The sequence below is a fragment of the Clostridium sp. UBA5712 genome (assembly GCF_002419845.1).
Classification (GTDB): Bacteria; Bacillota; Clostridia; order Clostridiales; family Clostridiaceae; genus Clostridium_J; species Clostridium_J sulfidigenes.
The window spans coordinates 1-57,671 of the sequence record NZ_DIGW01000010.1 but is presented as its reverse complement, the minus strand read 5'-3'; the positions used below and the strand labels follow the sequence as shown (position 1 = coordinate 57,671).

55 protein-coding genes and 1 riboswitch are annotated in these 57,671 nt (G+C 30.2%); of the genes, 50 read left to right on the top strand and 5 right to left on the bottom strand.

The window, feature by feature from the left end:
• Nucleotides 1–30: 30 nt before the first annotated feature.
• The 8 genes from B3B03_RS04300 to B3B03_RS04265 all read left to right on the top strand — a co-directional run bounded on the left by B3B03_RS04300 (nt 31) and on the right by B3B03_RS04265 (nt 7,964).
• Entirely contained in the window at nt 31–486 is a 456-nt protein-coding gene (locus B3B03_RS04300) for a dUTP diphosphatase (protein WP_346847490.1), read from the top strand.
• A gap of 89 nt (nt 487–575) precedes the next feature.
• A complete protein-coding gene (locus B3B03_RS04295) occupies nt 576–1,100 on the top strand; it encodes a hypothetical protein (RefSeq protein ID WP_346847489.1) in 525 nt (174 codons plus the stop codon).
• Nucleotides 1,101–1,329: 229 nt separating this feature from the next.
• Nucleotides 1,330–2,514, top strand: a complete 1,185-nt coding sequence (locus tag B3B03_RS04290) for an AI-2E family transporter (RefSeq protein ID WP_346847488.1) — start codon at nt 1,330–1,332, stop codon at nt 2,512–2,514.
• Nucleotides 2,515–2,736: 222 nt separating this feature from the next.
• Nucleotides 2,737–3,345 (top strand): hypothetical protein, encoded by a 609-nt coding sequence (locus tag B3B03_RS04285; protein WP_346876557.1) that lies wholly within the window; start codon nt 2,737–2,739, stop codon nt 3,343–3,345.
• 267 nt (nt 3,346–3,612) lie between these two features.
• Nucleotides 3,613–4,905: an HD-GYP domain-containing protein gene (locus B3B03_RS04280; RefSeq protein ID WP_346847486.1), complete on the top strand. Its 1,293-nt coding sequence runs from the start codon at nt 3,613–3,615 to the stop codon at nt 4,903–4,905.
• A gap of 55 nt (nt 4,906–4,960) precedes the next feature.
• Nucleotides 4,961–5,494, top strand: a complete 534-nt coding sequence (locus B3B03_RS04275) for a DUF5317 family protein (protein ID WP_346876556.1) — start codon at nt 4,961–4,963, stop codon at nt 5,492–5,494.
• A gap of 260 nt (nt 5,495–5,754) precedes the next feature.
• Nucleotides 5,755–6,645, top strand: coding sequence for an ABC transporter ATP-binding protein (locus B3B03_RS04270; protein ID WP_346876555.1), 891 nt, complete (start codon nt 5,755–5,757; stop codon nt 6,643–6,645).
• 8 nt (nt 6,646–6,653) lie between these two features.
• Nucleotides 6,654–7,964, top strand: coding sequence for an ABC transporter permease (locus B3B03_RS04265; RefSeq protein ID WP_346876554.1), 1,311 nt, complete (start codon nt 6,654–6,656; stop codon nt 7,962–7,964).
• Between the two features lie 70 nt (nt 7,965–8,034).
• Here the strand turns inward: B3B03_RS04265 and B3B03_RS04260 are convergent, their stop codons facing one another.
• Nucleotides 8,035–8,190, bottom strand: a complete 156-nt coding sequence (locus B3B03_RS04260) for a hypothetical protein (RefSeq protein WP_346847482.1) — start codon at nt 8,188–8,190, stop codon at nt 8,035–8,037.
• A gap of 114 nt (nt 8,191–8,304) precedes the next feature.
• Nucleotides 8,305–9,039 (bottom strand): DUF3784 domain-containing protein, encoded by a 735-nt coding sequence (locus B3B03_RS04255; RefSeq protein ID WP_346876553.1) that lies wholly within the window; start codon nt 9,037–9,039, stop codon nt 8,305–8,307.
• A gap of 238 nt (nt 9,040–9,277) precedes the next feature.
• A riboswitch (Lysine riboswitch) is annotated at nt 9,278–9,449 on the top strand.
• Nucleotides 9,450–9,590: 141 nt separating this feature from the next.
• Between B3B03_RS04255 and lysA the strand changes: the two genes are divergently transcribed.
• Nucleotides 9,591–10,898: a diaminopimelate decarboxylase gene (lysA, locus tag B3B03_RS04250; protein ID WP_346847480.1), complete on the top strand. Its 1,308-nt coding sequence runs from the start codon at nt 9,591–9,593 to the stop codon at nt 10,896–10,898.
• Between the two features lie 114 nt (nt 10,899–11,012).
• On the opposite strand, the gene B3B03_RS04245 is transcribed toward lysA, so the two are convergent.
• Together B3B03_RS04245 and B3B03_RS04240 are read right to left on the bottom strand one after the other, a co-directional pair.
• A complete protein-coding gene (locus B3B03_RS04245; RefSeq protein WP_346876552.1) occupies nt 11,013–11,234 on the bottom strand; it encodes a DUF2922 domain-containing protein in 222 nt (73 codons plus the stop codon).
• A 58-nt stretch (nt 11,235–11,292) separates the two neighbouring features.
• A complete protein-coding gene (locus tag B3B03_RS04240; RefSeq protein WP_346876551.1) occupies nt 11,293–11,517 on the bottom strand; it encodes a DUF1659 domain-containing protein in 225 nt (74 codons plus the stop codon).
• Between the two features lie 189 nt (nt 11,518–11,706).
• Here B3B03_RS04240 and B3B03_RS04235 point away from each other — a divergent pair, with 189 nt between their 5' ends.
• Nucleotides 11,707–12,765: a P1 family peptidase gene (locus B3B03_RS04235; RefSeq protein ID WP_346876550.1), complete on the top strand. Its 1,059-nt coding sequence runs from the start codon at nt 11,707–11,709 to the stop codon at nt 12,763–12,765.
• 353 nt (nt 12,766–13,118) lie between these two features.
• The gene (hisS, locus tag B3B03_RS04230; RefSeq protein ID WP_346847476.1) at nt 13,119–14,435 is read left to right on the top strand and encodes a histidine--tRNA ligase; all 1,317 of its coding nucleotides are present in this window, start codon (nt 13,119–13,121) and stop codon (nt 14,433–14,435) included.
• 95 nt (nt 14,436–14,530) lie between these two features.
• Here hisS and arsM read toward each other — a convergent pair whose 3' ends face one another.
• Nucleotides 14,531–15,322 (bottom strand): arsenite methyltransferase, encoded by a 792-nt coding sequence (gene arsM, locus B3B03_RS04225; RefSeq protein WP_346876549.1) that lies wholly within the window; start codon nt 15,320–15,322, stop codon nt 14,531–14,533.
• Between the two features lie 516 nt (nt 15,323–15,838).
• On the opposite strand from arsM, the gene B3B03_RS04220 reads away from it, so the two are divergent.
• The 39 genes from B3B03_RS04220 (at nt 15,839) to B3B03_RS04030 (ending at nt 57,603) form a co-directional block, all read left to right on the top strand.
• A complete protein-coding gene (locus B3B03_RS04220; protein ID WP_346876548.1) occupies nt 15,839–20,491 on the top strand; it encodes a cell wall-binding repeat-containing protein in 4,653 nt (1,550 codons plus the stop codon).
• Between the two features lie 266 nt (nt 20,492–20,757).
• A complete protein-coding gene (locus B3B03_RS04215) occupies nt 20,758–26,895 on the top strand; it encodes a S8 family serine peptidase (RefSeq protein ID WP_346876547.1) in 6,138 nt (2,045 codons plus the stop codon).
• Between the two features lie 193 nt (nt 26,896–27,088).
• Complete coding sequence (locus B3B03_RS04210; protein WP_346876546.1) at nt 27,089–27,502, top strand: hypothetical protein; 414 nt, start codon at nt 27,089–27,091, stop codon at nt 27,500–27,502.
• 97 nt (nt 27,503–27,599) lie between these two features.
• On the top strand, nt 27,600–28,106 hold the full coding sequence (locus B3B03_RS04205; protein ID WP_346847472.1) for a GNAT family N-acetyltransferase: 507 nt from the start codon (nt 27,600–27,602) through the stop codon (nt 28,104–28,106).
• Nucleotides 28,107–28,367: 261 nt separating this feature from the next.
• Nucleotides 28,368–28,526 (top strand): hypothetical protein, encoded by a 159-nt coding sequence (locus tag B3B03_RS04200; RefSeq protein WP_346847471.1) that lies wholly within the window; start codon nt 28,368–28,370, stop codon nt 28,524–28,526.
• A gap of 392 nt (nt 28,527–28,918) precedes the next feature.
• Nucleotides 28,919–30,664, top strand: a complete 1,746-nt coding sequence (locus tag B3B03_RS04195; protein ID WP_346876545.1) for an ABC transporter ATP-binding protein — start codon at nt 28,919–28,921, stop codon at nt 30,662–30,664.
• A 20-nt stretch (nt 30,665–30,684) separates the two neighbouring features.
• The gene (locus tag B3B03_RS04190; protein WP_346847469.1) at nt 30,685–32,472 is read left to right on the top strand and encodes an ABC transporter ATP-binding protein; all 1,788 of its coding nucleotides are present in this window, start codon (nt 30,685–30,687) and stop codon (nt 32,470–32,472) included.
• Between the two features lie 695 nt (nt 32,473–33,167).
• The gene (locus B3B03_RS04185; protein WP_346847468.1) at nt 33,168–33,644 is read left to right on the top strand and encodes an ASCH domain-containing protein; all 477 of its coding nucleotides are present in this window, start codon (nt 33,168–33,170) and stop codon (nt 33,642–33,644) included.
• Between the two features lie 166 nt (nt 33,645–33,810).
• Nucleotides 33,811–34,242 carry a GNAT family N-acetyltransferase gene (locus B3B03_RS04180; RefSeq protein ID WP_346847467.1) on the top strand — a complete coding sequence of 144 codons (432 nt, stop codon included), beginning with the start codon at nt 33,811–33,813 and terminating at the stop codon, nt 34,240–34,242.
• A 46-nt stretch (nt 34,243–34,288) separates the two neighbouring features.
• On the top strand, nt 34,289–35,062 hold the full coding sequence (locus tag B3B03_RS04175) for a GNAT family N-acetyltransferase (RefSeq protein ID WP_346876544.1): 774 nt from the start codon (nt 34,289–34,291) through the stop codon (nt 35,060–35,062).
• Nucleotides 35,063–35,082: 20 nt separating this feature from the next.
• Nucleotides 35,083–35,619 (top strand): GNAT family protein, encoded by a 537-nt coding sequence (locus B3B03_RS04170; RefSeq protein ID WP_346876543.1) that lies wholly within the window; start codon nt 35,083–35,085, stop codon nt 35,617–35,619.
• Between the two features lie 127 nt (nt 35,620–35,746).
• Nucleotides 35,747–36,322, top strand: a complete 576-nt coding sequence (locus B3B03_RS04165; protein WP_346847464.1) for a Type 1 glutamine amidotransferase-like domain-containing protein — start codon at nt 35,747–35,749, stop codon at nt 36,320–36,322.
• Between the two features lie 341 nt (nt 36,323–36,663).
• A complete protein-coding gene (locus tag B3B03_RS04160; protein ID WP_346876542.1) occupies nt 36,664–37,506 on the top strand; it encodes an MBL fold metallo-hydrolase in 843 nt (280 codons plus the stop codon).
• A 74-nt stretch (nt 37,507–37,580) separates the two neighbouring features.
• Nucleotides 37,581–38,441, top strand: a complete 861-nt coding sequence (locus tag B3B03_RS04155; protein WP_346876541.1) for a GNAT family N-acetyltransferase — start codon at nt 37,581–37,583, stop codon at nt 38,439–38,441.
• A gap of 52 nt (nt 38,442–38,493) precedes the next feature.
• Complete coding sequence (locus B3B03_RS04150; protein WP_346876540.1) at nt 38,494–38,628, top strand: hypothetical protein; 135 nt, start codon at nt 38,494–38,496, stop codon at nt 38,626–38,628.
• 311 nt (nt 38,629–38,939) lie between these two features.
• Entirely contained in the window at nt 38,940–39,062 is a 123-nt protein-coding gene (locus B3B03_RS04145; RefSeq protein ID WP_346876539.1) for a hypothetical protein, read from the top strand.
• Between the two features lie 104 nt (nt 39,063–39,166).
• Nucleotides 39,167–40,357, top strand: a complete 1,191-nt coding sequence (locus tag B3B03_RS04140; protein ID WP_346876538.1) for a hypothetical protein — start codon at nt 39,167–39,169, stop codon at nt 40,355–40,357.
• A 26-nt stretch (nt 40,358–40,383) separates the two neighbouring features.
• Nucleotides 40,384–40,941 carry a GNAT family N-acetyltransferase gene (locus B3B03_RS04135; protein WP_346847806.1) on the top strand — a complete coding sequence of 186 codons (558 nt, stop codon included), beginning with the start codon at nt 40,384–40,386 and terminating at the stop codon, nt 40,939–40,941.
• Nucleotides 40,942–40,989: 48 nt separating this feature from the next.
• Nucleotides 40,990–41,817, top strand: coding sequence for a DUF2785 domain-containing protein (locus B3B03_RS04130; protein WP_346876537.1), 828 nt, complete (start codon nt 40,990–40,992; stop codon nt 41,815–41,817).
• 11 nt (nt 41,818–41,828) lie between these two features.
• On the top strand, nt 41,829–42,302 hold the full coding sequence (locus B3B03_RS04125; RefSeq protein ID WP_346876536.1) for a GNAT family N-acetyltransferase: 474 nt from the start codon (nt 41,829–41,831) through the stop codon (nt 42,300–42,302).
• A gap of 81 nt (nt 42,303–42,383) precedes the next feature.
• Complete coding sequence (locus B3B03_RS04120) at nt 42,384–42,977, top strand: GNAT family protein (protein WP_346876535.1); 594 nt, start codon at nt 42,384–42,386, stop codon at nt 42,975–42,977.
• Between the two features lie 54 nt (nt 42,978–43,031).
• Nucleotides 43,032–43,721, top strand: coding sequence for a 5'-methylthioadenosine/adenosylhomocysteine nucleosidase (locus B3B03_RS04115; protein WP_346876534.1), 690 nt, complete (start codon nt 43,032–43,034; stop codon nt 43,719–43,721).
• Between the two features lies 1 nt (nt 43,722).
• The gene (locus B3B03_RS04110; RefSeq protein WP_346876533.1) at nt 43,723–44,604 is read left to right on the top strand and encodes an aminoglycoside 6-adenylyltransferase; all 882 of its coding nucleotides are present in this window, start codon (nt 43,723–43,725) and stop codon (nt 44,602–44,604) included.
• 39 nt (nt 44,605–44,643) lie between these two features.
• Nucleotides 44,644–45,219, top strand: coding sequence for a GNAT family N-acetyltransferase (locus B3B03_RS04105; RefSeq protein WP_346876532.1), 576 nt, complete (start codon nt 44,644–44,646; stop codon nt 45,217–45,219).
• A gap of 227 nt (nt 45,220–45,446) precedes the next feature.
• A complete protein-coding gene (locus B3B03_RS04100) occupies nt 45,447–46,244 on the top strand; it encodes a methyltransferase domain-containing protein (protein WP_150845740.1) in 798 nt (265 codons plus the stop codon).
• A 30-nt stretch (nt 46,245–46,274) separates the two neighbouring features.
• Complete coding sequence (locus B3B03_RS04095; RefSeq protein WP_346876531.1) at nt 46,275–46,796, top strand: GNAT family N-acetyltransferase; 522 nt, start codon at nt 46,275–46,277, stop codon at nt 46,794–46,796.
• A 166-nt stretch (nt 46,797–46,962) separates the two neighbouring features.
• Nucleotides 46,963–47,964 carry a S66 peptidase family protein gene (locus tag B3B03_RS04090; protein WP_346876530.1) on the top strand — a complete coding sequence of 334 codons (1,002 nt, stop codon included), beginning with the start codon at nt 46,963–46,965 and terminating at the stop codon, nt 47,962–47,964.
• Nucleotides 47,965–48,011: 47 nt separating this feature from the next.
• A complete protein-coding gene (locus B3B03_RS04085) occupies nt 48,012–49,088 on the top strand; it encodes a hypothetical protein (RefSeq protein WP_346876529.1) in 1,077 nt (358 codons plus the stop codon).
• Nucleotides 49,089–49,091: 3 nt separating this feature from the next.
• Nucleotides 49,092–49,490, top strand: coding sequence for a GNAT family protein (locus B3B03_RS04080; RefSeq protein WP_346847448.1), 399 nt, complete (start codon nt 49,092–49,094; stop codon nt 49,488–49,490).
• A 61-nt stretch (nt 49,491–49,551) separates the two neighbouring features.
• Nucleotides 49,552–50,091 (top strand): GNAT family protein, encoded by a 540-nt coding sequence (locus B3B03_RS04075; protein WP_346847447.1) that lies wholly within the window; start codon nt 49,552–49,554, stop codon nt 50,089–50,091.
• A gap of 117 nt (nt 50,092–50,208) precedes the next feature.
• Complete coding sequence (locus tag B3B03_RS04070; RefSeq protein WP_346876528.1) at nt 50,209–50,778, top strand: GNAT family N-acetyltransferase; 570 nt, start codon at nt 50,209–50,211, stop codon at nt 50,776–50,778.
• A gap of 80 nt (nt 50,779–50,858) precedes the next feature.
• Nucleotides 50,859–51,431, top strand: a complete 573-nt coding sequence (locus tag B3B03_RS04065) for a GNAT family N-acetyltransferase (RefSeq protein ID WP_346876527.1) — start codon at nt 50,859–50,861, stop codon at nt 51,429–51,431.
• Nucleotides 51,432–51,470: 39 nt separating this feature from the next.
• Nucleotides 51,471–52,232 (top strand): GNAT family N-acetyltransferase, encoded by a 762-nt coding sequence (locus tag B3B03_RS04060; RefSeq protein ID WP_346847442.1) that lies wholly within the window; start codon nt 51,471–51,473, stop codon nt 52,230–52,232.
• A 141-nt stretch (nt 52,233–52,373) separates the two neighbouring features.
• Nucleotides 52,374–52,937 (top strand): GNAT family protein, encoded by a 564-nt coding sequence (locus B3B03_RS04055; RefSeq protein WP_346847441.1) that lies wholly within the window; start codon nt 52,374–52,376, stop codon nt 52,935–52,937.
• Between the two features lie 24 nt (nt 52,938–52,961).
• On the top strand, nt 52,962–53,483 hold the full coding sequence (locus tag B3B03_RS04050; RefSeq protein WP_346847440.1) for a GNAT family protein: 522 nt from the start codon (nt 52,962–52,964) through the stop codon (nt 53,481–53,483).
• Nucleotides 53,484–53,539: 56 nt separating this feature from the next.
• On the top strand, nt 53,540–54,049 hold the full coding sequence (locus B3B03_RS04045) for a DNA topology modulation protein (protein ID WP_346847439.1): 510 nt from the start codon (nt 53,540–53,542) through the stop codon (nt 54,047–54,049).
• A 42-nt stretch (nt 54,050–54,091) separates the two neighbouring features.
• Entirely contained in the window at nt 54,092–54,847 is a 756-nt protein-coding gene (locus B3B03_RS04040; RefSeq protein WP_346847438.1) for a nucleoside phosphorylase, read from the top strand.
• Between the two features lie 76 nt (nt 54,848–54,923).
• A complete protein-coding gene (locus tag B3B03_RS04035) occupies nt 54,924–56,306 on the top strand; it encodes a TldD/PmbA family protein (protein ID WP_346847437.1) in 1,383 nt (460 codons plus the stop codon).
• 1 nt (nt 56,307) lies between these two features.
• Nucleotides 56,308–57,603: a TldD/PmbA family protein gene (locus B3B03_RS04030; protein ID WP_346876526.1), complete on the top strand. Its 1,296-nt coding sequence runs from the start codon at nt 56,308–56,310 to the stop codon at nt 57,601–57,603.
• The last annotated feature ends 68 nt before the right edge of the window (nt 57,604–57,671 follow it).

Genomic DNA, 57,671 nt, shown 5'->3' with positions numbered 1-57,671 from the left:
TATAAGAGCATTAGAAAGAGGAGAGACGCAATGAGAACAAGAGGATTTGAAATAGTTACAGATGAGAAAAGAAAGCATCCACAGGAAGACATACAGTTACCAACAAGGGGAAGCAAGCATGCTATAGCCTATGATATATATTCACCTATAGATGTAGTTATAGAGCCTATGGGTAAGCAATTAATATGGACAGATGTAAAGTCATATTTTCAACCAGGGGAAGCTTTGATTATTAATGTTAGAAGTTCTATGGGAAGTCATCCAGTTTTAATGGCTAATGCTCAAGGCTGGGTAGAGTGTGACTATTATAACAATCCTAAGAATGATGGAAATTTGGGAATAAATCTTTTAAATCTAGGAAAAGAGCCTTATATAATTAAAAAAGGTGATAGAATAGCTCAAGCTATGTTTATACCTTTCTTAGTAAGTGATAACTGTAATACTGAAGAGGAAAGAATTGGAGGTTTTGGTAGTACAGGTAAATAATAAGTTTTAATTGGTGTATTTATTCTTTAGAACAAGGGCACTATATTCTTAATCTTTTATTAACGCTTATAAAGGTAGGGATATGGCAAATGAAAAGAACTATGATAACAGTAGTAAGTTGGACTTTAATTATTTCAGCTATTTCTATGGTATATTTTTTTAACATTATTGAAAGAAAAGAAAATGAACCATTTGTAGAAGCTATGGTAAGTGATAATTTATTAGTTAATAATAAAATCATTGAGCATATAGGCTTAGCAGAAGAAGCTTTAAAGGAGTTCGGGGCTATGAGTAGTGAAGAAGCTGCAAAGCTTTGGGCAAAGGGAATGATGACTAGAAATGGAGTACTTCAATACGCTGTTATGAATAAGGAACTTCAGCAAGATTTTAAAAATCATCTTTCTAATGAAAATAATACATCATGGGTAACAGGGACTTCAAGTCCATGGATTACTAGCTATGAAATCATAGACCAAGTTGATGTAAGTAGCAAGGTTAAATTGCATAAGATAAAATTCAATTTAACTACAGCAGAGGGCAATGAGAAACCAGTCTATAACACATTAACTATAATGTACAATAATAATAAATGGGCTATTTCAAGTATAAGGTAGATTAACTTTGTAGATAAATATATTATAAAGAAGTTCTTATTTATGGCGATATATAAGAACTTCTTTTGTTTCGAGGTTTATTGTAGTAAATAAGCTTAAGAAATAGTATAATTGTGTAGCATAAGTTAATAATGTGGAAATAAACAATAAACTTAAGTATTAAATAAGTAATGTTGATATATAATTTAGAACATAGAAAAATTTAAAAAGTAAAATAAGGGAGACAATTATGAAAATAAAACTAAACTCCAATATTGCTAAAAGAACTATATCTAATATTATTGTAGTTTCAGTAGGGATTATACTGTTTTTTATAATAAAAAATCTAGGAGGTATTTTTAATAAAGTAGGAGAAGTAATTAAACTATTAATGCCATTTATATATGGTTTTTCTATGGCATATTTATTAGCTATACCATTAAAGTTTTTAGAAGATAAAGTTCTTAAATTTATGGACAAGAAAAATCAGTACAAAGCAAAAAGGTTTATTTCAATAACTATTACATATATATCTGCAGCTATATTAATTAGTATTGTATTTTCTATATTAGTTCCAGAGCTGAGTCGTAGCATATATACACTTTTAGAAAATATACCTGACTATATTAAGGCTCTAGAGGAATACATAAATAATATAGTTATAGCTTTAAATTTAAATGGTGATATGGTAGAAGATATAGTAAAAGATTTTAATAGCATATCTAAGTATATAACAAGTATTGCAGGCACAGCAGTGTTAGATTTATTCCAATTCTCTGCTAATATTACTCAATATATACTAAACATATTTATAGCAACAATTATATCTATTTACTTATTAGCAGGAAAAGAAAAATTTTTTGCACAGATTAAAAAATTCTTATATGCTATGTTACCGGAGAAACCTGTAAAATATGTAATAGAGCTCACTAGGTCTAGTCATAAAACTTTCATAGGTTTTCTTGGTGGTAAGTTGTTAGATTCATTAATTATAGGAATCATATGCTTTGTGGGTATGAAGATATTTAAAATGCCATATCCACTTCTTGTAAGCTTTATAATAGGAATAACTAACATTGTCCCGGTATTTGGACCATTTATAGGAGCAGTTCCTAGTGTTATAATTATATTTATTGCTAGTCCAATTAAGGCATTATGGTTTATATTATTTATTTTAGTGCTTCAACAGTTTGATGGAAATATATTAGGGCCTAAGATTTTAGGAAACTCCACAGGATTGACTGCATTTTGGGTAATGTTTGCCATACTTTTAGGAAATGGATTATTTGGAGTGGTAGGAATGATATTAGGAGTTCCAACATTTGCTGTGATTTATTCAATTATAGTAAGTGTAATTAATAATGTACTAAAGGAAAAGGGATTGCCAGTAGAAGCTAAGGAGTATGCAGCTCCAGAAAATAAAATTAAATTTTAGAAAATGTACATTAATATGTTGAGATATGAGGTAGATCTATATCTCAACATATTTTTATTTTATAGTCTTAAGTTTGTTACAAATTCTAGTAAAAAATAATCCATATTTCAATAATAATATAATGTTAAGAACACATTTCAAAATAATTACAGATATTAATATTGTTAATAAAGGAAATATGATGTATAATTTAACTGAAAATATAAAAATGAGGTGTTAATTATGGATTTTATGTCCTTTGAAGATGTTATAGCGAAAATTCAAGGTGTAACTCATAGTAAAGTAGTATATAATGAGGATGAAGTAGAAGAGGTTCATATAATTGCAAATACTACAAGATCACCTAAACAGATTGTAAGAGACATCGAATCAGCACTTCTTGCGATATTTAATTATAGAATAAATAGAAAATTAATTAGTATAGCTCAAATAGATACTGGGGAAACGAAGTCTATAAAGAGAATTAGATATGAAGGTATTTCTTTAGAAGTTAAAGATAATAACGTAAGATGTGAAATTAGATTAAATATGGATGATGATGAGTATACGTCTACGCAAACTGCAATTGGAACAAGTATTAATAGACTTAAGGTAGTAGCTAAAGCTACTGTGTCAGCTGTAGAAGAAATAATTGGACAAGTCTCTGTTTTTGATGTAGAGGATATAGTAGTAAATTCAATTAGAAATATATCCTATGTAACCGTTATTGTAAATATGATAAATGACATTGCAGAAGAAGTTCTAATAGGAACTGCCATTGTAAGAAATGATGTAAATGAGGCAATAGCAAAGGCCACTCTTGATGCAATAAACAGAAGAATAGAAAAATAGTTAAACTGATTTAATGGCCGATTATATTTAAATTATATTTAAGTTTTATTTATCTTCCCTTAGCGGAGTGGAAATTATGACAGATTTTTAGCGGATCTTTGTTAATTTGCATATAAGGGGGATTTTATAATGAAAAACATGAAAAAAGTTATGCCAGCTTTAATAGCTTTACTAGCTTTAGCAATGGGTGGTGGTTCAACTATCACTTGGATATTTTAATAGTTAAGATTAATAAATAATCGGCCTTAAATATATCGGAGGAATAAGATGAATAATATATCTTTAAAACAAAAAAGATTTTTTATTTTAATTTATTTAGTTACTGTAATTTCTTTTGTAATTCCTATAATGAATGGGAAAATGGAAATTGAAGTTGGTAATTTTACAAATATTATAGTATTCATAATTTTAACAGCAATTACAGAATCATTTACAGTATCATTTAAGAATATGTCTTTTAGTACAAGTTTTGCTGTAACTATAGCTTCCTTTGTGTTATTTGGAACGTTTGAATGCATTATAATTCTTATATTAGGATTTTTATGTAGAGTAATTAAGGTTGATGAAAATATATATGGATATAAGTATAAACATGTATTTAATACTCCACTATATGGAACAATATTTAATTGTTGTGCGTTAATATTACCAGTTGTAGTTGGTAATTTTTTTTATAAAACCTTAGGTGGACAATTTAGTCTAAGCTTTATAGTTAGCAATATAGGACCATTGATAGTATTTTGTTTTGCTTTCATAATAGTTAATAGTTTAATAATGTCTATATTAATGTCTATAGTTACAAATAAGAATGTAGTATTCTGTTTTACGGGTAATATAAGAATGGGAATATTAAATTCTGTAGTTATGATTCCAATAGGAATTTTATTAGCACTAGTATTTATTAAGTATGGTTATTTAGGCATAGCATTCATAACATTTCCATTATTGTTAATTAGATATACTCTATTACTATATTCAGATTCAAAATCTCAGTTTATTGATACTGTTGAAGCCTTAATGAATGCAATTGATGCTAGGGATCAATATACAGAAGGACATTCTAGAAGAGTTGCAGAGATATCTGTAGCTATTGGAAAAGAGTTAAAATATAATCAGTGGAGTATTGAAGAATTAAATATAGCTGCTATGCTGCATGATGTTGGTAAAATTGGAGTTAGTGATGCTATTTTAAATAAACCAGGTAAGTTAACGGATGAGGAATTCGATGCAATAAAGGAACATCCGGAGATAGGAATTAAAATAATTAAGGATATTAAAAATATTGATTATGTTTATCCTGTAGTTAGAAACCATCATGAAAGGTATGACGGAAAAGGATATCCAGATGGTAAAAAAGGTGATGAATTACCTTTAAATGTTTACATAGTTCAACTAGCAGATACGGTGGATGCTATGGCATCTGATAGGCCTTATAGGAAAGGACTTTCGGAAAGTATTATTTTAGAGGAAATTAAAAAATATTCAGGTACTCAATTTCATCCTAAGGTGGCAGAAACTTATTTAAGAATTGTAGGAAAGAATGGTGGAAAGTTGCCTTAATATAATAATTAAAAATAATTTAACTTAAAATATTTTACATATATGGGGGATAGACATGTTCTTATTTTCAGTGATTCTTGGAGTAGTATTAGGATATTTGCTAAAAGGAAATATAGAAAATTTAAATAATCTCGAAATTAAAGGATGGTGGCTTATAGCCCTAGGGTTTTTAGTGGAATTTATAATGAAGATTTTTCTTAAATCAGGAAACCTTCAAATTGGAAGTTTAACTTATGTTTTAAATATAGTAATGTATAGTTGTATAATGGCATTTATATATATCAATAGAAAATATAAGATGATTTTAGTGATTGGGATAGGCTTTTTATTGAATATAGTGGCTATATTCGGAAATGGATGTACTATGCCTATTAGTACAAAGGCTATGGACATATTAAATGTAAGTGGACCAGTAGAAACTAAAGGTTTATATTCTATTATTAGTGGAGAAACAAAGTTTAAATTTTTAGCAGATGTAATACCATATAAGTTATGGAAGTATGGGGGTATAGCCAGTATTGGAGATATTATATTATCTATAGGTATCATTGGTATTATAGTAAAGGGAATGAAGCTTAGGGCAGATTAAAATAAATATAAAATTATATATTTAATGCTTATAGAACACCTTTTAGGTGTTTTTGCATATTACATAGAATAATAAAATATAATTGTTGAAGAAGAAAATAGGTATAAATTCAAGTAGTTTCAAGTAAAATTCAAGTTATATTAAAAAAAAGTGTATTGACTACAAATTAACAATAATATATATTTATACCATGGGTAAAAAAGGATTTACATAAAGTTATAACATAACTCAATTGAAAAAATTGATAAGGGGGAGGAAATATGGCGTTAAAGGTAAATAATCTTGCTAAGAGCTATGGTGATAAATTGGTAGTTGATAATTTAAGCTTTTCCATAGAAGAACCGGGAGTTTTTGGATTATTAGGAACTAATGGTGCAGGAAAAACTACTACCATAAGAATGATGCTAGGAATGTTGAAAAAAGATAATGGGACGATTACTTGGAATGAGAAATCGTATAATTCTAAAGAAGTTTCAACAGGATATTTAGCAGAAGAACGTGGTATATATTCAAAATTTACTGTGTTAGATCAATTAATATACTTTGGTGAGTTAAAAGGAATGACTCGCAAGGAGGCGTTAAAAAGTATTGAATATTGGCTTGAAAGATTAGAAGCTACTGAATATAGAGATAAAAGAGCAGAGCAATTATCTAAGGGTAATCAGCAGAAAATACAATTTATTGCAGCCTTAATATCTAATCCAGAAGTACTAATTTTAGATGAACCTTTAAGTGGACTTGATCCAGTAAATACAGATTTGTTTAAAGATATAATTAAGGAAGAAATAGCAAGAGGTAAATATATAATAATGTCAAGTCACCAAATGAGTACTATAGAAGAGTTTTGTGAGAATCTTGTTATACTTAATAAAGGCAAAACTGTGTTAAGTGGTAACTTAAAAGAGATTAAAAAATCTTATGGAAGAAATCACTTAATTTTAAGTTGTGATGGAGATATAAAAGAACTATTGGAAAAAGCTAATATGAAAATTTTAAATGAAAATCAAGATTATATAGAGTTAAGTATTAATAGTGAAGATGAAGCTACAAGTTTACTTAAAGAAATATTAAGTAGAAATATTCAAGTTATTAGATTTGAGCTTAGGGAACCAACTCTTCATGAAATATTTATTGAAAAGGTAGGTGAGTAGAATTGAGTATGGATAATTTCTGGAAGGTTACAAAATTCACTGTAGCTCAACAAGTTAAGGGTAAGGCATTTAAGATTTCTACCACCATAATATTGATAGCGGTGCTTATATTAACATCATTAGTAAACTTTATTCCTGCAATTTTTGGTAAGGATGATGACAGTAAAGAGGCAACTAATGGTAGCAAAGAAATTGGAATAGAGACTGCTTATTATATGAATGACTCTGACCTGAAGGTAGATTTAGAGTCAGGATTAAAAGTAGCTTTTCCAAATTTAAAATTAAAAAAGGCTACAGAAAGTAGAGAGGCTATATTAGAAAAACTTAAAACCTTAGAAGATAAGATGGTTTTAGTTTCTATTAGTAATGAAAACATAGGATATTACGTGGAGGTAATAACACCCACTAGTGATGCTGTGTCTTCAGAGGATGGACAAATACTAGCGGAAACTATATCTAGTATTTTAAATAATAGTAGATTAATTAAGGCTGGAGTATCACAAGAAGAGCTAGTAAAATTATCTACACCTATAAACACTCAAGTATTTACTGCAGGTGATGAGGATGATACCTTGGAAGATATGATAATAAAAATGGTATTTCCTATGGTAGCATGTATGCTACTATTCTATATAATTTATTTTTATGGATATTGGGTTGCCAGTTCTATAGTTGCAGAGAAAACCTCAAGAGTAATGGAATTATTACTTACATCAACTAAACCAATGGAACTTGTTGTAGGTAAGTGTGTTGGTATGGGATTCTTAGCAATAACTCAGTTTGCATCTATATTATTAACTGCCTATATATCCTTTGTAGGAAGTGGAGCTATAGTTAAGAAGTTTATAGATACATCTGCAAATATATTTGATATATCAGCAGTACTTGGAAAAATTCCGGTGATACAAGTGGTATTAATAATACTGTTCTTCATATTAGGATATGTATTGTATGCTATTATAAATGCTTTAGTTGGTGCAACTATAAGTAAGTTAGAAGATTTAAATACAGCTATAATGCCAGTATCATTTATTTCAATAATAGGTTTTTACATAGCATATGCAGCAATAATGTCACCAGAATCAGTGATAGGAACCATTGCAACCTATGTACCATTTTCAGCACCATTTTATATACCATCTATGATTTTGTCAGAAACAATAGGTATAGTTCAGATGGGAGTTTCATTATTAATATTAATAGCAACAATTGTAGTGTTGACTCTATTTACAGCTAGGGTATACTCTGTAGTAATACTTCATACAGGTAATAGACTAAAAATAAAAGATCTATTCACCATATTTAATAACGAAAAATAGTATAAGGAAATTATAAGTTTAAAGCTAACTAAGAATAAAATTGTAAAAGATTATTCCTAGTTAGCTTATCTTATCTAAAGATAGTATGAGTAGAAGGTTCATTTTCTCCATATGGAGAATGCTCATTAGCTTTATTTTTAACACCTTCTTGGTATTTAGGGGATATTGGATCAGATTTTAGTGAAGTAGTTTTTTTATTTTTAGTTTTACAAGAATTTTTAGACATAATACTTCCTCCTTAATATAAGTAATATTATCATTTGTAGAATTACATAAAATAATACTAGTAATATATTGTATATATGGTAGTAGTGTTATAGTAAAAATTCATGTTATTGTATTATTTATCTAAGTCTAATTTATTTATAATATCATCATAGGTTGTCTTAGTATTCTTTGAATCTTTATAGTTAATGTAATAATGGGAAGGGCTTGAGTCCAATATGATTTCAATGAAGGGACCCTCTTTGCTAGCTAAGAATAGCTTAGCTTCAATATCATTCTCTAGACTATAATTTCCTTTTTGGATTCTACCCATACCTATGCCGCCTGTCCTAATATGAATTTTAGGCATTTCATCTACTAGGGAAACACTTTTTATTTTATCCTTTGGAATTGAAGCATTAACTCCACTAGATATTTTTATAGAAGTATCAGTGATTGTTACTTTAGTTGAGGAATAACCAATAGCCATTATAGGTATACAAGTTATCAGCATAATAAATATAACTATTATTAATACAATTTTTGTTTCTTTACTAGAGTTTGGATTATGGTCAAAGCGTTGACAATTATAAATAGAATACAGTAGTACAATTACAGTTAGAACTATAAAAATAGATAAAGAAATATTAAAAAAATAATTTAATATAAATCCGATAATATTCAAACTAGAGATAAAAAAGAATGTTTTACTCATATAATTTCCTAAGGCTTCAATTTCCACATTTGCTTTTTCTTCTTTATTCATAGTGTTGTATCCTGAGATTAGCCAATACCACTTTAATTTACTTATGCATATTCCAATACCAAAGAATAAGGATGCAATAATTAAAAGTACAATATTTATTCCCATATAGATTCCTCCTAAATACAGTATATTATATACAAATTATATGATTAGTTATGAAATATATCAAGAAAATAATGTAATAAATATAAAATATAAGAAGTGAAATTTAAAATGTATATGTTGAGTTAAAAAATATGTTAAATAAGTATTGACTATGTTTGTTGAGTATTATATTATTAAGAAAATTAAAATATTTATCCCAATAAGTATTAAAATTAAATTTAGATAATTAAGAGATGTTATTTAGGGTAGAGGAGCTTTTACCAAAAGTATTCTTGAGAAGTGGGCACACGATGATACAAGAAGAAAGGGGAGAAAAGCCGAAGAGAATAACCTGGCAAGGATATTCTCTGGGATAGTACAAAATATGTGCTATACTGCCACTATGAAAATAGTGGAGAGCTACAAAGTAACACCTGTTGTGTTCATAGTGAATTAAATTGAGCGTGACAAGGGTGTTCCTTTGTCCGCCTTTTTTTATTTTTGGTACATAAGTACCCAAATAAATATTACTCTCATAAACTTATAGTGGGGAGCTGAAAGGAGAATTTACTATGAACTTATTTGGAACAATGAATGTTAAAGAAAACAATCTTTTTGTGGGTGGAATTAATACTTTAGAGCTGGTTAAGAAATTTGGAACTCCTCTTTACGTCATGGATGAAGAGCAAATTAGAGATAACTGTAGAAGATATATGAAAGCTATGGGTGCAAAAATAAATGATAACAAAGTAGCCTATGCTGGAAAAGCATTTTTAACTAAGGCTATTGTTCAAGTTATGAAGAATGAAGGCCTATGCCTGGATGTTGTATCAGGAGGAGAAATTTACACTGCTATAGTCAGTGAATTTCCTATGGATAAAGTATATTTTCATGGAAATAATAAAACTATTGAAGAGATAAAACTAGGAATAAAAGCGGGTGTTGGAACCTTTATTGTGGACAATATGATGGAATTGGAGAATATTAATAATATATGTGAGGTTTATGGAAAAACTCAGGATATATTACTTAGAATAATTCCGGGAATTGAGGCACATACTCATGAATATATCAAGACTGGACAGATTGATTCTAAGTTTGGATTTACTCTTTTGGAGGATAATATATTTAGAGTAGTAAAGAGTATAAGTGAGCTTGAGAATATAAATTTAAAAGGACTTCACTGTCATATAGGATCGCAGATATTTGATATAGAACCATATAGAGAAGCTGTAAGGATTATGATTAATTTAATGAATAGTATTAATAATCATTTTGAAATTACTATGACAGAACTTAACCTAGGTGGAGGTTTTGGTATATATTATGGTGAAGGTGACGATCCCAAAACTATAGAGGAATATTGTGCTGGAATTTTAAATGAAGTAGAGAGTTGTAGTAGAAAATTACAGATGAAAAATCCTAATATAATAATAGAACCAGGTAGAAGTATAGTTGGAAATAGTGGAATCACTTTATATACTATTGGAGGAGTTAAAGAAATTCCTAATATTAAAAAATATGTATCTGTAGATGGGGGAATGACAGATAATATAAGACCATCATTATATAGTGCACAGTATCAAGGATTAATAGCCAATAATGTAGAAAATAATGAAGAAGCTATGGTTACTATTTCTGGTAAATGTTGTGAATCAGGAGATGTATTAATTAATGATATAAGTCTTCCAAAGGTAAAAAAAGGTGATATATTAGCAGTGCTTTCTACAGGAGCCTATTGCTATTCCATGAGTAGTAATTATAATAAGATTCCTAAGGCACCAGTGGTTTTAGTTGGAAAATTAGGACCAAGGCTCATATGTAAAAGAGAAACCTACGAAGATATGTTAAGAAATGAATTAGATTTAGACATTATATAGTAATTAATTTTAGCTTATAACAAGAGATACAGGTGAAAGGAAATGAAAATATAAAAAGGGAGTGATATAAACACGGGGATACTAAAAAAGTATCCTCGTGTTTATCACTCCTTTTTAGTTACCTACTGGGTGTTCAGTAGTGCTAGTATCTACAGTTACAGCAGAAGTTTTAGAAACTAATTTTCCATTTTTGCTTTTAAATATTTCAGTTGATATAATATAGTCCATTATATTGTTAATTTCTGTAGGTGATATACTATCTTTAACAGAGTTAACTGTAAGATTAAATTTATTTTCCGTTTCATCCTTAAAGGTCATAACTAATTTTTTTTCCATTATTAATCCTCCTTATTTTTTAGAATTATAATTATGAGAGAGTAGAAATTTTTTATCTTTAGCCTTCATTCAAAGTATAATCATCTAGTTTTTTAATTTCTGTAGGTTCACTTATTAGTACAGATCCAATTACTATGCCTAAATTGTAGACCTCTTCATCAGTAGCAGATCCACTTACCTTTGAAAACTTTTGACTTTGAATTTTCGGACTACCATCCTGGTTTTGCCCCTTTGTATATTTAATAACTAAGGCTGTATTATTTTTAGTATTTGTTATTGTCATAGTATCAACTCCTTTCAATGAACATATATGCATTTCAAGATAAAAGTGGAAAATAATTATAGAACTTTGAAATTTAGAAAGATAATATAGTAAAATTAAGAAGATGAATATTTAATAAGTCATTATTTAAAAATATATAGATAAGTGTATAGAGTGTTATAATAAGTGATTTGAATTTAGGAGGAAACAATGAAGAGAATTAGAGATTATGAAGTTACTGTAGGAAAATTACCAAGGGGAGAAAAAAATAAAATTACTGATGTAAAAGGAGTAAGGGTAGGTCATGTTACATTAAAAGATGGAGATGTAAACACAGGAGTAACAGCTATATTACCCCATGATGGAAATCTATTCAAGGATAAAGTATATGGAGCTGTTCACGTAATAAATGGTTTTGGAAAGACTGTAGGAACCATACAATTAGAGGAACTTGGAACAATTGAAACACCAATTATGCTTACAAATACTTTAAATGTGGGGACAGTAAGCCAAGGATTAGTCAGATATATGCTTTCAATAAACACTGATATAGGTGTTGAAACAGGAACTATTAACCCTATAGTTGGAGAATGTAATGATGGGTATCTAAATGATATTAGAGGACTTCATGTTAAAGAAGAGCACGTATTTGAAAGTATAAATAATGCATCTACAGATTTTTTAGAAGGAGCAGTAGGAGCAGGAACTGGAATGAGTTGCTTTGGGTATAAGGGTGGCATAGGATCTTCTTCTAGAAAAATAAATATAAAAGATGAAGAATATACACTAGGTGCATTGGTATTATCCAATTTTGGAATCAAGGAAGATTTTATACTTAATAACAATGATATAAAACCTATGTTATATGGGAATAATATAGGTGTAAATATAACTAATACAAACTGTAATATAGATAATTTGGAAAAGGGATCTATTATGATAATTTTAGCTACAGATGCTCCGCTATCACCAAGACAATTGAAAAGAGTGGCAAAGAGAAGTATTGTGGGTATAACAAGATTAGGTTCTTATCTTGGAAATGGAAGTGGTGATATAGCAATTGCTTTTAGTACAGCTAATAAAATTAAACATTATGAGGAATGTGTAACTAGTAAAGTTAATGTAATTAATGAAAATTATATCGACTTCTTTTTTAGAGCAGCTGCAGAAGCGGTAGAGGAGTCAGTTCTAAATTCTCTAATTACAGCCGACACAGTTATTGGGCGAAATGGAAATAGAAGAGATGGGTTATCTAAATCCTTAGATTAATAAACAGGATTGTATATAAGAATTAGAGTATAAGTCACTTAAAATTATTGACATGAAATATATTAAATGATAAATTATTTATAATAGGATTTATTTACACAGGAGATGGTTGTAGTGAAATACTTGTCAAATAGAAAATATGAACATCATCATAGATGCAAGGTCTTATAATTATGGTTTTAAAATTAAGCCATAGATAGGGCCTATTTGTGCGAGGGCAAATGTATCTATGGAGTTATTGAGTTTTATATCTCTAAGGATACTAGTTGTCTTTAGAGATTTTTTTATAGTATGAAAGCTTTAGATTTTCAGATAAATATTATATAAGTTTTATAAATTAAGGAGAGATTGATATGAGTACAAAAATAACAAAGCCTAGTATATTGCCAGGATTTATGGAGCTTACTCCAAGAGAGCAAGTAGCCTTTAATAATGTTTATGATGTCATTAGAAGAAATTATGAGTCTTTTGGATTTCTACCTATAGACACTCCTATAATTGAAAAAAGTGAAGTATTACTTGCTAAAACTGGTGGAGACACAGAAAAGCAAATATATACTTTAACTAAGGGTAGTACAGAGATGGCATTAAGATTTGACTTAACAGTACCACTTGCACGTTATGTAGCTCAACACATGGAAGAAATAGCCTTTCCATTTAAAAGATATCAAATTGGAAAAGTTTATAGAGGTGAGAGGAATCAGAGGGGTAGATTTAGAGAATTTTATCAGTGTGATGTAGATGTAATTGGAAATGGAGCATTAAGCATAGTAAATGATGCTCAGATTCCTAGTACTATATATAAAATATTTAAAGAGTTAGGCTTTGATAACTTTAAAATAAGAATTAATAATAGAAAAATCCTAGATGGATTTTTAAGAAGTTTAAATATAGATAATTATATAGAGGTATTAAGAGTTGTAGATAAAATTGAAAAGATTGGAGAAGCCAAGGTCAGAGAAGAATTAGAGGAATATATAAAAACCAGTGAAGGAATAGATGAGGTTATTAAATTTATAACTATAGAAGGTAGCAATGAGGAGAAGATTCAGTTCTTAAAAAATAGTTCAGTGACCAACGAAAGATTTTTAGAAGGTGTTGAAGAATTAGAAACTGTAAATAAGTATATAAAAGCTTTTGGAATTCCTGATAAAAATTATGTAGTTGACTTTAAGATAACTAGAGGATTAGATTATTATACTGGAACAGTATATGAAACATTCTTAGATGATTATCCAGAATTTGGTTCAGTGTGTTCAGGTGGTAGATATGATGATTTAGCCCAGTTTTATACGGATAAGAAGCTTCCTGGAGTTGGTATATCTATTGGATTAACAAGATTATTCTGGAGTTTTATGGAAAGTAATATTATAGATTTAGATAGTAATTCACTTATAGATGTTTTAGTGATACCAATGGATGAAGATTTTGATTATGGTATTGAAGTTTGTAATCAATTAAGAAAATCTAAAGTTAAGGTTGATATTTACCTTGAAGGTGGAAAGTTTGCTAAAAAAATGAAATATGCAAATAAATTAGCTATACCATATGTTATTATCATTGGAGAAGATGAGAAAACATCTAATAAAATACTTTTGAAAAATATGGAAAATGGTGAGCAACAATTAGTATCTACAGAAGAATGTATTTCAATTTTAAATAGTAGATAATTATAATGGTAGTATTAAAATCTAATAAATGATATAACATTTTTAGTATAAAAATGATTAGAGTCAATTAACTCTAATCATTTTTTATTTAAGTATTATTTAAATGCTTTTATATATGAAGACATTATGTATTCTCCAACTTTAAGATTATGTCCCCACTTTTCCTCATATTCATTAGGAACGGCTTTAGTAGTTATATTAATTTCTTTAAAACCTGAGTTTTTTAAGTATACTTCTAATTCTTCAACTGAAGAAGCACCGGTAACTCACCCACAATATAAAGATTCATCCGCCTTCATGTCCTCTGTAAGTTCCCTCATTAAAACTATATCAGAAATTGCAATACGTCCACCAGGTTTTAGAACTCTATATATTTCATCATAAACCCTTTGTTTATTTGGAGATAGATTTATAACACAGTTAGAAATAACTACATCTACAATGTTGTCTGCTACAGGTAAGTTTTCAATTTCGCCAAGTCTAAAATCTATATTTTTATAGCCGTTTTGAGAGGCTGCCATTCGAGCTTTTCTTAACATTTCATGAGTCATATCAACTCCAATTACAAAACCCGTAGGACCAACTTTTTTTGAAGCTAGAAAACAATCAAATCCACCGCCACTTCCCAAATCTAAAACAGTTTCATTAGGACTTAAGTTAGATATAGAAAGAGGATTACCACAGCCAAGTCCCATATTTACTCCTGAAGGTACAGAGTTTATTTCTTCTTCAGAGTACCCTATTTTATTTGAAATTTCTACTGCGGACTTTTTAAGAGATATTTTACTAGTGCTGCAGCAACTATTTTTATCTATCTTTCCGAGAGCTATGTTTTTATAGCTTTCACGAACAGCATTTTTTATTAGTAAGTTTTTATTTGGATTCATATAAAACTCTCCTTAATTATTTATTAAATAGTAGGGTAAGCAATAATTAGTATATTATGCATTTTATTATACTATATAAAATGGCTTATTTATACTTAGTAGTAGATAAAATGGATTAATATATAATAAATCAATGTGATTTTAAATCATAATTTGATTATAAAATCAATGAATATATAGTTAACAAAATATAAATTTTAAATAAAATTAAGAATAATTAGGTATACGAAGTTAAAATTTTTGTTATACTTTATTTTCGAAATAATGTAGATATTTGGATTATTATGGATTTACATGTTGAAAAAATATCAAATATATGGATAAAAAAACAATAAAAAGTATTTTTATGTAATAGAATAGTGTTTATGGAAGAAAAATCAGATAATTTTTTTATTGAAATAAATTCTTATACTGTTAATATATTCTTAAAAGTATATAAAATAATTAACATAAGTTAATAAGTTTATATACATATCATATAAGGTTAAGAAAATTATATATCAAGGGGGTAATTTAATGAACTTTAAAAAGGGCATATCTGTTGGACTAGCTCTATCTTTAGTGTTAGGTTCAACAATGACAGCGTTTGCTTCTCCTAATGAACTAGTTAAGTCTTTGGGAGAAAGTAAAGAAAAACTAATGGTATTACAGGCTCAGATAAAACAAGAGCCAGCACTTCAAACAATTAAAGACTCTGATGAAGTTAGAGTTATAGTAGAGTTAGACAGTGAGGCAGTACTTGAAAAGGCTACTAAAAAGGGGATAAAACTTGATGAAATGAGTAAATTTGAAGTTGGTAAACTTCAAAGCCAAGTTTTAAAAGAACAACGATCATTACAAAGTAAAATCAGTTCTAAAGGAATTAAATTTGAAGTTATAAATAGCTTTACTAATGTAGCTAATGGATTTAGTATGAAAACTACATTAGGACAAGCTAAAAATCTTGAAAGTATGGCTGGAATTAAGTCAGTTACTATTGCTAATGAATATGAAAGACCAGAGCCTATGATGAATAATAGTGGTGAAATCATAAAAACGGAGCAAACCTGGGCTAGTGGATACAATGGAGAAGGTACAGTAGTAGCAGTTATTGATACTGGTGTGGATTCAACACATAAAGATATGGTTCTTACAGATAAAAATAAAGCTGAACTTCAAGCAGATGAAGTACAAGCTATATCTAAGGAAAAGAAATTACTAGGTACCTATAGAACCTCAAAGGTTCCTTATGGATACAACTACATGGATAATAATCAAGAAATCTTAGATTTAGGTCCAGATGCTTCAATGCATGGAATGCACGTTGCAGGAACAGTAGGAGCTAATGGAGATACTAGCAAGGATGGAATTAAGGGCGTTGCTCCGGAAGCACAAATTCTTGCAATGAAGGTATTTGGTAATGACCCAGCTATGGCGTCTACCTTTGGTGATGTTATAGTTAAGGCTATAGATGATTCAGTACTTCTTGGCGCAGATGTTATTAATATGAGTTTAGGTTCAACGGCATCCTTTGTAGATGATACAGATTTAGAGCAAGTTGCTGTTAATAGAGCTGTTGATAATGGTGTAGTTATGGCATTATCAGCAGGAAATGCTAATGTGTTTGGAAATGGGCATGATAATCCATATGCAGAAAATCCTGACTACGGTGTTGTTGGTTCTCCAGGGTTAGCAACAGATTCTCTTCAAGTAGCATCTATAGAAAACAATGTTGTTACTGGATATGGACTAGAATTTTCAATTGGTGGAGAAAAGAATATAGCTCCATATGCTTCATCAGGAACAGATATTTTATCTGTATTTAAAGGAAAAGAACTTAAAGCTGTAGATTGTGGATTAGGTGGATTACCAGAACACTTCCCAGCAGAAGTAAAAGGTAATTTAGCTTTGATCGAGCGTGGTGGTTATAATTTTACAGATAAAATAGCTAATGCTGAAGCAGCAGGCGCTAGTGCAGTTATAGTTTATAATAATGCTAGTGGTGGAGAAGGACTTATAAGTATGATGTATCCAGAGGGGGGTACAATTCCAGCGTTATTTATAGGGAATTCATTTGGTGCTAAAATTGCTACACAACTAAAAACTTCAGAAGTTAAGGTTGTAGCAAATGGTAATACTATATCAGTTCCTAATACAGTTAAAGGAAGCATGTCAGATTTTACATCTTGGGGAACTACTCCAGATTTAGAGTTTAAACCTGAAATTACTGCACCTGGTGGTAATATATGGTCAACACTTAATAATAATAAATATGGAAACATGAGTGGTACATCTATGGCTTCACCACATGTAGCAGGTGGATCAGCATTAGTACTTCAAAGAGTAGATAAAGACTTTAAATTAACTGGTGAAGCAAGAGCTAAAATGGCTAAAAAGTTAATGATGAGTACAGCCGTAGCTCATGTAGACAATGGAGCAAATCAGGCAGAAGGAGTTGTTGCAGGACCCAACTATACATCACCTAGAAGACAGGGTGCTGGAATTATGGATCTTCAAGCGTCTACTACTACACCAGCTATAGTTACAGATACAACTACTGGTGAATGTAAGGTCAATTTAAAAGAAATTAAAGATAATAAAGCTACATTTACTATAGAAGTTCAGAACTTTAGTGACAAAGAATTAACTTATAATGTGGCAGGTACTGTTCAAACAGATTTAATGTATAAAGGATATACACTTTTAGAAGCACAAAATATAATTAATAAAGATACTAAAAAATTCCCAATATCTTTTAGTAATAATACAATTAAAGTAGCTAAAAATGGAAAAGCTCAACTTACTGCTACTGTGGATTTAAGCAATACTATAACAGCATTTAATAAAGCATCCATTGAAGATGTTTTTGTAAATGGTGGATATGTTGAGGGATTTGTAACTTTATCTGATCCTACAGATACAAACCCAACTTTAAGTATTCCATATCTAGGATTTAAGGGAGCATGGGATAAAGCTCCAGCTATAGATGCATCAATCTATGAAACAGAAAGAGATTCTTTCTATGGAGTTACATCTATAGTAAATAGTGATTTAGATTTCCTAGGTGTAGATTTATCAGGTAAAAATACAGATGGTAATAAAGTTGCATTCTCACCAAATGGTGATGGTGCAAATGATGCAATATTACCTATTCTTTCTTACTTAAGAAATATGAAGGAATTGGATATAGAAGTATTAGATAAAGATGGAAAAGTTATAAGAAATTTAACTCAAGATTTCAATGTAAGAAAGCATTACCATGATGGAAAATACGATAAGTATAGTATCCGCAAAGATGCTACTTGGGATGGAACTGTTAACAATAAGGTAGTTGCAGATGGTGCATATACTTATAGAGTTAAAGCAAAAGTAGATTATGATAATGCTAAATGGCAAAACTTTGACTTTAAGGTAAATGTTGATACAAAGGCACCTGCAGTTAATAAAGTTAATTATGATAAAGATACTAAACAACTAGAAGTAATTGCAGAAGATAATAATAAGGGACATGTTTATAAATATGTACTTATTAGTGATGGTAAAGCATTAGAAGAAAATGCAACAGGAAAATTTGATTTAAGCAAGTTAGATTATAAAAAGTGTTCTGTAGAAGTTTATGATTATGCACAAAATAAAACGTCTACTAAAGTAACAGAAGCAACTACAGGAGAATATAAGGAGCCTACAGGAGCAGCACAAGGAGATACTACAATTCCTACAGTGATGGTTGAAGGACCAGAATTCTTTGGAGTATCAAAGAGTGGTAAAGTAGTTGTTGAAGGTACCGTAAAGGATGCTTCAGCTATAGCAGAGTTTACTGTAAATGGAAAGAATGTACCATTAACCTTTGATACTCATAGTGGTCTTTGGAATTTCTCAACTGAAGTAGAATTAAAAGATGGATATCATAGCATTATGGTTGCTGCGAGAGATGCTGCAAATAATAAAATAGAATTTGCTCATAAAATATTTGTAGATACTACAGCACCAGTAGTTAACCTTGCAGCTGTACCATCTGAAACTACTAAAGATTCAGTAATTATTTCTGGTAAAATAAACGATAACCTACCAAGCTTAAAAGTTAAGGTAAATGGTAATGTTGTTAAAACAATAGCACCAGATTGGTCATACTTTAATGATTTAGAAAGTGCTAAATATGATTTAGCTTATGAAGTAAAATTAGCTGAAGGTGAAAATAAAATTTCTGTTGAAGCTATAGATGATGCAGGAAATACAACTGTTAAGGAAATAACTGTTAAAAAGGTTAAAAAGATTGTTGAGTCTACTGGTAGATTATATGGAAAAGATAGATATGCAACAGCAGTAGAAGTTAGTAAGACTGGTTGGAAAAAGTCTGATATGGCTGTAATAGCTAATGGAACAGCATATGCTGATGCTTTAGTAGCAGCACCTCTTGCAGCAAACTACGACGCACCAATACTATTAACTGAAGTTGGTAAATTAACTGAAGCTACAAAGACTGAATTAAAGAGATTAGGTGTTAAAACGGTTTATGTAGTAGGTGGAACAGGTGTTGTATCTGAAGCTACAGTTAAAGAGATGGCTAAGATGGGAATTGATGTAGTAAGATTAGGTGGAGCAAATAGATATGAAACTTCACTAGCAGTGGCTACACAGATAGATAGACAAAAGAATGTTGAAAATATCTATGTAGTAGGTGGATATGCTCCAGCAGATGCAGTAACTATTTCATCTAAAGCAGCTACAGATAAGACTCCAATAATATTAGTTGATACTAAAAAGATTCCTGAGAAAGTATTATCATGGCTTAAAAATCAAAAACTTAAATCAGCTTATGTTATAGGTGGAGAAGGTGTAGTTAAGAACTCAGTTATGAAAGATTTAAATAAAATCACATCTGAGGATATAGCTAAAAATAGAATAGGAGGAGCAGATAGATACGAAACTAATGCATTAGTTATAGAAAAATTATTTGCAAAAGAGCAAAAAAATATGTATGTAACTGAAAGTATGAAGTTAGTAGATTCTCTAGTAGTTGCACCTCTAGCAGCTAAAACAGGTTCACCAGTTATAATAACTAATTCTAATTTATCTGATAAACAAAAGTCTTTAGCAGATAAGATGTTAGTTAAGAAAGTAGTAGAAGTGGGTGGAGAAGTTAGTAAAACTGCTGTGCAAGATTTAGCAAATAGAATAAATAATAAGTAAAATAAAGATAATAGTAAAATATCCTAGGTAGTAATGCCTAGGATGTTTTTTATGTAAAATATGAATATATTGCAATTATTTATATTTTAGTACACGTATATGTTTAAAAATCCCAAAATATAAATCGCATACGATATAAATATTTTTTTAATGTAGTAAAAGTGAGAAATACAAAGAAAAAATCCTCTTGAAATAAATGAATATAATGTTAAAATATTCTTATAAATGTAAAATTTTACATTAAAAAATGTATAGGGGGGATATGTATGAAAAGTGATAGGTTAAGGCGTATCATGGCAGGAATTTTTACTATTATCGTAATGACCACTTCTGTATTTACTACAAATGGATTTGTAGCATATGCGGATAATAATGAATTGCATATTGATGTCAGTAGAGCGCATTCAATTACTAGAGGGGAAAAAACAATATTAAGTGCTATAACAGATTCTCAGTCAAGCAGTGAATTGGATCCACTATATAAATCTGATGATGAGGTAACTATTATTGTTGAATTAGAGGACAAGCCTTTAATTGAATATTATTCAGCAGAGAAGACATCTGATAATGTATCATCTTTTATCACGTCAGCAAAATCTCAAGGAATTAATAACAAATTATTGAAAGAACAAGAAGTTGTAACGAAAAGAATTTTGAAAGAAGTTCCTATAGTTGTGGAACAAGAATACACTGTGGTAATGAATGGATTTTCCTTAACTGCTAAATACGGTGATTTAGATACCATTAAGGCAGTTAAAGGAGTAAAAAATGCATTTGTTTCAACAATTCACTATTTACCAGAACCAGAAGTTGGGCATGAACCGACTATGAAAAATAGTAGTGAAATTATTAGTTCTAATGAGGCTAATAAAGCAGGATATACAGGTAAAAATATGGTTGTTGCAGTGTTAGACACTGGACTAGATGTTAATCACGAAGCGTTTAAAAATAGTCCAGAAGACATAAAGTACACAGAAACTGAAATTACTGATCTTATGAATTCTAAATATACAAATGCAAAGGGTAAGATATATAAGAGTGAGAAGATTCCTTTTGCCTATGATTATGCAGATAAAGATAATGATGTAAAGGATTTACAAAGTCATGGTACTCATGTAGCTGGAACAGTAGGGGCTAATGGTGAAAATTTAACTGGAGTTGCTCCAGATGCACAACTTATGATTATGAAAGTATTTAGTGATAAGTCTAGTGGGGCAAGAGATAGTGATATTTTAGCAGCATTAAACGATGCAGTAGCATTAGGTGCAGATGCAATTAATATGAGTCTTGGTTCAGGGGCTGGATTTACAGCAGAAGCTGAAGAGGTAATTAATAAAACCTATGATAGAGTAGCAGAAGCAGGAATAAATTTAATGTGTGCAGCAGGAAATGACTATAGCTCAAGTTATAATTCTAATTTAGGAATAGATCTTCCATTAGTATCTAATCCAGATAATTCTATGGTGGGATCTCCATCAACCTATAATGCTGCCACATCAGTTGCAAGTATTAATAATAGCAAAATAATTGGAGCATATATATTAGCGGATGAAACAAAAATAAGATATACAGATGCAAATGAGGGAACTAGTAAAGAATTTAATTCTCTTGAAGGTGAATCAGTAGAATATGTAGTTATTCCAGGTATTGGCACAGTAGATGATTTTAAAAATATTGATGTAAAGGGTAAAATAGTTCTAGTAAAACGTGGAACCATAACTTTTACAGAGAAAGAGACTAATGCTGTTACTGCAGGAGCATCAGGAGTTATTGTTTATGACAATGCTCCAGGAAACCTATTAAATATGAAGACTGATGGTAAAATACCAGCTATTTTTATTTCAAAGGAACATGGTGAAATCCTCGTTAATAAGTCAGAAAAAAACATTTCTATATCAAAATCATACAAGGAAGCCTTTGATTCAATTTCCAAAGGTCAAATGTCTGACTTTTCATCTTGGGGTGTAAGTCCAGATTTGAAATTAAAACCAGAAATAACAGCTCCGGGAGGAGACATATACTCTACATTACCAGGAGGAGTTTATGGTTCAATGAGTGGTACATCAATGGCTACCCCTCATATGGCTGGTGCTTCTAGCTTAGTGAGACAATATATAAATGAAAAGTTTCCTTCTTTAACAATGAAGGAGAAAGAATTATTAGCAACACAATTGTTGATGAGTACATCAATTCCTGCAACTGATCCAGATGGCGTTGCATATTCACCACGTAAACAAGGTTCTGGAGTTGCTAATATTTATAGTGCTGTAAAAACATCAGCATACTTAATTGGAAGTGATGGAAAACCAAAGGCTGAATTGGGTGATAGTACATCAGGTGAATATTCTTTCAAATTTAGTGTAAAGAACACATCAGATTTGCCAGTTAAGTATACTGTAGATACTACAGTTTTAACAGAAAAAATATTGGCTACAGATGAAGGCAAATTCTTTGCACAAGCTTCTGAAGAATTAGATGCATCTAAGGTAAGTGTTACATTAGAAGGAGTAGAGGGAAATATTATAACAGTAGATGGAGGAAAAACAGAATCTATAAGTATTTCTTTAAAACTTACTGATAGTGCAAAGAAAGATTTAAAAGTCTGTAATAATGGAACTTTCATTGATGGTTTTGTTACACTTATATCTGAAAATACGGATAAGATTAATTTGAATTTTCCATTTGTAGGCTTCTATGGAGATTGGCAAGCTATACCAATATTTGATAACGATTTATACGATGATGAAACAGCAGCTATGTATGAAACTACTCTTGGATATTTCAATAGAACTACTTGGAAAGGAAGTTACCTAGGGGTAAATCTTTTTAATGGGAAGGATAAACCTGTAATAGCTGATGAAAATAAGATTGCTATAGGACCAAATATTAACGGCTCTTATTCTGTAAATGCAGTAGTTGGATTATTGAGAAATGCAGAAGAAGTAAGTTACACAGTAACTGATAGCAAAGGCAATGAAGTTTATAAAAATAAGGCTGGAAAAGAAACTAAATCCTTCTATGATGGAGATAGTGGTAGCATTACCTATGCAGTAGATGGTGCTGGTTGGGATAGTATGAATAGTAAGGGAAATAAGCCTCTTGAGGATGGAGTTTATACTTATAAAATAAGCGGAATACCAATAGGGGGGGGGGAAAAGGATTTACAAGAGATTAAATTCCCAGTTACAATTGATACACAAGAACCAGAATTGATAAATACAAAAATTCAAACAATTGATGGAGTAAAATATCTAACTATAACTTTAAAAGATAATCATTACTTACAAGGTATGCAATTAGTAGATGAAAAAGGAGATCCTTTAACAGAAATTATTGTGTTAGATAAAGATAAAACAGGAAGTGAATATGACCAAATATTTAAGATAGGTGACTTAAATATGGAATCAGTAAAAGTCGTGGCCGTGGATTATGCTATGAATTTCCTAGAAACTGATTCTATTGCATTATCTGAGGGAGATATTGCCCCTGAAAGTGTAACCTTGAAGGATAGAAATCTTGAATTGGCAGAAGGCTCAGAATTTCAAATGAGTGCTAAAGTAAATCCTTATAATTCAAAGGATAAGACTTTAACATGGTCCTCTTCTAATGAAGATGTTGCAACAATAAGTGAAACCGGTTATGTTAAGGCTCTGACTAAAGGTGAAACCACAATTACAGTTTCTACAGTAAATGGAAAAACAGATTCTACTACATTAAAAGTTGTAGATAAAGATGAACTCACTACTGAATTAAAAGCGCCATATATAATTTATAATGATGGTAATTATAAACTTCCAGTAGATTTATTAGATAAAACAGTTGTAATAAAAGATACAGCAAAATCAGTATCTATTGTTGGAAATAATACAAATACAAATATGAATCCATATTCTGGCGTAGACATAAGCTGTGAGGGAAATGTAGACCTTGTAATAAATAATTTCAATACAAAAGTAACTTCATTCTTTAAAAATGCAATTGAATTTAAAGGAGCTAAGAATACTTTAACATTAAAAGGTGATAATACCCTTACAAGTGTATCTGAGTACTCAGATAGAGCTATTATAAGTGCAGCTTATGGTACAGAGCTTGAAATATTAGGTAAGGGTAAATTAAACGTAATAGCATCAAAAAATAATTATGGAGCATGTATTGGTGGCGGAAGTTCAGAGAAAATTATGGATTCTGGTACAATAAATATAAGTGATGGTGTTATTAATGCTACTACCTATGGAGCAGGTGCAGCCATAGGCGGTGGATATGGCGGTATTGCTACTAATATAAATATAAGTGGTGGTAAGGTAACAGCTATTGCAGATGTTAAGAGCTATAATGGATCAGCAACTATAGGTAGTGGATCAGGAGCTGAAAATATTGATAAATTACCTGGAACAATTAAAGTTACTGGTGGTGAAATTAAAGCAATTAACTGTAGTAATGGCGCGACTATAGGTGATTGTAGTATGGGTAAGACAGATTACAATATATTAGTTTCAGGTGGTAGTTTAAGCGCTGAATCAAATAGCAAGAGTACCTTAACTGCTGGAGCAGCCATAGGTTCAGGTGTTTCAGCTAAAGGTAAAATATCAATAAATATTTCAGGTGGTGTAGTAAATGCTACAACTACAAGTAGAGGTGCTGCCATAGGTGGAGGCTCTAAAAGTGAAGCTGGAACTATAAATATTGAAGGTGGTACCATTACTGCAACTTCAAGTAGTTATGGTGCAGCTATAGGTAGTGGTTATAGTGGTAAGAAACAAGATATAACCATATTAAAGGGTACAATAAAAGCTACAGCAACAGATAAAGGACAAGCAATAGGTAAAGGTGAAGGTGGAGAAGAGTGCACATTAAAAGGAATAAATGATTTAACTCCTTATATAGCAACAATTTCAGCACCTAATGTAACAAATGTTAAGGTTGATGGTGTAGATTGGAATATAACAAAAGGACATGAAGAAGACGAAAATATTTATTTATATCTAGTAGATAAAACTGAGCCATACAAAGTAGAAGTTTTAGCAGATGGTGTAAATAAGATGTTCCTTGTAACAGTAAAGGATGGTAAGACTAGTGTTGAAGAAATAGATATTACTCCTCCAAAAACTCCAACTATAGCTGAAGAGAATGGGTTAGTAACATTAACAGCAGCAGATGAAGATACAACAAAAATGGAATATAGTTTAGATAATAAAACCTGGGCTGTTTATACAGAACCAGTAAAAGTTGATGAAAAAGCAACAATATATGTAAGAGCTATAGACAAGGCAGGGAATATAAGTGAACTAGGAAAGTATACAGTGCCGGATAGGACAGCACCAGGAGTTCCTAAAATAGAAGAAGAAAAAGGCTTGGTAACATTAACACCAGCAGATAAAGACACAAAAGTTATACAATATAGCTTAGATGGTAAGGAATGGAAAGAATATATTGAACCAGTACAGGTACCGGAAAAGTCAACTATTTATGTAAGAGCTATAGATGAAGCTGGTAATATTAGTGGTGTAATAACTTACACAATACCAGATATAACAGCACCGAAAGCTCCTGTTATTACTGATAAGGATGGCTTAGTAACATTAACAGCAGCAGATGAGGATACAGTGAAGATGGAATATAGCTTAGACAATAAAAACTGGGATACCTATACAGAACCAGTAGCATTAAAAGAACAAGAGACTATATATGTTAGAGCTATAGATGAAAGTGGTAATGTAAGTGCTATAGTTTCTTATACATCTCCAGATGTAACAGCACCTAAGTCTCCGATTGTAACTGAAAAATCTGGTGTAGTAACAATAAAAGCAGCAGACAAAGATACGGCGAAAATAGAATATAGCTTAGATAACAAAAACTGGACTATTTACACAGAACCAGTAAAAGTTGATGAAAAAGCAACAATATATGTAAGAGCTATAGATGGATCTGGCAATATAAGTGAATTAGCACAGTATACAGTTCCAGATAGAACAGCACCTAAGTCTCCAGTTATAACTGAGAAGGATGGTTTAATAACATTAACTGTAGCAGATAAAGATACAATAAAAATGGAATATAGCTTAGACAATAAAACATGGACTATCTATAAAGAACCAGTAAAAGTTGATGAAAAAGCAACAATATATGCAAGAGCAATAGATGAAGCTGGCAATATAAGTGAGATAGTAGAATATAAAATGACAGAGAAACCAGGAAAGCCAGAAAATCCGGAAAAACCACAAAAACCAGAGAATCCAGAAAAACCAAGTAATCCAAGTACAGGAAAACCAAGTAATCCAGGTACTCCAAGCAAACCAACAGGTAAGATACCACAAACAGGTGGTATGGTTGGAAGTGGTGTAATGGCATTAGGAGGTATAATTACCGTTGCAATTGGATCACTAGTTTTAAAAAGAAGAAAATAATTAAAATTAATAAATAAACAAAAGAAGATATAATTATAATATAAATAAAAAAGACTGAAATAGATAAATTAACTATTTCAGTCTTTTAATATGATTTAATATATAAAAATCTATTATAAGACACTATATAGGATTTAGTATTTATATCATTATATATATGGTATAATTGTATTAAAATGTTAAGGAGGATATCATGTATATAATAGTAGGGCTAAATATTTTGTTAGTTTTAATAGCGGTAATTTATATGGTGAAAAATATACTTATTAACTACAGATTATCTGAAAGTGGATTTAAAAATGGATGTATTGCCATACTTATATGTATAATAGTATGGTTTGCTGGAAATGGAGCACTTGTTGGTATAAAAATAATAGAGGCAGAGGATACTTTAGAGTACATGGTTAATAATGAAAAAGAGCTATCTGAAGAATTAGATGTAAATTTTGTTAAATTAACTATTGAAGAAGAGAAAGAATATGTTAAGAAATATTTTTTAATTTCAGGAGTAGCTTTTGTAGTTTTTGTGTTATTAACAAAGAACATATCAAAAGAAATAAGGGAAAGACCTACCACAAGCAAATGGGACTTATCTAAGTATAAATAAAAGCATATTTACAAACTCCTATGTAAAGGGTTAATATAATTATAGAAGGTTTATTAACTTTCAAAATACAAAGATGTATTATAGGGGGATTTTTAACATGGAAGGTACAATAAAAACTAAAGTAGAAAATTATACTTTAAGATTTGCTGAAGAGAAGGATATACCTTTAATTCTAAAATTTATAAAGGAATTAGCTGATTATGAAAAGCTTTTAAATGAAGTAGTTGCTACTGAAGAAATTTTAATGGAATCATTATTTGTTAGAAAGGCAGCTCAAGTAGTAATTGGTGAGTATGAAGGTATACCAGTAAGTTTTGCATTGTTTTTCCACAACTTCTCAACCTTCACAGGTAAACCAGGTTTATATTTAGAAGATTTATATGTGAGACCTGAAATGAGAGGAAAAGGAATGGGAAAAGCACTTCTTTCATTCTTAGCTAAATTAGCAGTAGAAAGAGATTGCGGTAGATTTGAATGGTGGTGTATTGATTGGAATGAACCATCAATAAAATTCTATAAGCAGCTTGGTGCAATACCAATGGATGAATGGACTGTATATAGAGTATGTGATAAAGCATTAACTAATTTGGCAGCAGAATTTTAATTCATAGCTGTATTTAAAATAATAGGTAAAATTTTAATATATTATATGATTTATATAGTAAATATTTTTATTTTTTAGCGACTATTTTATAGTCGTTATTTTTTATGAAATTTATACAATAGAAAATATATTTAATAAATTCAAAAAATTTAGAAAAAGTCATTGACATTATTTATACTAATTGTATATAATAAAAGGGTAGTAAAAATTAGTAAAACTAAATAAAACTAGAAAATAAATTTTAAAAAAGGAGGTAGGAAAATGTTAAACAATTTATTAGTAATCAGTGAAATGAATAGAAATAGAGTTAATGCTAGAGTCAATGTTGGCGCTGGCAATATTAATAGTGCATATAATCACATTTTACAATTTAATATTTGGAATATTACCCTGCCTCAGAATATAGGTTTAAAAGATTGATTTTTAACAAACTATTTTGTGAGAAAAGTCCTAGGGTAACCCGGGACTTTTTATATATTTATAAGGCTTTTAATACAATTATTTATACTAAGATAAGTAAGATATACATAAGCCTAAAATGAATTTTAATATTTAAGGATTAATTCCTTAGTATTATTCACGCTATAGATGATTTAAGTCATAGTCCTATATACCAAGAGGTATAGGACTATGACTTTTTTATTTTTATTTATATCTATAGCAAATTTATAGACAGCAGAGTTTAACATGATTGGGGATTATATGACAAAAGGGAGGAAGTATTATGACTAAGAGGTGGTTTGCAGATACTAATTTTACACATTAAAACATAAGAGGTTAATAATAATAACCACATTGAAGGAGGGATTCAAGTGAAAAAAATCTTGAGCTATGTAAAAAATCATTTAGGGGTAGCTATATTTGGTATAGTTTCAATGATTCTGGTAATTTCAGCAGATTTAACAATTCCCTATGTAACTGAAATATTTATAGATGATGTACTTCGTGGTAAAAACTATGAAATTATAAATAAAATATTGTTTATTATAGGATGTATATCATTAATAAAGTTTTTCTTTGGATATCTAAAGGAGTACTTATTTGATTATTTAGGAATAACTATTTCTAAGGAAGTAAAGGAAACTTTATTCAAGCATATTGAAGGACTGTCCTTCTCTTACTTTGACAAAGTAAACACCGGTGAATTAATGTCAAGGGTAGGGGAAGATGCAGATAATATAATGGACATTATGGGCTTTGGGTTTAGGCTTTTAATAGAAAATATAGCCTATTTTGGTATAGCTTCAGTTCTATTATTAAGGATAAGTCCAACACTTACCTTAGTAGCTCTTTCTACTATGCCAATAATAGCATATATCACCATAAAATCTGAAAAGAAGATTGATGATGTATATGACAGAATAAGTGACCACATCGCAGAGCTAAATACTACAGCACAAGAAAATATTGCTGGAGTTAAGCTAGTTAAAGCTTTTGGAAGAGAAAAACATGAAATTCTTAAATTCTTAAAATACAATTCTAAAAACTTTGATTTACAAATGGAACATACAAAGATATGGATTAAATTCTTCCCATTAGAGGAGTTCTTAGGGAATCTTTCTGTAGTTCTTGTAACCTGTGTAGGTGGTATTTTAGTAATCTACAATAAGATTACTGTAGGTCAATTGGTGGCATTCACTAGTTATCTATGGATGCTTATATGGCCAATGAGAGAATTTGGATGGCTTATGAATCTATTCTCTAGAACTAAGGCTTCAGCAGGAAAGATAAACAACATTTTAGAGGTAAGCACTACTATTGAAAATTCTAAAGAGGGAATTGTTCCACAGAATATAGAAGGTGAATTATCACTTAAAAATGTATCTTTTACCTATGGAGAAAAGAATGTATTAGATAATATAAATCTTAATATTAAAGCTGGATCTACAGTAGCTATTATGGGTACTACAGGTTCAGGAAAATCAACATTAATGGCACTCTTAGGAAGAAACTATGATGCTACAGAAGGAGAAATAACTTTAGATGGTATAAATCTTAAGGATTTAAACCTAAAATCTTTAAGAGATAGTATTTCTATAGTTCCACAAGATTCTTTTCTATTCTCTGATACCATTGAGAATAACCTTAAATATGGTAAGAACAATGCTACTAAAGAAGAACTAGAAAAGGCTGTAGAGCTTGCATGTGCAAAGGAATTTGTAGATGGACTTAAGGATGGATATGACACATTAATCGGTGAGAGAGGTCTTGGACTCTCAGGAGGTCAAAAGCAAAGATTATGTATAGCTAGAGCTTTGATAAGAGATAGCAAAATTTTAATTTTAGATGATTCAACTTCTGCTTTAGATATGGAAACAGAATATCAATTGCTTAAAAATTTATATCATGGAGACACGAAGAAGACTACCTTTATCATTGCCCATAGAATATCAGCTGTAAAAAATGCAGATATGATTTTATATATGGAGGATGGAAAAATAGTAGAGAGAGGAAATCATCAAGAACTCTTAAATAAAAAAGGTAAGTATTTTGAGATATATCAAACTCAATTTAAAGATTTCTTAGAGTTGTCAGATGAAGATGTGGCTAACTTTTAAGAGAGAAAGAAGGTGCTAGAATGGCTAAAAATTCAGTTAATCAAGACGAAAAAATTAATAGTTTAAAGGGTCGGGATATACTATTAAGATTAGTGAAATATGTAAAACCCTATAAGTTAAAAGTATCTTTAGTACTTTTTCTTATGCTTATAGTAATGGGTACAGGGCTTTTAAGCCCTATGCTTTTAAAAATTGCTATAGATAATTATATTGAAGTAAAAGATGTAGTAGGACTTATAGTTATAAGTCTAGGGTTAGTAGGAATAAATGTTATAGGTATGTATGCTAGTAAATTATCTACCTATCAAATGAATAAAACCACTCACAGTATACTGCATACTATAAGGCAAGAGCTTTATATTCATATACAAAAACTCTCATTTTCCTTTTTTGACGATAGACCAGTAGGAAAGATTTTAGCGAGAGTTGTTGGAGACGTAAACTCTCTTTCAGAGCTGTTTTCAAAATCTGTTACTACAGTTATACCACAGGCACTAAATCTTATAGCTATAGGAGTAATACTTTTTGTAATGAATGCAAAATTGGCTATAGTTTCTATAATAATTTTACCGGTACTTGCAGTTGTAGTATCTACAATGATGGTAAAAGCTAGAGCTAAATGGCAGGTATTTAGACAAAAACGTTCTAATTTAAATGGCTTTACCCATGAATCTTTTTCAGGGATAAAGATTATTCAAAACTTCACCTTTGAAGGAGAAACTACTAAGAAATTTGAAAAAGCTGTAGGTGAGGTTAGAGATGGATTTTTATCAGCAGTTAAATATAATGACTGGCTTTGGTCTTTTATAGATATGTCCTTTGGAATAAGTTCCATCATAGTGTTTTGGTATGGAGCAACCTTAACTAGACGTGGAGAAGTTTCCATTGGAACCATAATAGCTTTTATATCATATACAAGTATGTTCTGGAGACCAATCATAAATATAGCTTCTTACTACAATACATTAGTTACTAACTTTGCAGCAGCAGAGAGAATATTTGAAATTATGGATGTAGTACCAACCATTGATGAGATGGAGGGAAGTGAAGATATGCCAACTATTAAGGGAGCAGTAGAGTTTAAAAATGTTTCCTTTGAATATGAGAAAGACGTTCAGGTACTTCACAATGTAAACTTTAAAATAAGACCAGGTGAAAATATCGCCTTAGTTGGACCAACAGGGGCAGGAAAGACTACTATAACTAGTTTAATCAGTAGATTTTACGATACTACTGAAGGGGATGTTTTAATTGATGGTAAGGATGTTTCTAAGGTCAATCTTTATTCATTAAGAAGCCAAATGGGAATAATGCTTCAAGATACATTCTTATTCTCGACTTCTATTAAGGAGAATATAAGATATGGAAAATTAGATGCTACTGATGAAGAAATCATAGCAGCAGCAAAGGCCGTTAATGCCCATGATTTTATTATGAAATTAGAAAAAGGATATGACACAGAAGTTAACGAAAGAGGTTCAAGACTTTCAGTAGGACAAAGACAACTTATATCCTTTGCAAGAGCATTACTTGCAAATCCAAGAATTCTTATCCTTGATGAAGCAACATCTAATATAGATACTGCAACAGAAATATTAGTTCAAAAAGGTATAAATAAATTACTTCATGGAAGAACTTCCTTTGTAATTGCCCACAGACTTTCAACCATAAGAGACTGTGACAAAATTATGGTAGTAGATGATGGTGAAATTGTAGAGAGTGGAACCCATGAAGAATTATTAAAACTTAAAGGATTCTACTATAACTTATACATGGCTCAGTACAGCTTCTTAAATGAAGGAGCATAAGTGACCATCTAAATCTACGATTTAGATCTAGGAACTTACTCATTTGAACAAAGTGAAAAGGAGTGTCCTTGTAAATAATATAAGAAAATAAAATTTATAGCTGATTCAATGCATGATTTTAAATTAAATTTTACCTATGAGCTATGTAAATAGTTATATAGCTTCATATGAAACTATTTGTATATTTAAATAGTTTCATATATAACTAGTTAACTAGATAACTAGTTGTTCTGTTCATGCGGGTTTCAGCATTTTTTCTATATGGGAAATAGTATTAAGGCATCTTCAAAAAATAAATAAGTCAGAATGCTCGTCTATTTTGTGTTATACTGCGTCAACAGAACCCTTAGATAGTGCTACTATCTGCGGAACCTGTTTCCTTGTCTAACTCAAAATATACTTTCCATCTTTGACTTATTATTTATTTTCAGATACCTAAAATAGAACAATTAAATTCTTAAATTAGGAAGTGAGATTGAGTAATTATTAATGTTCAGATAGTTATGGTTATTTTTTTTATAATTGCCCTAACTACGTTACTGATATTAAGTTTTATCCTATTTTAAAAAAGGAATTAGACCTTATGGAATAGGAATATAGTTGATATACATAAAGATAAAATAAAGGCTAAAGATGATAGGATAAAACAACTATATACAAAAAATCTAGTATAAAACTAGAGGGAGGTAGCGGTAATGGAAAATGAAAAATATTCACAAGAAAAAATTGATATGTTCTGGAAAACATTTTTGAGGGAAACGAACAGAAATGAAACAACAAAGTGTTTAGAGGTATTCCATTTTGAATTAACTGAAAAATGGGCCAATGAACTGTTGCGTTTAGTATTAATTGGGCAAAAGAGGGCTACAGCAAGTAGTTTATTGAGGTATGAAATTGAAGGCGAGCGTATACCTCAGGTTGGTGATTTAAGTATTGTCACTGATTGGGAAGGTGTACCACGATGTGTTATTGAAACTACTGAGATAACAATTATTCCATTTTCAGATATTACTTATGACATTTGTAAGCGTGAGGGTGAGGATGATACATTGGAATCTTGGGTTGAGGGACATGCTCATTTCTTCAAGGAAGATGGAAAACAGCTAGGGTATGAATTCAGTGATGATATGCTAGTGGTTTTTGAAGATTTTGAAGTAGTATATCAAGTATAGATATTATATAAAAATAAACCTAATATGTAATGTTATTGTTGAGATATAACGTTCTTATAAATCGAATTAACAACTTATTAGACACATAAAAGTGTATAAAATGAAAGGAGGATAGATTTAGTGAGGGATTGGTACTTACAATATAATCTCTCACTAAAGATAAATTATGAATAAAGACAATATCAAAATAGAAATACCTAATGAGGAAGAAATAGATTATATTGATGAAATGCTTATGGAACATAACAAACTGTCTAAACCATTTGAACAAGAGGAGCCATACATTAAGATAAATCGTTGTATTAAGAATGAAAAGGGTGAAGTTATGGGAGGCATATTAGCTTACTCTGTGTTTTGGCACATCTTCTATATTGACACATTGTGGGTTAAAGATGATTATCGCAATAGAGGGTATGGTTCAATACTTTTGAAAGAGGCAGAGGATGCAGCAAGGAGTCAGGGATGTCATATAGCACATCTAGATACCTTCGATTTTCAAGGACCAGACTTTTATATGAAGAATGGATATAAGGTTTTTGGAATTTTAGAGGATAGCCCTAAAGGACATAAGGAGTATTTTTTAACTAAGAAATTATAAATGAAGTTAAGGGAAATATTTGAATTGAAATGAGGAGAAAATTTTAATGATCTATGAAGTAGATAGTAATTTAAGAAAAAATTTATGTTCTGTTTTTAAAAATATAGATTGTACACTTATTCTTTCATGCCTTCAAGGACATATGGGAAAAGCTTGGGCTGATGACATTGAAAAACCAACAGTTGTACAGGTTATAGTAGGGGTTTTTGCATTTTATGCAGGAAACCATAACAGTAAGGAAGCAGAAGAACTATTATATAATTTGCCTGAGAATATTTTAGTTATCGTGGATACTGAAGAGTGGAAAAAACGTATAGAAATTATTCATAAGGGACGTATGGAAAAGTTTCAACGATATAGATTTAAAAGGGATATTAAGAATTTAGATGTTGATCATTTAAATACATTTCTATCAACATTACCTGAAGGATATGAGTTAAAAAAAATAGATAAATCTTTAGCAAAAAATCCATCACTACAAGAGTTATCAGAAGATTTTACAAGTCAGTTTAAATCCATAGATGATTATATCAATATAGGCATTGGATTCTGTATTTTGCATAATGAAAAGATTGTATCGGCAGCGTCATCTTATAGTGTTTACGATGAAGGAATCGAAATTGAAGTTGATACACTTCCAGAATATAGAAGGAAAGGGTTAGCAACTATAGCAGCTGCTGCATTAATTTTAGACTGTATTAGCAAGGGGAAGTATCCTAGTTGGGATGCTGCTAATCTTGAGTCCGTTAAGTTAGCTCAGAAGCTTGGATATGTATTAAAAGAACCATATGATACTTATTATGTTAATTATATAAGATAAATTTAAGAAGAAGTTTGACTATGAAGTTTAAGTTTGTACCTATGAATGATAATTATGCAAAAACAATGATTAATGAATGGAAATATGAAAATGAATATTCCATATATGATTATTGTAATGAGGCAGAAGATTTATTGGAAAAGAAAAATTGGGGTTTCAGTAAATTTGCAGTTTTAAATGAAAAAGAAATTTTAGTAGGGGAATTAACTATAAATTTTTTTAGAGAAGTTGAAGAAGATTCAGATGATGATGGTTATGTTGATATAGACACCGTGAAAGATAATCCTGATATAAATTATGAAATGTGGGTTGGTTTTGGGTTAGAACCTAATTTAACAGGAATAGGTTTAGGAAAAGAGTTTGTTTCTGCTTGTGTCAATTTTGCAGTAGAACATCATCAATATAAAGGTGATTATGTAAGGTTGGGAGTAGCTGAATTTAATGAAAGAGCCATAAAAACTTATGAGAAATCAGGCTTTAAAGTATTTAGTGAATATGATGGCGAGATTGCAGGAGAGAAAGTCAAAGTATTATGGATGAGAAAGTCGCAATCGTAATCTATTGTGCTATAAGGATTGTAATAAGAAACAACGAAATTAAGGAATATGAAAAGGAGGATGTATGATGGTTAAAATACTAACAAGCGGATTTTCTAATGGATTCCCTGATGATTTTAACAGACTATTGAAGTCATATATAAATACGGGTATGAACTTTGTTTTTGTGGCTTCTGAATTTGAAAACATATATGACAAAACGGATTGGTATTGTAATCACTTTTTAAAGATGTTTTCTGATTGTGGAATAACTTTTAGTAGCGTAAAGGTTATAGATGGCAGAATGTCAAAAGAAACTGCACAAGATATAGTTAGAAATGCCGATGTTTTATGGCTCGCAGGTGGCGATACACCAACACAGTTTGCTTATTTGGAATCTTATGGACTGATACCATGTATTAGAGAACAAAAAGGTGTAATTATCGGAATGAGTGCTGGTTCGATAAATATGACGAAAACGGCAGTGTGTACATTAACTTGCGAACATGATGAACTGAAAATATATGAAGCACTCGGATTAGTTGAATTTTCAGTTGAACCTCATTTAGATAAAAATAATATAACCGAGGAGTTGCTTTTACTTTCAGAAAAATATCCATTGTATGGTATATGTGATGACGGTGCTATCATATGTGCAGAGGATAACACCTTATACATAGGTGAAGTATTCTTGATAGATAAGGGACAAGTAATTCGAGTTTGACATATTACAATTTATTAATTGAATATAAGTTAATACGCAACTTTCATATATCACGAATTATTAACAAAGTTATACACAGAAAATAGTCTAAAAATAAAAGAAGTGAATTTTACTTAGAGTTAATAGCTCTTGCTATAAAGGTATGAAGGTAGTTGTATATGATAAAGTTGAAGATAGTAAAGGAGTTTAAAAATACGTGATATATAAGTTTCAATAAATAAAACTCATTAATATTCCCTAATGTGATCTAAGATTGCAAGTAAATTTAATGTAGAGACTTTATTAAAACATATATAATAAAAAATCTAATTATAATTAGAGAGAAAACAGGAGGGATTACTATGAATTTTAAAATAATAGGTAGTGGAGGATGTGTTACACTACCAAAGCCACTTTGCTGTTGTAGAGTATGTATGGAGGCTAGAAAGAAGGGAAATCCTTATGCAAGATTTGGATGTAGCATATATCTAGAAGAAGCTAAGCTACTTATAGATACCCCAGAGGATATTTCTCAAAGCTTAAATTATGGAGAAATTAAGGAAATAGATAGAGTTTTATATAGTCATATGGATCCAGATCATACCCTTGGTATGAGGGTATTTGAACAGCTTCGACTAAATTGGCTAAATATTTCCCAAGGAATAGAATGTGAAAATCCCATAGAAGTTATAGCTATGGATCATGTAATGGAGGATTTAAATTCCATACGCTCAAAGCATGGCTCATATTTTGACTACTATCAAAAAATAAGAAATTTAATAAAAAGACATGTGGTTAATGATTCAATACAAATAGGAGAAATAAAAATAACTCTAATTAAGGCTGAATCTGCTACAGTATTTGTTTTTGAAGAAGGAGAAAAGAAGCTTATATATGCTCCTTGTGATGTAAAACCTTTCCCAGTGAATGGAATCTTTAAGGATGCTGATGTAATGATTATAGGTAATACAGTTATTGGTGATGTCTTAAAGGGTGACTTTAAGTTAGAAGAGGACAATCCTTTAAGAGAAGAATTATTTGTAATGGATGAGATAGTGGACTTAAAGAATAAATATAATATTAAAAAGGTTATAATGACACATCTTGAGGAAGATTGGGGAAAATCCTATGATGATTATTTAGAGTTACAAAATCATTATGAAGATATTAGCTTTGCTTACGATGGAATGGTAATAAAATTATAAAACTTATTCAATAAGAGTACAAATCATTTATATAGAAAAAGGGGGTGTATTTAGTATGAGTTAAGTCTCATACTATGAAAATTATGAAGGTGGTTATATATGATAAGGTTAAGGATTTTTTAAACATTAATGAAGAGATACTTCTTGAGAAGGAATCAGTAAACCAATTAATATTATTTAATGCATATGTAAATAGAGAAAAAGATACTGATAGTGATGTTTTATTTGGGCGTGTAGAAGATGAGTCAGGAGTATCCCTTGTTTTCTGTAATGTGAGTCCATATAATTTGCAAATAAACAATTTAAAAGAAAAAGATGATAATGCTATTAAAGCATTAGTTGATTATTTGATAGAAAATAAAATTAATATAGTAGGTATTAATGCAAATAAAAAAGTTTGTGATAAATTTATTGAATATTATGAAGGTAAAACAAAGTGTCAATTCAAGGAACGCTTAGCCATGGATATTATGGAGTTGAGAAAATTAAATTCTGTTACATTGCCTAAAGGGTATTTTCGAGAAGCTACAGAGCAGGATTTAGATTTAGTAATAGATTGGCATATTAAATTTGGAAAAGAAGCTTTAAATGAGGACATGGTTGTAGAAACCTTTATAGAAAAGCTAGTTACTAGAATTAGAAATGGAGCTATATATATTTTCGAAGATGAAAATCATGTGCCAGTTTCTATGGCAGCATTTACAAAACAATTAAAGAAAGGAATTTCTGTTAGTTTAGTTTACTCAGATGCTAGAAAGAGGGGCATGGGCTATGGAGTTGCTGTAGTTTATAACCTAAGTAAATTATATTTAGAAAGAGGAAATGAGTTCTGCAGCCTCTTTGTAGATAAACGCAATCCTGTATCTAACGGAGTTTACACTAAGATAGGATATAAAATTATTGAAGATAATTTTGATTATAGAATTGTTCAGTAGGGATTAAAGAGAGAGTAATTTTTAGAATTTTCAGAAAGCTAGGTGACTTATGATGATAAACATTATAGATACTTTTAAGGATTATATGGGATTGATGGAAGAAAACTTAAATAAAGAGCCTAAGGAAAAGATGGAGTTATGGGAGAAGTTTTACAATAGTAATTTTCCAGAGATGGGGAGAAAATAGATGCTTTAGTTTGTCACGAACTTTGTCATGTAGTTCACTTTCAAATAAGAGGTGAATCAAAATTACCAAAGCAGGTAGAACAGAGTAAGTATAATGAAGGAATCTGGAATATATATGAGGAAGGCTTTGCCCAATATTTTCAACAAGTATTAGGAGAGAGTAGTTTTGATTCTAGGGGAGAGCAGTGGAGCATTGACTGTGAAGAGTTAGAAAAAGAACTTAAATTAAAATATGTAGAAGCTTTAAAGGACAAATAAAAAGGAACTAGAGACTTTTATGGTGATTGGTTCAAAGTTTTAGGTATCAGTGATGTGGGGTATTTCTTAGGATCTAAGCTGATAGGTGAGTTAAGTAAGAGATATACCGTGGAAGATATAGCAGCTATGGATTTTAATCTTATAGAAAAAGAAGTTTTAAGCTATTTAAAAAGTTAAGTTTTTAAATAGTAATAATCACAAGAGAAGGAAATAGCTTTTACAATATGCTAAAAAGTAAAAAATAAGGATTTATTAAAGGCGTAAAAGAAAAGAGGAATAATATGAAAAGATTAAACTTATATTATTTTGGTGATATAGAAGTTTATGATAAATATAACCCTGCATATGTGTGTGATGAAAATTTTGCATCAGAAATATTATATATTATTGCAGAAAATGAGGCATTTTCATTAACACAGGAGGATATAAGTAAATTTATAGATATTGATAATCATAGGTTAAATAGTATTATAAGTAATTTGAAAAGAATAAATGCAATAGAAGAAAATAAAGAAAAATTTAAAATAAACTTCCCTATATTTTTAGAGAGTGATATTGAAATCATGGATGTATATCTAAAGAATGTGGGAGAGCAAATAGTAGATATAATTATTAGGATAAAACCTTTAGTAGTTGAGAAGCTTCAAAATTTATCAAGTTATAAGATTTTTGATGAAGAAAGATTACTATATCATATAATTTGTGACATGATTTTTGATGGAATTGCCTTTGATTTTTTTGAACAAAGAAATGTATTTACTAGCTCTAAGCTTCAGCCAGGTAATAGGAATTATATGATAATTGGATATGAAGACAGCTATATTGTTGATAGTTATAGCAATAAACCTTTATGCAGTAGTAATAATTATGGAAGTAATAAGTTTATCTTTAATAGTTTTGGAGATTCTAATGGAGTACGTAAAGATATGTATAGATTTTTTAGAATGACGCAACAGAGTATTAGAAATTCAACTCCTTTCCAAGATTTAAATCTACCATATATAAAAATTATAGATAAGGTTAATAAAAACACTGCGGAAAAATGTGGCCAACTAATGTGGGGAATTTTTAGTGAAGCAATTAATTATAATGAGTTGTCAAATGAAGATAAAGAGTTAGCAATTTTTCTTAAAGAGATGGACTACATAAACATAGATGAAACAGATAATAAATTATATTGTAATGTACCTATATTTCAAGAAAGAGATATGAAAATAGTCACCGAAATAGGTGAAATTATTCTTATAGAGATCCTTGAAACAGTAAAAAATACGTTAAGTAGCATAGAGAAATATTCCAAGGGTTTAACGGCAATTAAGCATAAAGTGAGTATAAAGGAAGTAGAAAATGAACTTTGGCATCAAATATTTGGACGTGCCAATGAGGATTTAATAAAAGAAGGAATTGTAGCTAAACCATATGAGAGTAAGAAAGAAGGAAGATACTTAAAGAGCATGATGGTATATGATTAATAAAAATAGGTTTATAGAAAGAAGTGATGAATATGAAGGATGACATATTAAAGCTAGTAAAATTAGAAAATCGCAAGGTGCTTATATTAAGAAAACCAACTGAAGAGGATTCAGAGGCTATGATTGAGTATCTAAATATAGTTGGTGGAGAAAGTGACAACCTTCTTTTCGGTAAAAATGAGTTTAGACTTACTCTGGAGCAGGAAAGAGAGCATATTAAAAATATAAATGAAAATAATAATGCTCTTATGCTCCTAGGTATTATAGATAATCAAATAGTTAGTGTTTCTCAAGTTAGTGCTCCGAATAGAAAAAGAATAGCCCATAATAGTGAATTAGCTATTTCAGTAAAAAAGGAATGCTGGAGCATGGGAATTGGCACTACAGTTATGAAAGTATTAATAGACTTTGCTAAGAATCATGAAACTATAAAAACTATAAGTTTAGGTGTTAAAGCTAGCAATAAAAAAGCTCAACATCTTTATGAGAAGCTTGGATTTGAAAAAGTGGGAGTTCATAGAAACTTCTTTAACATAGATGGAATTTATGATGATGAAATTCTTATGGATTTATATATAGAATAAAGGCGTATTACGGGGATTTAATAAAAGGTTAAAGAGGAGAAATATAAGTTGGAAAAGCAAGAATTAAAAGAATTGTTAAAGAGTATAAAGGAAAATGATTATAAAGTACCAGAAGGGGTAAATCCATATGAGTTATCTTTGAAAATGATGGACAATATAAGGGATATTGATAGTGAATTACGTGATGATCTTATACTTTCCAATCTATTTACTTGGATATATGAAAATCAGCTATCAGGAAAGCAGGTTAATGAGCTATTGTGGATAGCTTTAGATGAAAAGCATATTCTTAAGGGTTTAGGTAATATTGATGATTCGGTTTTCGGTAGAACCTTTTCAAGTGAAATAGTTGCAGCATGCATCTATAGACATAGAAGTGATAAGTTCTTATCTAAAAGTGATATTGAAAAGGCCTTTGATATTCTTTTGAAATTTTATAATGAAGATAAGGATGTTAGAGGATATGTAGAAGTTAAAGGCTGGGCTCATGGAGCTGCCCATGGTGCTGATGCTCTTGATGAATTTGCTAAGTGTGAAGAAATTGGATATGAGAGATTAAAAAACATACTAGATGCATTTTATAAAAAGTTAAATATAAATTATTATGGATATATTCATTTTGAAGATGAACGTATGATTACAGCTATTAAATCTATATTGGAAAGAGAAATAATACCAATAGAAGAAATAGAAGCTTGGGTTAAGGGGTTCAACAAAATAGAAAAAGTGGGAAGATATCCAGAAGATCTAGTCATTGCTTTTAATGTCAATATATTTTTGAAAAGCCTGTACTTTAGACTAATTGATATACCTAAATATGAGAATATTGCAAATACAGCTAGAGAAGTATTGAATGAAATAAGTAGATTTAAATAAGGGGAGTAGAAATGATAAAGGTAATGCAGATTTCAAGCGATATTGCAGATATTATCCATGATATACAGAAAAGGTCATTTAAACAATTGCTTGACAAATATCATGATTATGATGTAAATCCTGCAATGGAAAGTATTGATATGGTTAAAGAAAAGATGGATAGAGCCAATACTACTGCTTATATTTTTAAACTGAACGACGTTAATGTTGGCTGGGTTAGAGTAACAGAATTAGAGGAAATGACTTATAAGATATCAGCTTTATGTGTTCTTCCAGAATACCAAAATAGGGGAATTGCACAAGAAGCATTGAAACAAATAGAAAGTTATTATCCTAAAGTACAGAAGTGGGTTTTGGATACAATATTTCAGGAAAAGGGCAACTGTCATCTATACGAAAAATTAGGATATAAAAAAGTTGGTGATCTAATACCGATAAATGAAAGAATGACACTTGTTAGTTATGAAAAGATATGTAAAATATAAGATTGATTATTTACTAGAAGTAATTTTAAAATTATAAGATAGTTCAAACTTGCCTAATTTGAAAAAGAGGAGTGATACTAAGTGACAAGTCATAATATTATGCATGAAGTGAAAATTGACAAGTCGTGCTTTGAGGTATTTCCAGAATTAGAATCTGATAGATTAATATTTAGAGAGGTAAATCCAGAAGATGTAGAAGAGATATTTAAGATTTATAGTGATCCTGAAGTTGCTAAATATGATTGGTTTACACCCATTAATACTAAAGATGATGCACTATCCATAATAAATCATTACAAAAATGAATTTAAAAATAAAGAAGAGATTACATGGGGTGTAGCAAGAAAGAATGATAATAAAATCATTGGATATTGTAATTTAGGGAGCTTTGATGATGCTTCAATAAGAAGCGAGATTGGATATGGATTTAATCGTGATGAATGGAATAAAGGATATGCAACTGAAGTTATAAGGGTTTTGGTGAAATTCGGATTTGAAGTAATGAACTTTAATAGGATAGAAGCCACTGTAACCCTTGGTAATGAAGCGTCTGTAAAAGCTCTAAAAAAAGCAAACTTTGTTCAAGAGGGTATTTTTAGAGAAAGAACGATTATGAAAGGTGAGTTTGTGGATGATATTGTATTAGCCATATTAAAGAAAGATTATAAAGTATGATGATAAAGTTCTTATGGATTTATGCTTTTAAGTAAATAATTAGGGGATGAGTTTTTGAAAATTGGGGTTATTGGACCAACGGAAAATGAAATTATGCCTTTTATTGAGGAGATTTCTAATAAAAAAGTAGAAAATGTTGCTATGCTGACATTTTACAGTGGTATATATGAAAACAGAGATGTTGTTGCATTGTATTGTGGGGTTTGTAAAGTAAATGCAGCCATTGCAACTCAAATATTAATAGATAAATTCAATGTTACTCATATTATTGTAACAGGGGTAGCAGGAGGAATAGATAATATATTAAATATTGGAGATACTGTTATTTCAACAGAAATAACATATCATGATGTGGATGAAGGTATCTTGACTGAATATCATCCATGGATGGAAAGTATATACTTTAAAGCAGACAGTAAGCTGGTTGAATTATGTAGAGCAGTGATAGATAAAAATACATTCACTCAAAAAATATTCTTTGGAAGAATTGTTACTGGAGAAGCCTTTATAAGTAATAATGGTCGTACTGAAATAATTTCTAAATATCATCCACTTTGTGTAGATATGGAAACGGCAAGTATTGCTCATGTGTGTTACGTGAATAATGTTCCATTCATAGCAATAAGGTCTATAACAGATACAGAAGATCAGTGTGGGGTAGAAGTATTTGAAAAGAACTGTGTATCAGCATCAAATAATTCAATTAATATGGTTAAAAAAATATTAGAGATGAGGTGGATGTAACATGAGAACTGAAAAGGAAATGTTTGATTTAATATTGAGTGTTGCAAATAGAGATAGCCGAATTAGAGCTGTTTATATGAATGGTTCTCGGGCAAATCCTAATGTGAAAAAAGACATTTTTCAGGACTATGACATTGTTTATGTAGTTACTGATACAGAATCTTTTCTGAGAGATGAGGATTGGATAAGTGTTTTTGGTGAGCCAATTATTTTCCAAGAACCTGATAAGCTTGATAAAATGCAAGGAAGAGATGTTGATTTTAAAAATGGCTATACTTATTTAATGCAGTTTACAGATGGAAATAGAATTGACTTGCATATTCAGCCTATAGAGATATTAATAAAGGAATATGGAAAAGATAAATTAACTGTTCCTTTACTTGATAAAGACAGCTGTTTACCACAAATACCAGCAACAACTGATGAAGATTATTGGGTAAAAAGACCTACCTATGGACAATATTATAGTCGATGTAATGAGTTTTGGTGGGTAGCGCCATACTGTGCAAAAGGACTTTGGAGGGAAGAAATTCTTTTTACAATAGAGGTAATGAATAGTTATGTAAGAAAAGAATTATTAACTATGTTATCTTGGCAGGTGGGGATTCAAACAGAATTTAAAGTAAGTATAGGGAAAGCAAATAAATATTTAAAAGAATATTTGGATTTAGATGTATGGACAAGGTTAATGAGTACCTTTAATATGAGTGATTATGATTCCTCTTGGAATGCACTAATTACAACATGCCAGTTATTTGAAGAGATTGCACCTAAAGTAGGTAAAATATTTGGATATGAATATAATTATGAAGAGGCTAAGAGAAGCTATGAGTTTATAAAGCATATCAAAGAATTACCGAGGGATGCTACAGAAATATATTGATTAAATAAAAATATATAGTAATTGGGGTGGGATAAAATAATGGTAATCTATAATGATATTTTAGAAAGAACTGAAAGGCTTGAAATAAGGGCACTAAAATTAGAAGATTATAAAGTATGGCTAAGGGGGTTCAAAGAACAGAATGAATCTCAATCTCCTTATGATGAGGGATGGTTTGATACATCTTTTATCACTGAGGAATGGTATGCTAAGAAATTAAAGGAACGAGAGGAACTAGGCAAAAATGATTCCACCTATATGTTGAATATTTTTCGTAAAGAGGATGGAGCTTCAATTGGTTATTGTGATATTACAACTCATGTGCGTGAAGACTTCCAATATGCAAGGGTTGGTTATACAATACATAATCAGTTTTGGAATAAAGGTTATGGAAAGGAGAGTATAAAAGCACTAGTTAATATAGGATTTGAAGACTTGAATTTTCACAGATTAGAGGCTCATATAAATCTTGATAATATAGTTTCTAAAAAAGTAATTTTATCAGCCGGTTTTCATTTTGAAGGAATTAGAGAAAAGTTTATTCTGGAAGATAATGAGTGGAGAGACAATGAAATATACTATATTATTAATAAAAATTGGAAATATAATAAATAATAGTTAAGAATAGATAAATGAAACTTTTTTAAAGTGTGTAAGAGTTTAAGGAAAGATGATATGTAGATTAGATGGAGAAGAGGATTTGGAAGTTCTCGCAGAATGAGATGGCAACGTGAATAGGAAGAGGAAGACTTTTCAATTAAGAATGAGGTAATGGAACTAGAACTATAGAAAATTAGGACAAAGAGGGGCAGACCCATAATTTTAAGTAAGGTGGTATTTAGATGAAGATAGAGGATATTTCAAAGATAGAACAGGAAGCGGATAGAGTTTCAGCTCTTTATGATATTTTTGATGAAGGTTCAAGATTATCTACAAAGGCAAGGCAAGTGGAGTTTTTAACAACGGTAAGGCAGATTGAAAAAAATCTTAGACCAGGTATGAAAATACTAGATTTAGGAGCTGGAACAGGAGAATATAGCTTGTACTTTGCAAAACGGGGATTTGATGTAACTGCCATTGAGCTAGTTGAAAAACATGTTATGCAAATAAAGGGAAAAGTTGATTCCCAAATGTCCATGGAAGTATTTCAAGGTAATGCAATGGATATATCTATGATTAAAGATAAAACTTATGATATTGTATTATGCTTTGGTCCCTTATATCATTTGTCAAAAATTCAAGATAGGATGAAGTGCATAGCAGAAGTAAAAAGAGTTTGTAAGAAGGATGGAAAGATGTTCTTTGCATTTATATCTAATGACATGGTTATTACTACGGAAACTATGCTCTATGAAGAAGATTTTTTAAAGGGAAATAACTATAATCATGACACCTTTAAAGTTGTAGACTTTCCTTTTGTTTTCCATACAGTAGACCAGTGTAGAAAGCTATTAAGAGAATCTGACTTAAAAATTACGTCAGAGGTTGCTACAGATGGATTAAGTGAACTCTTGGCAGATAAAATAAATAATATGGATGAGGAAAGTTATAGTAAGTGGCTTAACTATCATTATTATTGCTGTGAAAAGCCTGAGTTTTTAGGTACAAGTAACCACCTTTTATTTGTAGCGGAGAAGTAAATATTAAATTCATTGTGAATTGAGGTGTAAATGATGATTGATTTGGTACAGCCAGAACTCTGTCTTGAGGAAAAATTTATTGAAATGTTTAATGACTATAATAAAAATGACGAAGATGTGATTGAGAGAAGGTATTCTAGAGCAAATTATGATTTTAAAAGTTATTTAGATTATCTTAAGAATAGGGAAAAGGGAGTTAATCTAGAAGTGGGACACGTTGCATCATCAGAATGGTGGCTTTTAAATGAAAACAAGGATATTTTAGGAACTGTTAGATTAAGATATGAGCTTAATGAGACAAACTATGAAGAAGGTGGACATATTGGTTATGATATATCACCAAGGTATAGAAGAAAGGGATATGGAAAGTTAATATTATATTTAATATTGGAAAAAGCAAGGGTGCTAGGACATAGAACAGTTTTAGTAACATGTGACTTTGATAATATTGGTTCTAAAAAGATAATTGAGTACAATGGTGGAAGGTTAGAAAACACTGTAATTTCAAAGGAATCAGGTAAAGAGGTATTAAGATATTGGATAGAACTTTAATTGGAAAGGATTTCTTTTTACTACAGATAGCTATGGAAAAGTATATTATTTAAGATATCTATTTAATTGGTATATGATATATGAACTATAGTGATATAAATAATATGAAAGATAAAGTCTACAAGAATTAAAGGAATGAAGTTATTATTGGACTGGAGGAATTTACATGAATAGGATAGAGAAATTAAAAAAAGGTGATTTTATTGGTATTTTTTCACCATCATCACCAATAACATATTCATGTCCTAAAAGATTTGAAAGAGCAAAGAAATATTTACAAGATAAAGGATTTAAAATAGTAGAAGGAAACTTAACAGGAAAGTACGATTTCTATAGGGCAGGTAGTATCAAAGAGAGGGCAGAGGAGTTAAATAATTTAATTAGAGATCCCGAAGTAAAATGTATAATGTCCACTATTGGAGGAATGAACTCAAATTCACTCCTTCCTTATATAGATTATGAAGCATTTAAAAAGAATCCTAAAATAATAATAGGTTATTCTGATGTTACAGCAATTCTACTGGCTATTTATGAACAAACAGGAATAAGTACTTATTATGGACCTGCATTGGTAGCTTCATTTGGGGAATTACCACCCTTTGTTGATGCCACTTTTAAATATTTAAAAGAAATTACGATGGATGAAATAAAAATTCCTTATGTTTTTGAAATTCCACAATATTGGACAGATGAATATGTTAATTGGGAAACACAAGATAGAGGCAAAGAAGAGAGAGAAAATAGATGGATTACGATCTATGAAGGGGTTGCTAGAGGTAGAGTAATAGGTGGAAATCTGAATACAATGCAAGGTATATGGGGGAGCAAATACATGCCTGAAATAAAGGATGGAGATATACTTTTTATAGAAGATTCTTTAAAAGATGCTGCAACAATAGAAAGAAGTTTTTCTTTTTTAAAAGTAAATGGTATTTTTGATAGAATTTCGGGAATAATCCTTGGAAAACATGAGTTGTTTGACGACTTAAAGATAGGTAAAAAACCATATGAAATATTGTTAGAAGTGTTAGGCAATAAAAAATTACCATTCATTGCAGATTTCGATTGCTGTCATACACATCCAATGATGACTCTACCAATAGGATGTGAGATTGAACTTGATGCTACAAACAAGAAAGTAAGTATTATTGAGGAATGGGAATTATAGGGTATTGCGAATTTAACAATGTTCACTAATTACTGGAGGGAGAATTTATGGAAACATATATAAAAAAGAAATTGCAAGAAAGAAACCATAGAATAATTGAAGCTATTATCAAAAAGGCAGAAAATGTATGTCCAGGCTCCATTGCATTAATAGGAATTGTCGGTTCGTTCCATTCTGGTGATATCTATGAAAAATCCGACTTAGATTTATGTATCGTTATTAATGATGATAGTGGTTGGAAAGTTGCATCGTGCTTTATCATTGAGGATGTAGCTTTTGATATATATTGTACTCCATGGAATAGACTCGAGGAAATGTCAAAATATAATGATCCTTATATTACAAAACTAATAGAGTTAGATATTGTTTACTGTAATGATGAGAAGTACATGCAGAAATATATGAAATTAAGATCAGTTGTTATAAATAAACTAAATGAAGAATATTCAATAGAAAATATTGAGAAGGCTGAAAGTTTTGTCAATGAAGCAATGAAAGGATATGGAAATGTAATGCTGAGTAATAAATACGGTGAATGTAGATATGAGGCAGCAAGTATTTTATATTATATTGAGTTTGCTATTTATATGTATAATAAGTCATATGTAAAAAGAGGTGTTAAAAGAGTCCCAGAAGAAATTTCTACAATGAAATATCTTCCCATAGGTTTTAATGAATTATATTGGAATTTAATCAAAGCGACAAGTATTCAAGAGGTTAAAGAATCATCAACAATGTTAATGAAATCACTAAAAGATTTTGCAAAGGAAATGAAGGATAAAGTTATTTCAAAAAAGGTAATCTCACAAGATGATATTATTGGCACATATGAAGAAATTTATTCTAATTGGAAGAATAAGATGTATCATGCTGCTGAAAAGGGTGATACCTATTTATCATTGATGACAGCTGCCAGTTGCCAACAATTCTATGACGAAATGTATAGTAAATACGATATTGCTAGAACAGACCTAATGAAAAATATTACTCCAGATAACTTAGCTTTATCAGCAAAAGAATTTGATAATTCAATGGAAGAATATAAAAAGAACTATGAAACACTTGGTATGGAGATTAAATATTACAAAAATTTGGATGAATTTGAAAAAATGTATTTAGGGTAATCAATGATTTTTATTAGAATAGTAGCAGTTCATGATACTAATAATATTACCTCAGGAAAAGTAATTATTAAAAGTGGAATGATCTATGAAGATGCTGTGATTGGTGGATGTAATATAAAAATATTTCAAGATAGTCCTCACGTAGGAGAAATAGGTTATTTTATAGATAGAAATTTTTTTAATAGGGGTATTGCAACTGAAGTTGTAAAGATGTTAGAAAATATTGCTTTTAATAATTTGAAATTAATAAGACTGGAAATTCGTATGGATCCACGAAATAAAGCAAGTGAAAGAGTTGCTATAAAGAATAATTTTAAAAAAGAAGGCTTATTAAAAAAGGTTATGAAGTTTGAGAATAACTATTATGATAATTTGCTCTATGCAAAAATAAATGAAGAATAACCAAAGGAGAGATTAAAAGAAAAGATTCAATTGTAATAAATTTAAAGGAGAAAATAAAATCATGAAAATATGCTTTGAAGAATTTAAAGATGAAATTGATACTCTTGTAGGATTTTTAACATCAGATACTTGGGAATTTTATGGAACACCGAACCAAAATCCTGAAAGAATTAGAGAGAGCTATGAAAAACATTATTATACTGGGGATGACTGCAAAACGTTTTGGGTTATTCTAGATGAGGGTATAAAAGTGGGAATGATAAGAATTTATGATTTACAAGATGATAGCCCGTTGTTTGACATAAAACTTTTGAGCAAGTACAAAGGTATGGGAATCGGGACAATTACTGTGAACTGGCTTGTTGATTATATATTTAATAATTACTCTGATAAGGAAAGGATAGAGGGAAATACAAGGCAGGATAATTATGCAATGAGATGTGTATTCCATAAGTGTGGTTTTGTTAAAGAGGCACATCATCGAAAGGCATGGGGAAGTAAAAATGGAAAACTATATGATGCAATTGGTTATGGTATTACAAGAGAAGATTGGCAAAATGGAAAAACTACCCCAGTAAATTGGAATGACTTTAAGTGTTAATTATATAAATAAACAAAATTCTTATTTGACGAATTATAAAGATGTAGTAGTACAAAAATAAAATAGATAAATTTTAGTTAAGCTTATTCACTTATTGTACAAGTTTAACTAAAGATAATGATGAGAATTACAATAAAGAAAGAAGATTTTAAAATGATAAATATTAGTATAGAAACAGAAAATCTAATTATAAGACCATTTTTACCATACGATGCAAAGGATGCAGTATATTATAGTCAACAACCCAATGTGTCTTACTGGCTGTCTGATATGGTTTTGCATAATGAGTCAGAAGCACTTTCTTGGATAAATTGGCTAAATGAAAAGTTTAATATAAATGAGCCTTTTATAATATTGGCAATTGAATATAAAGTGGAGCATAAATGTATTGGTGTTGTGGGAGTTCATGCAAAAGCTGAAATAGATAATGAAGTTGAGATTTTATATGGTATTTCTGATAGCTACCAAGGGAATGGATATGCAACAGAAGCAGCTAAAGCGCTAATTCAGTGGGTTTTTGAAAATACTGAATTAAAGTCTTTAACTGCAATCGTAAAGCCAGAGAACACTTCATCTAAAACTGTGATTAATAAACTTGGATTTAATTATGTTGACGACAGAGTAGTACTATATGATGGTGAAATGTGTAAGTTTAATTATTATAAATTATATAATAGTCATTCATAATAATTATATTTTATATATTATGGTAGTAAAACAATACTAAAGGAAAGTAAAGGAACTTAAATTAAAAAGGGGAAATTTATATGTTGACACATAAGGGGACACAAACAATAAATACAGATAGGCTTTTACTGAGAAAGCTTGAAGTTGCAGATGCTAATGATATGCTTAAAAACTGGGCAACAGATAGTGAAGTAACAAAATTTTTATCTTGGAAGCCCCATGATAATGTAGAAGAAACTAAAGAAATTATAAAACAGTGGACTTTGGAATATGCAAATGATGATAACTATAATTGGGCTATTGTGTTAAAAGATATTGGAGAAGTTATAGGTGAAATTTCTTTGGTGAGAATAAATGAAAAACATTATTCCTGTGAAGTAGGATATTGTATGTCAAGAAAATATTGGAATATGGGCATAATGACTGAAGCATTGAAGGCTGTGATTGATTATTTATTTTCTGAAATTAGATTTAATAGAATAGTAGCACTTCATGATACTAAAAATGGTGCATCAGGAAAGGTAATGAATAAAAGTGGAATGAAGTATGAAGGAACATTAAGACAAGCTAGTTTCAGTGAGAAAAGAGGCTTTTATGATTTAGCGATATATGCCATATTAAAAGATGAATGGAATAGTGAAAGTAGAAGTTAAAATAGAGAAAGTTCTATGAATATAAAGGAGAATATTGATATGTATACAAAAAATGAAATTATAGAAATTGCTAAGGCTCAGTTAGCTCTGGATTATAACTGTGAGGTATCTGATTTTGAAAAAGAAGTAAATACAATAGTTGAGAATAAACTTGTTGAAGGTAGAAGAATTTATGATACTGATGGATGTGCTCTTAAAATACTATGTTTTGGAAACAAAGCAATTATTAGTACAACTCCTACATTGATGCCATGGCTTGAAGAAAAATTTATTAATGCAAGTGCGGCATGGCTATTTGAATATCCTAAACTTAGGGCTATTGATAAAAAGCTACAGGAGGTTGGACATGAGATAGCAGATGCTCACCATTATTATCTACCAAATCCTGATGTTCAAGAGATGGATAAACCTATTTATGATATAAAATGGTACGAGCAAGAAGAAATTTTGAAGTTTAAGGGTGATAAGAGATTTGGAGAAGCTTTTTTATTTGATAAAAATATTCCAGATATGCTTGCAGTCTCTGCTTGGGATGGTGATGAAATAATTGGTATGGCGGGTGCAAGTGCAGATAGTAAAACTATGTGGCAAATAGGTATTGATATTTTGCCAGAATATAGAGGTAAGAGAATAGGAACAACCTTAGTTAAACTTTTAAAGAATGAAATTTTAAAGAGAGGAAAGGTTCCTTTTTATGGAACGGTGGAATCTCATTTTCACTCACAGAATATTGCCATAAATTCAGGCTTTTTCCCAGCATGGGCGGAACTTTATTCGAGAAGTAATTCCAAGGAATGCTAGTGCCATTAAATTGTATAAGGAATGTGGTTTTGATCACTTAAACATGATACAGCTTAGAAAAAATTATGATAAAACCTTAGATAAGGATGAGCATATAGAAGTTTTAGGTTTTGATTTTATAAAATATTAAAGGAGATATTTATGATAGAGGGGAAAAGTGTAGTTATAAGGCAAATTGAACTAGGAGATGAGGAGTATTTATATAAATGGTGGAATGATGGAAGTTTTATGTCTCATGCTGCCTTAGCCTATGGTACTTTAGAGAGTAAGACTGCAATAAGAAATAGTATAGAGAAGGAAGTTTTAAATTCACAGTTATATGCTGCAAGTAAAAGATTTATAATCTGCAAGAAGGAGGATATGACTCCTATAGGTGAGATGAGTTATTGTGGCTGGGATAAAAGGGAGCAAAAATGTGAATTTGGAATAAAGATTTGGAAGGAAGAGCAAGGAAAGGGCTATGGAAAGGATGCTTTAAGTCATTTCATAGATTTCATGTTTAGATTTTTAAATTTAAATAAGATTGAACTTACTAGCATGATAGATAATAAACGCGCTCACAGTTTATATAGAGCATTAGGCTTCAAAGAAATTGGAATTGTAAGGGAAGGGTTCTTTGATAGTAGAACAGGAAAGTTTTCAGATGTAATGTACATGGATTTATTGAAAAGAGAATGGATTGATATTAGAGAAGAAGTATTGTAACAGATACATCAGAAGGAGATAATTATGATTTTAAACCAAGTTATAGGAATTGAAACTGAGAGATTAATTATTAGAACAATGTCACTTAGATTTATAACAGAAGTCTTAAAAAATGATATAAATGCGTATGATCATATAGGTGTAAATTTTAATGAAGAATGGCCAAGTTCCGATATAATGCCTGCGTTACCAATATTTAAGGCTCAGCTAGAAAAGAAACTTCCAGATGGATATGGACCTTGGATTTTTATTGATAAGGCGGATAATACCATAATTGGAGATGGTGGATTTAAAGGTTCTCCAAATGATATTGGAGAAATTGAAATTGGTTATAACATAGTTGAAAGCAAAAGAATGCTTGGGTATGGCTATGAAGCCGTTAATGCTTTGATAGAATGGGCATTTTCTCAAGAATCTGTGAAGGTAATTATGGCAGAATGCTTAAGAGATAATATGCCATCTATTAATTTATTAAATAAGGTTGGAATGACTAAGGTTAGAGAAGATGAAGAATTGGTTTATTTATCCTTAGATAAGAGCATTTGATAGTATAGTGTTTATCACGTAAAAAATTATTAAGGATAAGGAGAATATTGATAAATATGAATAAGATTGCTGTAATAGGAAGTGGCGGTTCAGGTAAATCTACATTTTCACGTAAGTTAGGAAGCATATTAAATCTTCCTGTATATCATCTAGATACTTTGTATTGGAATCCGGGTTGGATAGAGACACCAAAGGATAAATGGGAGAGTGTAGTAAGAGAATTAGCTGATAATGATCAATGGATTATAGATGGAAACTATAGATCAACTATGGATATCAGGTTAAACTCAGCAGATACAATAATATTTCTTAATATGTCAACTCTACTTTGCACCTATAGAATTGTAAAGAGAAGATTCATATTCAAAGGAAAGAAAAGGCCAGATATGACAGAGGGATGTGAAGAAAAGCTAGATTTAGAGTTTGTTAAATGGGTATTGAAGTTCAATAAAAATGAAAGACCTAAGATTTTAGAAAAGCTTAAAAACTATGAAGACAAAAAGATAATAGTACTTAATAATCTAAGAGAAGTAGATGAACTTCTTAAGAATTTAAAAGAAAATTAGAATGGTAAGTAAAGTTGATAAGAGTGTAAAGGAGATGAAAGAATGAGTATAATTCATAGTTTTGATGAGTGCATGGAGGCTATAATAAATCCAAAGGAAGTAGTAGAGAGAATTGAGGGTTTTCCTAAAGTAATAATAGCTACTTTTTCTCATAAAGTAATGGATGTTTTTTCAAAGTTAGAAGGTGTAGTTCAAGTAGGGGTTACAAGGTCAGTAAATGGTGACGTAATTATTTATAAGATGAATTACAAGGGCAAGGATATAGGATTTTATATGACTCCAGTAGGAGGCTCCTTTGCAACAGGTACCCTTGAAGAAATTATAGCTATGGGAGCAGAGAAGGTTATAGTATATGGCTCTTGTGGTTCATTAGATAAAAATATTACAGCTGGACATTTAATTGTTCCAACTGATGCATATAGAGATGAAGGGGTAAGTTATCACTATATGAAACCAAGTGATTATGTAACTATTGAAAAGGCTGATAAATTGGCAAGTATATTAAATGATTTAAAAATTCCCTATGTTAAAGGAAAGATTTGGACAACTGATGCAATTTATAGAGAAACCATAGGAAATATGCAAAAAAGAAAGGCTGAAGGATGTATTGCTGTGGATATGGAATGTGCATCACTAGCAGCTATGTGCAAGTTTAGAGGAGTAGAGTTTTTTCAATTTCTATACTCAGCAGATAACTTAGATAGTGAAAAGTGGGAAAAAAGAATTCTTGGTAATCTTGATTTAAGTGAAAGAGAAAGATATATGATGATAGCTTTTGAGATTGCAAGTAATATATAAAATTATTTTAAAATAAATGTAAGTAATGCATAATAATAACAAGAGAGTGTAAATGCTCATTTTAGGGGGGAAGTTTATGATTATATCAAATTTCAGTAAATATTCTAATTTGCTAAAGGGGTATACGGAACTGCGATGCCAAGAAAATTCATCCATAGGTATAATGATGACAAATGGCAGTTTGATTCAGAATATTAGAACAAATTCTAGTGGTATTTCTGCAAGAGTAAATGTAAATGGAGCATGGGGATTTGCTTCTAATTCTAATATTAAGGATGAAAGTATTAGACAAGTACTAAATATTGCAAGGCAAAATGGGGAATTTTTAAATTCTAAGTCAGTGAGTAGGCATAGAGAGTTAATAATTTCAAACTATTCTATAGAAAAATCATTTGCTACAAAGAAGGCAAGATTAACTCAAAAACAATTAATAGAATTTACTAAAGAGATAGATAATTATATTATAAAAAAATATAGTAATTTAGTTAGCAGAAGTATAAGAATTAATGAATTAAATATGGAAAAAAGTCTTATTACATCTTCAGGAGCTGAGTTATATTCATTTTTACCAAGAGCAAATATAATGATAGAATTAGTGGTTAATGATAATAATGGTGTACCTGTAGAATTATATGAAATTATAAGTGGATTGGGTCAATTTGAGGATAAGTTTTTAAAACCAGATGATCTATATGAAAAAATAGATAAGACTTATGAAAGACTAAGAGAAAAGGCTGAGGGAGTATATGCAAGTGGTGGATTAAAAGAGTGTATATTGGCTACAGATTTAGCTGGTATCCTTGCCCATGAAGCAGTTGGACACACTACAGAGGCAGACGTTGTACTAGCTGGCTCTATAGCAAATGAATATATGGGCAAAGAGGTAGCTAGTCCGTTAATTACTTTAGTGGATTATGCTAATACAGCATTTGGTGATACATGTCTAGTACCTATATATATAGATGATGAAGGAACTAAGGCAGAGGATGTAACTATAATAGATAAGGGCATTTTAAAGGGATATATGCATAATAAAGAAAGTGCAAATATGTTTAATGTAGCACCAACGGGAAATGCAAGAGCCTATGAGTTTTCAGATGAGCCTATAATAAGAATGCGAAACACTTGTATCCTTCCAGGAACGAATAAACTTGAAGAAATGATTGCTTCTGTAGAGGATGGATACTATCTAATGAATCCTGGTAATGGTCAAGCTGATGCTACTAGTGAGTTTATGTTTGGAGTAACCATGGGTTATGAAATAAAGAATGGAAAGTTAGGTAAAGCCATAAAGGATACCACTATATCAGGAGTGGCCTTTGATATGTTAAAGACTGTTACCATGGTATCTGATGACCTTTCATGGTCAAATAGTGGAATGTGTGGAAAGAAACAACCTATAACTGTAGGTATGGGCGGACCTGCAATAAAATGTAGTGTAAATATAGGGGGAAAATAGTATGGGAAATAGAGAAATAGCCTTATATTGTATTGATAATATAGTGAAGCAAGGGGCGGATAAATCTCAATGCATTCTTAAAAGTAATAAAAAATATGAGTTAAATTTTGGAAATGAAGATATAACTCTTTTAAGAACAACTATTGATACTAACATAGATTTAGTAGCTATAAAGGATGATAAAAAATCTACTATAACCTTAAATAAACTAGAAGAAGAAGCAATAAATACAAAAATTAAAGAGTTAATGGAGATGTGTGAATCAGCAGAGAGTGATCAGTGTAATGATATTGCAGAAGAGCAACCTAAAGAGGAATTTAGTAGTGGAACTAGTGAGCCAGACTTAGATAAGATGTATGAATTTACAAGTGTGTTTTTAAAGAAACTAAAGGAAGAGTTTCCGCAGGTTAAGTTTGTGGATGGAACTACCTTAGAATTCAATAGTAGTGAAACTAATTTTTTAAATTCTAATGGTGTAGACTTTAAAATAGTAGAAGGAAGATATAGAATTGACATAGGGTTCTTGGCAAAGGAGGGTGAAAAATCTACATCTTTTACAGGTTTTAGCTATGTATTTAATGAATTACCTTTAGATTTTATGGAGTATGCTGATGTTAGACAAAGATTTAAGGATATAGTTAGTCAACTTAATTGTGAGAGAATAAAGGATAAATTTATTGGAGATATAATTTTAACTCCAGAGTTAGTAGTAGAAATGCTATATTACTATAATATAAATTTTCTTGGAGATAGATCACTAATTGGTGGTACAAGTATTTTAAAGGATAAATTAAATGAGAAGGTTGCTAATCATAATTTTACGGTTAAATGCATGCCTCTAAATGATGAAATAGCTAATAAGAGTTTTGTAACTAAAGATGGCTATAAAACAGAAAATATAAGTATCATAGAAAATGGGATATTAAAGTCATTTATTATAGGATTATATGCTGCAAAGAAAATTGGAAAGCCAGTTACTAAAACTGACTTTAATATAGTTGTGGATAATGGAGATAAATCCATAGAAGATATAATAAAATCGACTAAAAAAGGAATAATTCTAGGAAGATTTTCAGGAGATATGCCAGCATCAAATGGAGATTTTTCAGGAGTAGCTAAAAATAGTTTTTATGTTGAAAATGGAGAAATTAAGTATGCCATAACTGAAACTATGATAACTTCAAATTTAAAGGATATGTTTAATAATATAGAAGAAATCTCTATAGAAACTTTAAATACTGGAGAATCCGTAACTCCTTGGATGAAAATTAAAGGTGTAACTATTTCAGGAAATTAAAATCATAAAAGCTCTATGACTGAAGACTTTTAGTCATAGAGCTTTGCTAGTGCGCCCAGCATGGGCGT

What these genes read in the sequence shown, in the direction of transcription:
- B3B03_RS04300 (WP_346847490.1), top strand. Translation starts at nt 31, where the DNA reads ATGAGAACAAGAGGATTTGAAATAGTTACAGATGAGAAAAGAAAGCAT.
- B3B03_RS04295 (WP_346847489.1), top strand. Translation starts at nt 576, where the DNA reads ATGAAAAGAACTATGATAACAGTAGTAAGTTGGACTTTAATTATTTCA.
- B3B03_RS04290 (WP_346847488.1), top strand. Translation starts at nt 1,330, where the DNA reads ATGAAAATAAAACTAAACTCCAATATTGCTAAAAGAACTATATCTAAT.
- B3B03_RS04285 (WP_346876557.1), top strand. Translation starts at nt 2,737, where the DNA reads ATGGATTTTATGTCCTTTGAAGATGTTATAGCGAAAATTCAAGGTGTA.
- B3B03_RS04280 (WP_346847486.1), top strand. Translation starts at nt 3,613, where the DNA reads ATGAATAATATATCTTTAAAACAAAAAAGATTTTTTATTTTAATTTAT.
- B3B03_RS04275 (WP_346876556.1), top strand. Translation starts at nt 4,961, where the DNA reads ATGTTCTTATTTTCAGTGATTCTTGGAGTAGTATTAGGATATTTGCTA.
- B3B03_RS04270 (WP_346876555.1), top strand. Translation starts at nt 5,755, where the DNA reads ATGGCGTTAAAGGTAAATAATCTTGCTAAGAGCTATGGTGATAAATTG.
- B3B03_RS04265 (WP_346876554.1), top strand. Translation starts at nt 6,654, where the DNA reads ATGGATAATTTCTGGAAGGTTACAAAATTCACTGTAGCTCAACAAGTT.
- B3B03_RS04260 (WP_346847482.1), bottom strand. Translation starts at nt 8,190, where the DNA reads ATGTCTAAAAATTCTTGTAAAACTAAAAATAAAAAAACTACTTCACTA.
- B3B03_RS04255 (WP_346876553.1), bottom strand. Translation starts at nt 9,039, where the DNA reads ATGGGAATAAATATTGTACTTTTAATTATTGCATCCTTATTCTTTGGT.
- lysA (WP_346847480.1), top strand. Translation starts at nt 9,591, where the DNA reads ATGAACTTATTTGGAACAATGAATGTTAAAGAAAACAATCTTTTTGTG.
- B3B03_RS04245 (WP_346876552.1), bottom strand. Translation starts at nt 11,234, where the DNA reads ATGGAAAAAAAATTAGTTATGACCTTTAAGGATGAAACGGAAAATAAA.
- B3B03_RS04240 (WP_346876551.1), bottom strand. Translation starts at nt 11,517, where the DNA reads ATGACAATAACAAATACTAAAAATAATACAGCCTTAGTTATTAAATAT.
- B3B03_RS04235 (WP_346876550.1), top strand. Translation starts at nt 11,707, where the DNA reads ATGAAGAGAATTAGAGATTATGAAGTTACTGTAGGAAAATTACCAAGG.
- hisS (WP_346847476.1), top strand. Translation starts at nt 13,119, where the DNA reads ATGAGTACAAAAATAACAAAGCCTAGTATATTGCCAGGATTTATGGAG.
- B3B03_RS04220 (WP_346876548.1), top strand. Translation starts at nt 15,839, where the DNA reads ATGAACTTTAAAAAGGGCATATCTGTTGGACTAGCTCTATCTTTAGTG.
- B3B03_RS04215 (WP_346876547.1), top strand. Translation starts at nt 20,758, where the DNA reads ATGAAAAGTGATAGGTTAAGGCGTATCATGGCAGGAATTTTTACTATT.
- B3B03_RS04210 (WP_346876546.1), top strand. Translation starts at nt 27,089, where the DNA reads ATGTATATAATAGTAGGGCTAAATATTTTGTTAGTTTTAATAGCGGTA.
- B3B03_RS04205 (WP_346847472.1), top strand. Translation starts at nt 27,600, where the DNA reads ATGGAAGGTACAATAAAAACTAAAGTAGAAAATTATACTTTAAGATTT.
- B3B03_RS04200 (WP_346847471.1), top strand. Translation starts at nt 28,368, where the DNA reads ATGTTAAACAATTTATTAGTAATCAGTGAAATGAATAGAAATAGAGTT.
- B3B03_RS04190 (WP_346847469.1), top strand. Translation starts at nt 30,685, where the DNA reads ATGGCTAAAAATTCAGTTAATCAAGACGAAAAAATTAATAGTTTAAAG.
- B3B03_RS04185 (WP_346847468.1), top strand. Translation starts at nt 33,168, where the DNA reads ATGGAAAATGAAAAATATTCACAAGAAAAAATTGATATGTTCTGGAAA.
- B3B03_RS04180 (WP_346847467.1), top strand. Translation starts at nt 33,811, where the DNA reads ATGAATAAAGACAATATCAAAATAGAAATACCTAATGAGGAAGAAATA.
- B3B03_RS04175 (WP_346876544.1), top strand. Translation starts at nt 34,289, where the DNA reads ATGATCTATGAAGTAGATAGTAATTTAAGAAAAAATTTATGTTCTGTT.
- B3B03_RS04170 (WP_346876543.1), top strand. Translation starts at nt 35,083, where the DNA reads ATGAAGTTTAAGTTTGTACCTATGAATGATAATTATGCAAAAACAATG.
- B3B03_RS04160 (WP_346876542.1), top strand. Translation starts at nt 36,664, where the DNA reads ATGAATTTTAAAATAATAGGTAGTGGAGGATGTGTTACACTACCAAAG.
- B3B03_RS04155 (WP_346876541.1), top strand. Translation starts at nt 37,581, where the DNA reads ATGAAAATTATGAAGGTGGTTATATATGATAAGGTTAAGGATTTTTTA.
- B3B03_RS04150 (WP_346876540.1), top strand. Translation starts at nt 38,494, where the DNA reads ATGATAAACATTATAGATACTTTTAAGGATTATATGGGATTGATGGAA.
- B3B03_RS04140 (WP_346876538.1), top strand. Translation starts at nt 39,167, where the DNA reads ATGAAAAGATTAAACTTATATTATTTTGGTGATATAGAAGTTTATGAT.
- B3B03_RS04135 (WP_346847806.1), top strand. Translation starts at nt 40,384, where the DNA reads ATGAATATGAAGGATGACATATTAAAGCTAGTAAAATTAGAAAATCGC.
- B3B03_RS04125 (WP_346876536.1), top strand. Translation starts at nt 41,829, where the DNA reads ATGATAAAGGTAATGCAGATTTCAAGCGATATTGCAGATATTATCCAT.
- B3B03_RS04110 (WP_346876533.1), top strand. Translation starts at nt 43,723, where the DNA reads ATGAGAACTGAAAAGGAAATGTTTGATTTAATATTGAGTGTTGCAAAT.
- B3B03_RS04105 (WP_346876532.1), top strand. Translation starts at nt 44,644, where the DNA reads ATGGTAATCTATAATGATATTTTAGAAAGAACTGAAAGGCTTGAAATA.
- B3B03_RS04100 (WP_150845740.1), top strand. Translation starts at nt 45,447, where the DNA reads ATGAAGATAGAGGATATTTCAAAGATAGAACAGGAAGCGGATAGAGTT.
- B3B03_RS04095 (WP_346876531.1), top strand. Translation starts at nt 46,275, where the DNA reads ATGATGATTGATTTGGTACAGCCAGAACTCTGTCTTGAGGAAAAATTT.
- B3B03_RS04090 (WP_346876530.1), top strand. Translation starts at nt 46,963, where the DNA reads ATGAATAGGATAGAGAAATTAAAAAAAGGTGATTTTATTGGTATTTTT.
- B3B03_RS04085 (WP_346876529.1), top strand. Translation starts at nt 48,012, where the DNA reads ATGGAAACATATATAAAAAAGAAATTGCAAGAAAGAAACCATAGAATA.
- B3B03_RS04080 (WP_346847448.1), top strand. Translation starts at nt 49,092, where the DNA reads ATGATTTTTATTAGAATAGTAGCAGTTCATGATACTAATAATATTACC.
- B3B03_RS04075 (WP_346847447.1), top strand. Translation starts at nt 49,552, where the DNA reads ATGAAAATATGCTTTGAAGAATTTAAAGATGAAATTGATACTCTTGTA.
- B3B03_RS04070 (WP_346876528.1), top strand. Translation starts at nt 50,209, where the DNA reads ATGATGAGAATTACAATAAAGAAAGAAGATTTTAAAATGATAAATATT.
- B3B03_RS04065 (WP_346876527.1), top strand. Translation starts at nt 50,859, where the DNA reads ATGTTGACACATAAGGGGACACAAACAATAAATACAGATAGGCTTTTA.
- B3B03_RS04060 (WP_346847442.1), top strand. Translation starts at nt 51,471, where the DNA reads ATGTATACAAAAAATGAAATTATAGAAATTGCTAAGGCTCAGTTAGCT.
- B3B03_RS04055 (WP_346847441.1), top strand. Translation starts at nt 52,374, where the DNA reads ATGATAGAGGGGAAAAGTGTAGTTATAAGGCAAATTGAACTAGGAGAT.
- B3B03_RS04050 (WP_346847440.1), top strand. Translation starts at nt 52,962, where the DNA reads ATGATTTTAAACCAAGTTATAGGAATTGAAACTGAGAGATTAATTATT.
- B3B03_RS04045 (WP_346847439.1), top strand. Translation starts at nt 53,540, where the DNA reads ATGAATAAGATTGCTGTAATAGGAAGTGGCGGTTCAGGTAAATCTACA.
- B3B03_RS04040 (WP_346847438.1), top strand. Translation starts at nt 54,092, where the DNA reads ATGAGTATAATTCATAGTTTTGATGAGTGCATGGAGGCTATAATAAAT.
- B3B03_RS04035 (WP_346847437.1), top strand. Translation starts at nt 54,924, where the DNA reads ATGATTATATCAAATTTCAGTAAATATTCTAATTTGCTAAAGGGGTAT.
- B3B03_RS04030 (WP_346876526.1), top strand. Translation starts at nt 56,308, where the DNA reads ATGGGAAATAGAGAAATAGCCTTATATTGTATTGATAATATAGTGAAG.